The sequence below is a fragment of the Ulvibacterium sp. genome, assembly GCF_028285715.1.
Taxonomy (GTDB): domain Bacteria; phylum Bacteroidota; class Bacteroidia; order Flavobacteriales; family Flavobacteriaceae; genus Ulvibacterium.
The window spans coordinates 1-57,671 of sequence record NZ_JANQOO010000003.1; the positions used below are offsets into that span (position 1 = coordinate 1).

Below are 57,671 nucleotides of genomic sequence, written 5' to 3' on the forward strand. Positions count from 1 at the left end.
GGTACCCCTGCCAATTCCCTTTTCGAGGACGTAGGGCTTGATGTTGACGTGACCGCATTGTCCGGTGATGGCAGTATCACTTCACCGAATAGCACCATAACGCTAACAGGCACACCGGCGAACTCCTTGTTGGAGAATGTAGGACTTGATGTGGACGTGACCGCGTTATCCGGTGACGGCAGTATCACTTCCCCAAATAGCACCATAACATTAACGGGAACACCTGCCAACTCCTTGTTGGAGAATGTAGGATTGGATGTGGACGTGACGGCACTGACGGGCGACGGATCTATCACTTCCCCTAACGGAACGGTTACCTTGGGCGGTACGCCGGCCAATTCATTGTTGGAGAACGTTACCTTGGACGTGAACGAATCCGCCTTGACCGATGGTAGCATCACCTCTCCGAACAGCACGATAACCCTTACCGGTACCCCTGCGAATTCCCTCTTTGAGGATGTAGGATTGGACGTTGACGTGACCGCATTGTCCGGTGACGGCAGTATCACTTCACCGAATAGCACCATAACACTAACAGGCACTCCGGCGAACTCCTTATTGGAAGATGTAGGCCTCGATGTAGATGTGACCGCATTATCGGGAGATGGTAGTATTACCTCGCCCAACGGTACGGTGACCTTGGGCGGTACTCCGGCCAACTCATTGTTGGAGGATGTCACCCTTGATGTGGACGTCAGCGCATTGTCCGGTGACGGCAGTATCACATCCCCAAATAGCACCATAACGCTAACAGGCACCCCGGCAAACTCCTTGTTGGAGAATGTAGGACTTGATGTGGACGTTACGGCACTGACGGGCGACGGATCGATTACCTCACCTAACGGTACGGTGACCTTGGGCGGTACTCCGGCCAACTCATTGTTGGAGAACGTTACCTTGGACGTAAACGAATCCGCCTTGGCCGATGGCAGTGTGACCTCCCCGAACAGCACCATAACCCTTACGGGTACCCCTGCCAATTCCCTCTTCGAGGACGTAGGACTTGACGTTGATGTGACCGCACTTACAGGAGATGGGTCGATAACTTCCCCAAATAGCACCATAACATTAACAGGCACCCCGGCGAACTCCTTGTTGGAGAACGTAGGCCTCGATGTGGACGTGACGGCACTGACGGGCGACGGATCTATCACTTCCCCTAACGGTACGGTGACCTTGGGCGGTACGCCGGCCAACTCATTGTTGGAGGATGTCACCCTTGATGTGGACGAATCCGCCTTGGCCGATGGTAGCGTCACCTCCCCGAACAGCACGATAACCCTTACCGGTACCCCTGCCAATTCCCTCTTCGAGGACGTAGGACTTGACGTTGATGTGACCGCATTATCGGGAGACGGTAGTATTACTTCCCCAAACGGTACCATTACCCTAACTGGTACTCCTGCAAACTCATTATTGGAAAATGTTGGTCTTCAGGTAAATATTTCATCCGATACTGATAACGATTTGGGAATAGGTACGGACAATGGTCTATTTATAAATGAAACAGATGACCAAGTTGCTTCCGAGGTTGACTCGGACACCCCGGTCGATGTTGATGGAGATGGAAATACGGAGACGACAGTTGAGGATGTTATCCAAGATATAGCTCCGATCACATCAAAGGCTGCACGTATATTCTATCCACCGTCTATTGCAATAGATGCATCAGCTTTAGCCAACAACGTCACTATTAATCTGTATGATGAATATATAAATCAATTTGGAACACCAACCATGGCGAGTGCAGGAGCCCCGGCAGCCGTACCGACCTATGCAAATACGGAACTGTATTATTATGTGACCTATGCCGATCCGGCCGTTCTAAATATAGATAGTATTAGCGCCACTGGAGTAATGCAATATGATGTAGTAGGAACGCCACCGGATTATAATAGTCTTATAAATGTGGTCTTCGTAGTTCGATAAACCAAAAACTGCATTAATCGATTTGATACGCCCCTGCACATACAAGATTATTTTCCTCGGTATGATTTTTACCCTATTGGGAATGGGTGTATCCCATGCGCAGTTTTTGTTGCAAGCACCCAATAGTACCGATGAAAGTAACTATAGATGGTATGAGGCATCGGACACCAGTACGGTTCTAGGAACTGATTTCTTTTATGAAACTTCAACACCTGGGGTCTATTTTGCAACTTATGACGGTACGCTTTGTGGTTCCAATGCTACAGGGTATTTTATTCTAACGGATTGTACGGCACCAGATAATCAAGTTACGCTGGATATTTCCGCTAACGTAAGCGGTAGTGCAACGGTAAGTTGGTCGCCGGCCGTATCCGGAGATCCCTTGATGCCGGTAGTCACCGCTACCACTTCGGTGACTCGTTATACAGCAACACTGAACAAGGCGGGCAACTCCATTGCTTTACCCAATTTTACAGTAGTTTGCTTGCAACAGGCAGCTACTTTGGTAGATGATTTGGTTACTACCAATGAGGATGAATCTGTCATCGTGGATATCTATGCCAATGATTCCGATTTACCAACAGCGGGAAATTTGACTACCACAAATCCCGCGAATGGTACGGTGAATATTGATACAAATGGGACACCAAATGATCCAACGGATGATATTCTAACCTACATACCGGATCCAGATTACAATGGACCGGATTCTTTTGATTACACCGTTTGCAACACAACTGGAGATTGCAGTACAGCCACGGTAACTGTTGATGTATTGCCCATTTTGGACGTTTTTGATGACTCCATTGCAACTACGGAGGACACTGCCATAGATATTGATATCCTGGCCAATGATAATGATTTGCCAACAATAGGAACCTTGACCCTTACAAATCCCACGGATGGGATTGCGACCATTAATGATAATGCTACACCCAACAATCCTTCCGATGACAACGTTAGCTATATACCAAATGCTGGTTTTATAGGAACGGACACGTTTACGTATACCCTTTGCGATAATTCTGGCAATTGCGATACCGCCACCATTACTGTGGTAGTCAATCCTATGGGAGTTGATTTGGATAGTGATGACGATGGGATAGTAGATAGTTTTGAGGATTTGAATCTCGATGCGGATAACGACCCGTCCACGGACCCCACAGATTCGGACGGCGACGGATTCCCGGATTATCTGGATATCGATAGTGATAATGACGGTATTCCGGATAATGTAGAGGCACAAACAACTTCTGGCTATATTCCACCAAGTGGTACGGATACCAATGATAATGGGCTAGACGACGCATATGAAAGTGGTTCCCTAGGAATATTTCCAGTTGATACGGACGGAGACCTTCTTCCAGATTACCTAGACGAGGATAGTGATGATGATAATGTGCCGGATAATATAGAGGGACATGATTACAATCAAGATGGAGTGCCAGATGTAACATTAATTGGTTCAGATAAGGACGACGATGGCCTGGACGATGGCTATGAAGGTACTACTGCCATTGATTTGGACGTGAACGACGAAATTGATGATCCTTACAACGATTTACCGAATACCGACGGCGATGATGAACCCGATTATAGGGATACGGATGACGACGGAGATGCTTTACGAACTGTAGAGGAGGATATGAACGGAGACGGCAACTATGCCAATGATGATTCTGATGGTGATGGTACCCCAGATTATCTTGAACCTAACCGTGAGGATGATGAAGTGGAGGTGTTTAATGTAGTTACCCCTAACGGAGATGGCGTACACGATGTTCTTCAAATTAGTGGCTTGGAGAATTTCCCCAACAACACGATTAGAATCTATAACCGATGGGGAGTACAGGTCTATTCCACAAATAGCTACAATACCCAAGGAAATGTTTTTGACGGTACGTCACAAGGGAGGGTCACCGTTGATGTAGACAATAAATTACCTGTAGGAACGTATTTCTATATACTGGACTATGAGGATGATAACGGAAACCAGCAATCGCTTTCGGGCTATATATACATAAATAGATAAAGATGCTAAAATTCGCCCAACATACAATTTCGATCAGATGGATAGTTTTTCCTATGCTCATTTTGGTTTTGTTGATCGCGAATTCGATGTATTCACAGCAAGATGCCCAATATACCCAATATATGTATAACACGGTGAGCGTAAATCCCGGGTATGCAGGATCAAGGGGGCATATTAGTGTTGCGGCGCTACACCGGTCACAATGGGTTGGCTTGGATGGTGCTCCCAAGACCCAAACCTTCAACATTCACTCTCCTATTGGATATCGGGGGGTTGGAATGGGACTTTCCATAGTCAACGATCAAATAGGCCCCACTTCGGAGACAAACTTTGACGTAGACTTTTCGTATACCATTTATACATCCGTTGAAGGCAGGTTAAGCTTTGGACTAAAAGCCGGTGCCAATCTTTTGGACGTTCGTTTTTCCGAACTCAATCAATTTGCTCCAGATCAGACTTTACAACAAAATATAGATAATCGGCTTAGCCCGAATATCGGAGCTGGGGTCTATTATCATACCAATAGATTTTATGCAGGATTGTCCGTTCCCAGATTTTTGGAAACCTCCCATTTTGATGAGTCCTCCCTTTCAACAGCTAAGGAACAGATGAACTTCTATTTTATAACGGGCTATGTATGGGATGTAAACCCATTTTTAAAGTTTAAGCCAGCATTACTGACCAAAGTGACCCAGGGGGCACCACTGCAAGTTGATATCTCCGCCAACTTCATGATGAGCGAAAAGTTTATTCTTGGAGGTGCATATCGATGGGATGCGGCCTTTAGTGGAATGGCGGGATTTCAAATATCCAATAAATTTCTTATAGGCATCGCCTATGACAAGGAGACCACGGAATTGGGTAGCGCAAGGTTCAATGATGGCTCGTTTGAGGTAATACTTCGATACGATTTTATAACTACCAAAGGCAACTTAAAATCGCCAAGGTTCTTCTAAAGAAGAAGCCAATTCATATTAATTCAAATTCTTTCATCAATATTTTTTATAAGCGCCTTGACCCTAAAGTTGGCCAAAGGTCTTATTTTTACGATATGAAGGAAGAAGAGGTTATCTTAGTGAACGATCAAGATGAGCAGATAGGGACCATGCCTAAGATGGAAGCTCATGAAAAGGCCAAACTTCATAGGGCCTTTTCTATTTTCATTATGAATGACGACGGCGAGACCATGCTTCAACAACGTGCTGCCAATAAATATCATTCACCTTTATTGTGGACCAATACGTGTTGTAGCCACCAGCGCGTAGGTGAAACCAATACTCAAGCCGGAAAGCGTAGATTATTTGAAGAAATGGGCTTTGAAACGGAGTTGAAGGAACTTTTTTCATTCAAGTACAAGGCACCATTTGACAATGGTCTTACAGAGCATGAATTGGATCATGTAATGATGGGCAATTACAATGATGTTCCAATTATCAACACGGAGGAAGTAGCGGATTGGAAATGGATGAAACCGGAATTGATCAAAAGGGATATCATGAATAACCCTCATCGTTATACGGTTTGGTTCAAGATTATTTTCGAGAGGTTTTATGAATATATCATCCGTGAAGATTCATAGAAATGGAGGTTAAAGTCAGTAGAAGGGCTCATTTTAATGCAGCGCACAGATTATTTCGCCAAGATTGGACAGAACAAAAGAACGATACGGTATTCGGAAAATGCAACAATCCGGAGTACCATGGGCATAACTATGAATTAATAGTGAGTGTTACCGGAGAAATAGATAAGGAAACGGGTTTCGTGATGGATATGAAGGTCTTAAAAGAGCTGATACGGGAAAAAGTGGAAAACGCCCTTGATCATAAAAACCTGAATACCCAGGTCCCCGAATTTAAGCATCTAAACCCAACTGCAGAGAACATCGCCGTGGTTATTTGGAATAGACTTAGGCCTCATATTGATCATAACAAAAGACTGGAGATTGTCTTGTATGAGACTCCTCGCAATTTTGTAACCTATTCCGGTTGATTATGGGATTAAAAGTTGGAGACACCGTTCCGGACTTTTCACTGCCGGACCAAGAGGGAAAGACCTTCCATGTTAAGGATGTCTTAGGAAAGAAGACATTGGTCATTTATTTTTATCCTAAGGATAATACCCCCGGATGTATCGCAGAAGCTTGTTCTTTTAGAGACAGTTATGAACAGTTTGCCCAATTGGGGGCGGAGGTTATTGGAATAAGCTCGGACTCCGAAAAAATGCACCGTAAATTTGCATCAAAATATCGATTGCCATTTGTGCTATTGGCGGATACCCAAAAAAAGGTAAAACGACTTTTTAAGGTAGAAGACAATTTTTTTGGTATGCTCCCGGGAAGGGAAACCTATGTAGTGAACAAAGAAGGAAAAATTATCCTGGTTTTTAATAGTGTCAATGCATCAAGACATATGCAAAAGGCCTTAAAAGCCCTAAAAGCGGAAAGTAACGAATGAAATTCTATCCCTTAAAATTTGAGCCCATATTAAAGGAGAGGCTTTGGGGCGGTACCCGATTGAAAAAGGTATTGGAAAAATCCATACCAAATGATATTACTGGTGAAAGCTGGGAGCTATCCGGGGTTTCCGGTGATGTTTCGAAAGTTGCCCAAGGCAAATTGGCGGGTATCTCCCTACAGCAATTAATGGACAAACACCCTGTGGAATTACTTGGAGAAAGTGTTTTCGAGCGTTTTGGAAAGGAGTTTCCCATTCTTATAAAGTTTATTGATGCCCAACAAGACCTTTCAATACAATTGCATCCCAATGATGACTTGGCGAAAAAACGCCATAACTCCTTTGGAAAGACCGAAATGTGGTATGTTATGGATGCAGAAAAGGATGCCAGCCTTATTGTGGGGTTCAATCGAAATGTTACCAAGGAAGAATACATGGGTAGCCTTGAAAACAATACACTTTTGGAGTTGTTGAATTATGAAAAGGTTTCAGAGGGAGATACTTTTTTTATCAATACCGGAAAGATTCATGCTATCGGTGCAGGGGTATTGTTGGCGGAAATACAACAGACTTCGGATATTACCTATCGTGTATTCGATTTTAATCGGAAGGACAAAAACGGAAATCTACGGGAGCTACATACAGATTTGGCCTTGGATGCCATAGATTATGAAAAAAGGGACGATTTTAAAGTGGTTTACCCAACGGCGAAGGATACGATAAACCCTATGGTGGATTGTCCTTATTTTAAGACCAATTTTATCAACCTTTCCAAGAATATGGAGGAGGATTTATCCTTAAGGGATTCCTTTACCATCTACATGTGCGTGGATGGCTCGGTAGATATTGAGAACGAATTTGGTTCTACTTTGGTTAAAAAAGGAGAGACGGTCTTGATTGCGGCCAACTCTAATTTCGTTTCCCTAAGAACAAATGGCGTAAAACTTTTAGAGGTGACGATTTGACCAAATTCAAAAACCTTATTTTAGCAAAAAAGAATCTGAAATGGCAAGTATACGAGACTTAAAAAAGAACATCAACGATGTGTTGGGAGACATTATAGATGCAGTTTATATCGTTGAGGCCACAAACGGCAACAAAGTATCAAAAGAGGGTGAGAAGATTATTGATGATGCTATAGTGACTTTTGATGATTTGATCTCCAAGGTAAATCAGAAGAAAGTGGAAAACAGGAAGGCCCATCTTAAAAAGGTCCGGGATGATTTGGAGAAAAAGGCCACTGCCCTAGTAAAAAAGGTTAATGCTCTTGGGGAATAGATAAGTTGTCATTCCGTCTTTTTCAAATTGTCCAGATAATCCCTTAAGGCAATGCCATACTTGGCATTGGCCACCTCCGCAGCCAAAGAGCTGTAAATGGAATCCAAATACTTAATATTGGCATCTGCCACTTCGGTAAGTGCAATATACGGGGCGATATGTGAATCTTTATTGTTCAACGCAAAATTGAGTGCAAAGGCATAACCTCTTTGTATGTTTTTATCGCTTAATCTTTGAACGGAATCCATTTGCAGTGAATCCAAAGGGTTTTCGGTGTTGGCAGCCAACTGCATAAATTCAAGATTTTTTGAATTAAAACGCGACATTACTTTACGGTATTCCTCTAATTTTTTTTGGGTCTCGGAACCTTCAACCTTGGCGTTAATGTCAAAAGTGTTCCATGAAGTGGTGATGCTGATTTGGCCGGGTTCCCCAAAAAAAGTAATTCGGTCGTTAATGTCGTTGTTATCTTTTTTGTTCAAGTATAGATAGAAAATTTCTGGACTTTCGATGTTGGTCTTAAAACTAAAGTTTCCATCACCGTCCACCACAAGGGAATCGATGGTCACCAATGTTGAATCCGGAATATGCTGCAAGAATAACGTTCCTTTTTTTAAGCCTTTTACATTTCCTGTGACGACCATGGTATTTTCATTACCATCATCTCCGCAAGAAACCAATAGCAGAAATGTTGAAATAAAAAGTAATAAGTTTTTCATATCTGTTTTTTAACGGGGCAAATATCACTAAACTTTATTGAATTTTAAACCGCAGCGGCAATTTCCATAAGAAGCCCACAAATATAGGCTCCGGCAGTACCCACCACGTAACCCAATACGGCCAAAAGAATACCGACCGAGGTCAATGAAGGATGGAATTCGGCTGCGACAACGGGAGCCGATGCGGCTCCCCCAACATTGGCCTGGCTCCCAACCGCCAGAAAGAAATAAGGCGCTTTAATCAGTTTCGCCACTAGTATCAATAGTCCCGCGTGAATGGATATCCAAATGAGTCCGACTGCTATCAAACCGGGATTTTCCAAAAATCGGCTTAAATCCATTTTCATTCCTATGGTAGCGACCAAAATATAAATAAACATGCCTCCAACCTTACTCGCTCCGGCACCTTCAAAGTTTTTTGCCTTGGTGAAGGACAACCCGATTCCTACCATGGTCGAAAAAACGACCATCCACAGGAATTTGGACCCTAAAGAAGAAAGGGCCTTTTCCTTATTTCGGATAACTTCAAAATTATTCTCTAAAAACTCGGCAAAATGATGTCCAAGGAAGTGTGCTAAACTTACTGCGGTGAAGGCCAAGCATAACATAATGATATAGTCATATAGCGAAGTAATCCGGGTAATTTTTTCCGTATGGGCCGATACTTTTGCCTTTAGTGTTTCAATCGAAGAGTTGTCCGCTTTGAGCCATTTGTCTATGCGGTCGGATTTGCCAATCCCCAAAAGAATAATGGCCATCCAAATATTGGCCACAACAATATCTATCAGAACCATGTCCCCGAATTTCTTTGGATTGTACTGGAATACCTCTAACATGGCCGCTTGGTTGGCGCCCCCTCCGATCCAACTTCCGGCAATGGTGGTCAGTCCTCTCCATACGGCATCAAAATCGTTGCCACCTACCGTGTCCGGAGAAAATACGGATACGATGAGGATAGCGATAGGACCTCCAATGATAATACCTATGGTCCCTGTAAGGAACATAATCAGGGCCTTAGATCCTAGATTCAATATAGCCTTTAAATCGATACTAAGGGTCATAAGCACCAAGGCGGCCGGTAATAGATAGCGGCTGGCGATGTAATACAGATTGGAACTTTCCTCCGAAATAATTCCCAAACTGGTTAAAACCGCCGGTAGCATGTAACACATCAGCAAGGTGGGAATCACTGTGTAGAACTTTTTCCAAAAGCCTTTTTTTAGGGAAGAGGTATAAAAGACAAAGCCCAAACATAGGCATAACAGTCCAAACGTAACGGTATCTTCGGTCAAGGGTAGTTGGTTCATTTTAGGACCTTTTAGGACAACATGGCCAAATATAATTAAATCAAGTTCAAATACAAGAACATAGCCAGGTTGAGGTGCCATAGGTTTAAATTTCCTCAACGATGTTTTAAGGAACGGCCATTGACCTATGTTTCTTCATCTTCGTTAGATGTTGAGCCAATAGGTAAATTTTAAATTTATAGACCGAAACCTAGGTGAGAATCGGTCTACAAAATAATTGTCGTTGTAAACCAGGAATAGATCTGATAGGGGAGCAAACCGCCATTGTAATCTTGAGTTGATACCCAGATTATCCCTTTGGTTGCTATATTGGAATATGGTAGACCAGAAAATGGACTTGTTGAAGGTAACGTTGACTGTAGGGCTCACCAACCATAAATCCGCACTTGGAAAGGGATTGGGAAGGGTTATTTTATCATAGTTAATATTTAAGCCCAATCGTACCTTGGGTTGTAATCGTAGAGTAGCTTCACCTTCAATCGAAAAACGGTCCCCATTAAAAAAACGGCCTATGGCGGCCTCTCCTTCAAATGCGAGCACATTGGCTTGGTTAGACTCATATCCTAAAAAGACCGAGTTAAAATGATACCCCTGATTTTCCGGAAGCGGAATGCCACCTTCGGTACCCGTAGGGTCAAAACTATTCGCTAAAAAGATAAATTGGTTGGAAAATCCTATACCAAACTCCGAGAAGTTCCGGGTTTCAAAATTCCAGCTTGCCTGTAGTTCATGATCAGTTTTCATATAATCCAATCCAGGCCTCCAAGTAACGATTGGAAAAAACTCTATGGAATGATTGTTTATTGGGCCTTTTTTTGGCCAAAATACTTTTTCAAGGGAAGTGGCCCACTTTATAATGTCCTTCCTGGGCACAAAACCCAAATCCGACTCAAAATCCTCATCAATAAAGACGAAATCGGTAAAAACGTTGAAATATCTGGAATTTCGGCTTAAAAAAACACCCACGGAATAGTTGTCCTCGTCGTCCCCTGGTTGAAAGGATTTATGTGCATAGAATTTTCCGACCCAGGTATTGTCCTCTGAGGCTAAATTGTAGTCAATGCCCAAAACCCTGTTGTACTCCTCTTCCGGGGCAACAAAATCATAATCCTTGAATGTTTGCCTATTTATGAAGAACAATCCAAAATTGGAGCGGGCAAATACTTTTTTTTGCAAGGCGATCATCATGTTATTGTTCGAGGCAATCTCGGTATCCAAATTTTCATCCGTTTGGATATTTAAGACGCCCAATCGCCAATCCTCGTTCAATTTTCCACTTAACCTTACACCACCAATTATCCTGTTTTGCACGGAATTTCCGGAACTATCGGTAGCTATACCTATTCTACGGGAAAAGAAAGGATTGGCATCCCTACTCCCCCCAAAACTTCCAAAAAGGTCGTTGTTATCTACAAAAAACTGTCTTCGCTCCGGTAATGAGATTTCAAAACGCGTAAGATTGGTAAAGATATCATCCACCTCTACATTGGAAAAGTCGGGATTCAAGGTAAGGTCTAGATTTAAACCATTACCTATGGCCACCTTGGCATCCCCTCCAACTTTTAGGTTGGTCTCCGTGATATCCAAATCATAGTCTTTGTCCGCAATGGCATTAATATATGGGATAATGGCCAACGGCGTACGGGATTTGCCCAAAGGTTTTTCAAAAATCATATCGCCCATGAAGGCGAGATTAAAGATCAATTGATTTTGGGGAATTGGATACCATACACTGGTCTCATTCTTCTGCATATCGAAGCGATAACTTTGAAAACGCCATTTGGCAATCCCCTCGGGAAATTTAAAGGAGGTCAGTGGAATGGCCATCTCGGCGGTATAGTAGCCATCGTATTGCTTCGCTTCTCCCTTCCATTTCACATCCCAGGAAGTGGTAAAACCACTAGTGCCCTGTCCTCCATTGGAAATTAAGGCTTCCCGCCTTACCCCATAGGGGTTCATACCAAAAAGGAATGCATTGGTGCCATCGTTGAAGGTGTCGAAAAGCAGGCTGATGTTATCGTTGCCTCCCGCCCTATAATCACGTTCCAAAGAAGGAATAACATAGTTGTTGCCTGGAGTGTTTACCCTAATTCCCACATAAAGCGTGGTGGCACTGTAAATCATTTTTATGTCCGTTTGGTACTCGGCAAGAATGGAATCCGAAGGGAAATACTGTTGAAAATCATTGGCGCTTTCCGCCAGTTTCCAGGCTTCCTCATCGAGAACCCCATCGATTTTGAACGCGGTATCGACGTATTTTACAACGAAAGACTTTTTTTCGCTTTGTCCGAAAAGAGACGATAAACACAGAAAAAGAACAAGGGCAAGAACTGGTCTTGGCATTGGTAGTGGATTAGTCGGACACCAAATTTAAACGTTTATTACGTTAAAAAAATGCCAAACTTTTTAGGCTACTTACTTTCTTAAGCGGTTTTTTGGCCATGCTTCGATTCTTGATAAAACACATTAAGTTGGCTATTCTATTTCCCTCGAATCAAGTTTTTTAGCTTTTCAAATACCTTACAAAAGTTTGTACTATATGTTGCGGTAAGATGCCATTTTCCGCTTGCCTCCTTTTTATAAGAATACTATTTTTTTATTATTAGGGATTAGAGTTCCGATTCTTGAATCTTTTGGTTTTCTTCTTTTTTGGGTTTTTGAACAAACGTTTAAAAAATCCATCACGCTTTACGGGTTGGCAATCCAGTTTTTGGACGACTGTCTCGTCAGGCTTTTCAAATTTGGCATTGGTAATGGCGTTGAAAGAAGTATCTTGGTTCAATTTCTGAAACCAAAGAGCAAAAATGGGAAGGGCTGCGTTGGCTCCCTGACCAAGAGTAGTACTTTTAAAGCCGATTTCATGGTTGTCCAGACCAACCCACGTAACATGTACTAATTTTGGCGTTAACGCCACAAACCAAGCATCCTTATTGTTTTGTGTAGTCCCGGTCTTACCGGCCAAATGGTTTTTCAACGTATAGGTGGATCGTATGCGGGATGCCGTTCCTTTATCCACTGTAGATTTCATCATTTGGAGCATAATTTGTCGATTTTCTTCTGAAAAAGCCTGTTTTTTGGCAATTTTTGGTTCAAAAACCGTCAAAATGGAATCCTTTTGGTCGGTAATGGTTTGTATGAGATAAGGCTTTACAGGTCTACCGTCGTTTACATAGCTAGCATACGCCCCAGCCAGTTGATCAAGCCGTATTTCTCCTGTTCCCAATGCCAGGGAAGGCTTGTCGGGCAGTTTTGCCGTTATGCCCATCATCTTGGCCTGCTCAATGGTCTCAAGAATCCCCGTCTTCTCCAATATTTTTACGGCCACGGTATTGACTGAGTTGCTCAAAGCCTCTTCCATAGAGTAGTTAAGGTATGTCTCGTCCTTTTTACCGGAATTGCTCGGGGACCATCCTTCAAGATTTTTGTACGCCACTTCCTGTGCCGAAAAATAAGTGCAAGGGGCAATACCATTCTCCAGGGCGGCCGTATATAGAATAGGTTTAAAGGTAGAACCAACCTGTCGCTTACTTTGGGAAATATGGTCGTACTTAAAATATTTATAATTTATTCCTCCAATCCACGTTTTTACCGCTCCGTTCCCTGCATCAATCGTCAAGGACCCTGTGTTTAAAAACTTCATGTAGTGGGAAATACTATCCAAAACACTTGCCTCTATCATTTTTTTACCATCCCAGTCGGCCAGTTCCATTTTTCTTTTCTGGCGCAGGGAGTCCATAATTTCATTTTCCCCCCATCCGGAAGCCTTTAGTTTTTGATAAGTTTGTGTTTTGCGGACCAACTTCTCTATTAGCTTTTTATCCTGGATCCATGGGGCTTTGGAACCATAACTTTTTTCAAATTTCCGTTGTAATGATTTTACATGCTTCGACATAGTTTCCTCGGCCAACATCTGCATTGTATAATCCAAGGTGGTATAAATTTTAAGGCCGGATGTATAGATATTGTAGTCATTTCCTTTTTCCTTTTCGGCCGTGTTCCATTTTTGCAGTTGTTTACGTACTTCCTCTCTAAAATAGGGTGCTAGGCCCTGATTATGATCAAACTCCCTATAATCTAACTTCAAAGGAATTTTTGCAATACTGTCCCTTTCTTCTTCTGTTAGAAAACCATTACGGGTCATGGATTTCAAGACCAGATTTCGGCGGTTAAAACCTTTTTTAGGAAATATTCTGGGATTATAGCCATAGGTAGCCTTAAGCATTCCCACAAGGGTAGCGGCTTCCTCTATTTTTAAGTGTATGGCCCGTTTGTTAAAGAATTTCAGCGAGGCACTTTCAATGCCAAAAGTGTTATCTCCGAAAGAAACCGTATTCAAATAATGGGTAAGAATTTCCTGTTTGGAATATATATCCTCCAAGCGGGAAGCAATGATCATTTCTTTGATTTTGTGTATAATGATATAAACGGGTTTACGCCTTTTTCTCGGAAAGAGGTTTTTGGCCAATTGCTGGGTCAAGGTGCTTCCACCTCCCGAGGATTGATCCTGCATTAGAACTGTCTTGAAGGCCACCCGGAACAAACTGGGATAATCGATTCCCGAATGGCTGAAAAACCTTTCATCCTCTATGGCAATTAAGGCATCCAAGAGATGCCGGGGAAAGCTTTCGTAGGGAATAGGTTGTCTATCGTACAGATAGTATTTGCCAATCAGTACACTGTCCGCCGTATATACCTCTGAAGCCTTTTGGTATTGTAAATGGGATAGCTGTTTATTTGAGGGCAATCTGCCCCAAGCCCCAAAATAAATGCTGAGGACAAAAACTATTAGGGCTACGGTCAAGGAACAAATCGCTATAAGCCCATATCTTAGATAAGGCGATTTGATTCTTTTAAACAACAATAGAACCAATTTTGTATTGCAATATCAAATTAAAAAAAGGAAACGGCCTAGTTTTTAACAATACCTTACAACGGTTTCTCTATTTTTGGTGCAAAGTAGAATGTATGAAAAGGCTTGTTCTGTTTTTTCTTTTAACCGTACAATTTTCGTTCGCAGGAATGCCATTTTGGTCCAAGACCGGGCACAGGGTCATTGGAGAAGTAGCTCAACAACATCTAAACAGGAAGGCCAAAAAGACCATTGCCCGATTGTTAAACGGCCAAAGTTTGGCGGCTGTGTCCAACTTTGCGGATGAAATTAAGGCAGACACCAACTTCAGAAAGTTCAATGCTTGGCACTACGTGAATTATCCGCGGGACAAAATGTACTCCGATGTGGAACCAAGTCCTTATAGCAATGTTATCATAGGTATTGAAAAATGCAAACAGGTTATCAAGAACAAAAACAGTTCGATAACGGATAAGGCTTTTTATCTAAAGATGTTGATTCACCTTGTGGGTGATCTTCATCAGCCTATGCACGTAGGTCGTCTAGAGGACAGGGGCGGAAATGACATTCAGGTACAATGGTTTAATAGGAACAGTAACTTACACAAGGTCTGGGATACCAATATGATAGAGGATTATGGAATGAGCTACACGGAACTGGCGGCCTCCTTACCCAAATTGAATAAAAAGCAACAAAAATCGATTCAGGCCGGGGATATTTATAAGTGGGTAGAGGAATCCCAAGATCTGGCGAACGAACTTTATAAATCCGTGGAGGTAGGGGAGAAGTTATACTATCGTTACGGATATAAGTGGTGGCCTACCGTGGAACGGCAATTACAGAAAGGAGGGTTGCGATTGGCCAAAATATTGAATGACCTGTTTTAGATGAATTGGGATCTATTTCCCGAGAGTTTTGAGATATTTAGCGCTTTGAGATCTTGTTCCCCGAAATAGGTCTTTGTCTGGATGATTTGAACCTTGATACATTTTCTGACCTTAGTCTAAAGTGCTTGGTCTTTCTACCCTGTACCCTTTTACGCCACATCTTGAAACTACTTGCTTTCATTTCCCTACGCATGAGGTCTATGACTTCTTGTTCCGATATCCCAAATTGAATCCGTATGGCTTCAAATGGTGTGCGGTCTTCCCATGCCATTTCTATGATTCTATCCAATTCTGGTTTTGAAAACACTTTTTTCGTCCTATTCACAAAGTTAAAGTTAGGGAACTAGGGTAAATTTTGGGAACAGTTGGACCAAAAAAATCGGGGATTGGTCGATTTGATATACCCTGGCACAAGATTTGGAGTTATTGTATCTGAAGTTAAGTGCGAGGAGATTGGCTAAATAACCCGAAAGTCAAAGGCAGTGCTTAGTTTTATAAAAGGGTCCTAAAAAATCGGTTTGGAGAAGACCGATTTTTTATTTTATGACCCTAAAGGTTAGGTTAATTCGCTCTCCAATGGGTCTTGCCGTCTTTGGAATTTGATGTAGCCAATGACCTTGTGTCTCACCGCCCATGATCAGTAAACTGCCGTGTTCCAGAAGTATTTTTTGTTTAAGGGTCTTATCCTTTTTATGTTTTAGGTGAAAAAAACGTTCTTGACCTAAGGTCAGGGAGGCTATTACTGGGTTGGTTCCTAATTCTTTCTCATCATCCGCATGCCAACCATTACTGTCCTTTCCATCCCTGTAAAGATTTAAAAGGCAAGTAGTAAACGTTACCTTTGCTTGGAGTTCAACTTTTTGCTTTATGTCCAGCATTTCGTTGCTAAAGGGTAAGGGTTTCATCGTGATGTTGGAATAGGAATAGGTTTTGTCATTGGTCCCATAAAGGGAAGTTAATCGAGGTTGGAGATATTCCTTTCCAAAAACTCTAATGGTATCCTGTTGCCAAGGCACTGTTCTTTTCAGAAGTTCAAAATAGATGTCGGCCTCATTTTTGCTCAGAAAGCACGGATAATAAACAATTTCACTATCCGGCAAGTCAAGTATAACTTCTTCCTGAAAAAAGGACGCCATTAGTTCAAGATTTTTTTCAGCTGATTTCTATATTCAGAAGGATTTTGTCCAGTAAAAGCCTTGAATTGTTTATTAAAATGTGAAAAATTGTTGAATCCGCTCTCAAAACATACATCCGTAATGCTCATCGGTTTTTCCGCCAAAAGCTTTGAAGCATGTACCAATCTGTATTCGTTAACGAACTGAACGAAGGTTTTGTTGGTAATTTTTTTAAAGTATCTGCAGAAGGAGGGCACCGTCATACTTACCAGATCTGCCATATCATCCAACGAAATTTCTTCCTTAAAATTGGCCTTTACATGGTTAAAGACCTTGTTGATGCGATCATTGTCCTTTACCTCGGTCTTCATTGAAAAGCCTTCGGCATTTAAAACCTTAAAGTCTTGGGAAATAGCAAGTTCGTTCAGGATATTCAAAATGGAAAGCAACCTTTGAAAATCACCTTGATACTCCAAGATTTCCATTTTTTCTCCGATTTTTCTTTTGGTCTTTCCCGAAAAAGCGATGCCTCCCTGAGCAATTTCAAAGAGACTTTGAATTTTTTTCATTTCCGGTATATTGAAAAAGTCGTTTCCTAAAAAATCGGCTTTCATCTGTATTACGGTCTCGCTTTCATTTCCGGTCAATGCGTTGGTAAATCCACAATGAGGCAAATTACTTCCTATAAGTATAAGGTCCCCATTACCGTAATAGGATACATGGCTACCTATCTGTCGTTTTCCAGAGCCGCCATTCACGTAGACGAGTTCGATTTCCGGATGGTAATGCCAGGAATTGTTTTTATTGTTCTTTTGCGAATCGAATTTTTGATACGTGAAAGAGTGCCCAAAGTTGGGTTCTATAGCTTCAAAAGCAGGTCTTAGGGATGTCATTTCGTTCTTCATAACAAAACTAAAATTACGTCGGGTCTTATGAAGAAGACTATGCAAAATTACCCAAAATATATGCAATATTACCTGTTAACAATTTTTTAACCTATTCACAGGTTAAAATAGCATAGAAATAAGAAAATCGAGCGGTAGTATAGGCAGAGATACGGCGGTAAGTTTGCCCTGTAAATTATTTAGTAACCCTAAAACAAAATGTTATGAAGACGATTCTAAAATTTACAACAATTATTGCCCTATTGCTAGTAGCAACTACAGCTGTGGCAAAAGAACCGAAACTTAGAGTTATCAACAAGGCGAATGACAAAGCCCTTGTTTTTGAATGGGACACCCAGGAAGAGGACACCTATATTAAGATTGTCGATGCCGACGGTAACGTTATCTATTCCGAGGATATTTTGGATACCAAGGTGTATACCAAGAAATTCGATTTAAAAAACTTGGAGGAAGGGGATTACCTATTGGAAGCTGAAAATGCCTTGAAAAAAATCACTTATACCATAAATGTCAATGACAAGGTTGGTGTCGCAAAAAGAAAGGAAAAGGTTAAACCTGTGTTCAGAAAAGTAGATGATATGGTTTACTTGAACCTTTTGAACTTAGAAGGCAAAAAAGTCGAAATTAAGGTGGTGGACAGTGATAACCGAATGGTTTTTAAGGAAACCCTTGATAATGACACACTTGTTGAAAAAGCGTTTAACTTCAAAAATGCCTATTCCGGTAATTATACCGTAATCGTAAGGGATAACAGTTCGGTTCATTATGAAGACATTGTTGTTAACTAAATTAGTTTAAGTTGAGTTGATTTTTTGGCCCTGAAGGTTCTCGATCCTTCGGGGCCTTTTCATTTAAAAGGGTAAGTAGAGGTAAGCCCAATACATTAACGCAAACTGCAAGGGAATTCGCCAAATCAACATCCACTGGGGAAGGCCCATGGAAGCCTTTTTGTTAAATAGCATATGAAAATGTACCGGCAAAAAAAATGTGAGCATTCCTATAATACCGTAAATGGCCAAATCTTTAGTTTCGGTAAAACATAATGCAATCCCCAGAATAATCTCCGCCAATCCGCTCAGCGTAACCAGAATTTTATGACCGGGCAGATAAGCGGGCAAAATTTGCCGATACATTTTGGGCTTTATGAAATGCATTAGGCCAGCCACCACATAAACAGTGGCCATAAGGTAAAGATGCCAAGGATAGGATGCCCCCACTACAAGTATTTTTTTAGCCGTTCCCTTTTACGTTCAGGCAAGGCGGTATTTGCTATTGCCAGTTGTAAAATATCGGGATCTTTCTTTCGCTCAAAAAGAAAGTTAAAAAATTGTTTAACAGTAAGAGGATTTTCAGAAGTTCGTTCCAATTGCAATATGTCACCAGTCTTTACTTGTCCTTCCTCCAAAATCCGTACATACATACCAGAAAAACCATGGTCTATAAACTGCCGCAATATGTCCTGATTACCGAAACGGACTCCTAATTTATAACAAGGTTCCCGAGGTTGCGAGACTTGTACCAAGGCCGTACCTACCTGAAAGATGTCACCGATACGGATTTGAGTCTCATCCAGCCCTGCTACGGTAAGATTTTCTCCAAACATTCCCCAATCCCATGTCAAGTCCGGATATAGTTCTTTCCAATAGGGATATTGATCTTTGGAAAAGAGATAGCATGCCTTATGAACACCACCATGTACCTTGCGATTTGAAATCGTATCCTTGGCAACAGATTCCTTTTCCAAGAGCAAAGGTTCGGAGACCGGATATTTGTAAATGCCTGTTTGTTCCTTTTTGTCGTTCCAAATAATGGTAGTTGGCCGGCCGATATTGGTAGAAGTAATATGCATTCCCTAAAAGTAAAAAACCATCGCGGTTCTGCGATGGTTTTGGTCACGTTTTAACAAAATAGAGATTTCCTAATCCTCTTTATCCATTTTCTTGGTTAAGAAGAAGCCTACTAAGAGCCCAGTACCTGCCATAAGGAAGATACATCCTGGCATGGCAATCTCCCAGTCCACATTAAGATTGGTGGCCAAAATGCCACCGATTACAATCCCGGCTCCAATACCCATAAGTAAAAGGGCAATGTTTAAAATGAGTATTTTCCAGACCGCTGATGGCCTTTCCCTTTTTCCCTTTACAAAGATGCTGGCATCCGCCCCTTTTTCAATGAGGGCTAGGCGTTCCTTGTTACGGGTGGAATAATGAAGGTAGGTGATCGCGAAAACCACCAAAAAAAAACTAACGGGTATTAAAATTGCTGCTGCCATTTGATTTGTTTTTAGTTTACCCGATGTCGGGTAGTTCGATTCATAAATTAAACTTGTTTGTCCCATAGGACGGTCACAACTTTTTTAAGGTTACACAAAAAGTAATTTTTTTTCAGAAAAGTGTAACCTCCTTTGTAATTTCAATGTCCTATGGAATGTAATGAGCCTTCAACAAGACCAACATTATATTGATCAAGTTATCAAAGGGGATATCAATGCCTTTTCGGTTTTGGTAGACCGATATAAACATATGGTCTATACTTTGGCTGTTCGTATGGTTAGGAACAATGAGGAAGCCGAAGAAGTAGCTCAGGACACCTTCTTGAAAGTTTATAAGGCATTACCAAGTTTCAAGGGTGATTCAAAGTTTTCCACCTGGGTCTATAAAATAGCCTATAACCGTAGTCTGGACTATGTAAAAAAATTAAGCAGAATGCCTGAAACGACATTAATCGAGGAATATGGGGAACACAATAGGACAAATCTTAAAACAGTCCTGGACCAATTTGAAATTGATACAAGGAAAGAAACCATTAAAAGCGCGATGCAGGAACTACCGGCCGACTATGCTACAATACTTACCTTGCATTATTTTGAAGAGCTTTCCTTAAAGGAAATTTCCAAAGTAATGGATGCAAGTCCGGACACCTTGAAGGTAAAGTTATTTAGGGCCCGTAAACGGTTGGGAGGAATTCTAAAAGATAGATTACAAGAAAAAATTTAAAGGAACCATGGAAAAGGACGAAAATAAAGAACTGGACGCTTTTTATAAAAAGATAATTCAGGAATCCGGATTGGAGGAACCTTCTGCTAATTTTACGGCTTCCGTAATCTCCAAGATTCAACAAGAAAACCAAAGGGCGGAAATATTTTCATATCGTCCTTTAATTCCGCGCTACGTATGGTGGGTTTCTACTGTTTTATTAAGCGTTTTCTTTGGCTTTGTCTTTCTAAAACCCGAAAATTCGGAATTTACGATCCTGCCGGCATGGAACTTGGATTTTTTCAAAATGGATGCCTTTGTTGCTGCATTGAACAGTTTTCAGCTTCCGGATGCATTGGTCTATGGATTCTTAAGCTTGGCTATTTTTATTTCTTTCCAGGCCTACTTACTAAAAACACATTGGAATAAACAATTTATCGTGGAATGATTTCTCCAATACTTCTTCAGCGATGCTCTGGAACTGATTTCCTTGAAAACTCGGTATCACTGCACAGAAAACTGGAATGAGGTTTCCGAAGTATACTTTTCCCCAGGATTTAGGACCACGGAAGGGAAGTCCGGTTTGTTGGGAGAATCCGGATAGTGTTGTGTTTCCAGGCAAAAACCACTCCTTTGTCCATAAAAACCACCTCCTTTTTTAGGCAATGTACCTTCCAAGAAATTACCGGTGTAAAATTGAACTCCCGGTTCCGTTGAAAAGACTTCCATAACACGTCCACTTTCAGGATGATAGACCCTTGCTATTGAACGTAAACCGGTATCCTGCCCGTTCAATACCCAGCAATGATCATAACCTATACCTATTTTCAATTGCTCGTGGTCCTTTTCAATGTCCGCACCAATGGTCTTGGGTGTGGTAAAATCGAATGGCGTGCCTTTCACTGATGCCAATTCCCCCAAAGGAATCAATTCTTCATCTACAGGAAGGTAATGATCGGCATTGAGCATCATTTCATGGTCTAATATGGTCTCTGAAAAATTCCCGGAAAGGTTAAAATAGGAATGCTGGGTTAGGTTTACTATGGTGGTCTTATCGGTAGTTGCCTCATAGAGCACCCGTAAGGTATTATCATTGGTTAGGATATAGGTGACCAATACATCAAGGTTTCCCGGATAACCCTCCTCCATATCCTTACTGATATATGCAAGCTTTAGCGCCACAAAATCCTGGTCCTTTTCCTGTGATGCTTTCCAAATCACCTTGTCGAACCCTTTTTCCCCACCATGTAGATGGTTCTCCCCATTATTTTTGGCCAAGGAATACTCTATGTCGTTTAGGGTAAACTTGGCCTCCGCGATTCGATTTCCATATCGACCTACAAGAGCCCCGAAAAATGGGTTCTTTTCCAAATAAAGGTCCAGTGAATCATAGCCCAAAACAATATTCTCCAAATTTCCCTTCTTATTCGGAACTTTTAAGGAGGTGATGATACCTCCGTAGGTAATGATGTCCACAGTTACCCCATTGCCATTCTTTAGCGTATAAAGATCAACGCTTTCGCCTTCCGGTGTGGTTCCATATTCACTTTTTTCTATGTTTGGTGCATCTTTCAAATCTTTGGAAATTTCTTCTTTGGATTGCTCTTTCTTCTTTTCCGTTTTGCAGTCGAAATTTAAAAGGGCCAAGCCCAATACTAAAAAATAACAAAGGTATTTATTACAGGAAAACATCGATAATTGGATTAGCAGGTTGAATATAATTAAAGGAAAGATAGCGTTTATTGGTCAATAAAAAACCGCCCAGTTTCAAAAATCGAGAAAGCAGGGCGGTCTGTGCCACTTCTAATAATCCATTGTTGACAAGGCTTACTTCACCATTTCATAGCTACGCTTAATAAAATTGGTCAATTCCTCACCTTTAAGCAACCCTTTTGAAAGTCTGGCCAAATCAATGGATTGATTGATCAGACGCTCCCTTTTCTTAGCTGTTTTGGTGTTTAGGATTTCACCTACGAGTTCGTGATTGGTGTTTACGATAAGGTTGTACATTTCCGGCATATTGCCCATACCGAACATACCACCGCCACCGGTCTGCTGCATTTCCTTCATTCTTCTCATAAACTCGGGCTCTGTAATGATAAAAGGTGATGCATCGCTGTCCATGGCCTCAAGTTGAACCGTATACTTTTTATCCTCTAGGACCTCTTCTAAATTTGTCTTTAGTTTTTCCTTTTCCTCATCGGATAATTTGGAAATTTGCGTATCCTCCTTTTTAATAAGATTGTCCAGATGATCGGCATCTACACGGGCAAAGGAAAGTTTTTCTTTGGAAGTTTCCAGTTTCTGCATAAGGTGGGAAATGATTGGAGAATCCAATAACAATACTTCGTAACCTTTTGCTTTGGCTGCTTCAATATAGCTATGTTGTTCCTCTAGATTCGATGCATAAAGCAGTATCAATTTTTCATCCTTGTCCGTCTGGTTGGCCTTTACTTTTTCCTGAAGTTCCTCAAAGGTGTAATAGTTATTGTCCACGGTAGGATAAAGTGCAAACTTCTCCGCTTTTTCAAAGAATTTGTCTTCGGAAAGCATGCCGTATTCTATTACGATTTTAATATCGTTCCATTTCTTTTCAAATTCCTCTCGGTCATTTTTGAAGAGTGAATTCAGTTTATCGGCCACTTTTCGGGTTATATAGGAGGATATTTTCTTTACGGCCCCATCTGCCTGCAGGTATGAGCGTGAAACGTTCAGGGGAATGTCCGGAGAGTCTATAACACCTCTAAGCATGGTGAGGAATTCCGGAACGATACCCTCTACATTGTCCGTAACGAATACTTGATTTTGATAGAGCTGTATACGGTCCTTTTGAATATTAAGGTCGTTTGTCAACTTTGGGAAATACAATATTCCGGTAAGATTAAAAGGATAATCAACGTTTAGGTGAATATGGAATAGAGGTTCCTCGAATTGCATGGGATACAACTCCCTATAAAAATCCTTATAATCCTTATCCTCTAAGTCAGTAGGTTGTTTGGTCCAAGCGGGATTAGGGTTGTTTACAATGTTATCTACCTCTTCGGTAGGGGCGGGATCTTCTTCTTTGGCATCTTCCGGTTTTGGCAAGGTTTCCGTTCGAGTACCGAACTTTATAGGTATAGGCATAAACTTATTGTACTTACGTAACAGCTCGCTTATCCTATTGTCTTCAAGAAACTCAGTGGAATCCTCAGCAATATGAAGAATTATTTCGGTACCTCTTGCTTCTCTTTTTCCTTTCTTCAAGTTAAATTCCGGGGAGCCATCACAAGTCCAATGTACCGCGGATTCGTCCTTGTAGCTTTTGGTAATGATTTCCACTTTATCGGCTACCATGAAAGAGGAATAGAATCCTAGTCCAAAATGACCAATAATACCGGCGTCTTTTTCGGCGTCCTTGTATTTGCCCAGGAACTCCTCCGCTCCCGAAAAGGCAACTTCGTTAATATATTTTTTGACCTCTTCCTCGGTCATACCAATACCCTGATCAGTGATGTGGATTTTTTTTCCTTTCTTGTCTACCCTTAACTCAATAATAGGGTTTCCGTATTCCACTTTGGCTTCTCCAATAGCGGTTAAATGCTTAAGCTTTAATGTCGCATCAGTTGCATTGGATATAAGCTCCCTAAGAAATATCTCGTGATCGCTGTATAAAAACTTTTTTATGAGTGGAAAAATGTTTTCTACCGAAACATTGATCTTACCTGTTGCCATTATTGTCTATTTTTTTCAGTTAATGCTTATCGGATGACCAAAAAAAGTACCATACTGCAAAGGAGTGACAAACTGACATATTGCGGGCTACGAGATTTTAACACAAACTTTAACATCTATTTTGTTTAATTTATTTTATAAATAATTAAACGTTTTTTATCTTTGTTTGTGATTAGGAAGAAAAATTGCTATGAAGATTTTAATTCTATAATCACGTTTGATTATTTATTGGTTAGGTTGTTTGAAAACGTGCGCTCTTTTGAGGGCACGTTTTTTTTCCAGGAAGAGATTTCGTATTCCCTTAACACAAATTCAAATCCTGTAGCAGTACCTTTAGACAACATAAAAACAAAGCGATGGCAACGAAGACAAAAACCAAAGAAACATCGAAAGACGAAATTATAGCCATGTATATGGACTATGTGCTGGAACATGAATCCGTTCCCAAATCCATTTATAAATTCTGCAAGACCAATGGTATCGCGGAAATGGAGTTCTACAAGCATTTTGGTTCCCTAGAGGGATTGCAAAAGGTTATCTGGGAACAGTTCTATGTAAAAACCGAGAACCTAATTCAAGAAAACAAGGAATACGGGCAATTTTCCAATAGGGAAAAAATGCTCACTTTTTTCTACTCCTTTTTTGAATTACTTACCCTAAATAGGAGTTATATCCTTTTTTGCCTGAAGCAGGATGGGAGTCCGTTAAAAAAATTGGAACAGTTAAAGGGCCTTAGGAAGCATATCAAGGAATTTGCTAGGGACCTCATTGAGGACGGCAACTCCGAAAAGTCACTAAAATTAACAAAACATAATCCCCAACTTTTTTCCGAGGGTGCCTGGCTGCAATTCCTTTTTGTTCTGAGGTTTTGGATGAATGACGATTCCGCAGGTTTTGAGAAGACCGATTTGGCAATTGAAAAATCCATCAATACCATTTTTGATGTATTCGACAATACGCCTTTGGAGAATATAGTTGACTTTGGGAAATTCCTTTACAAAGAAACCTTTGCATAACACATCTAAAAAACAAGTACGTTACTTTTGAAGACACTGGATAAAATACCCACGGGAAAAATAGAGCGGGCGAGCAAACTGGTAAAGACCGGTGTAAAAATAGGGGGCAACTATGTAAAATACTATGGAAAAAAACTAGTGAACCCAGAACTTTCCAAGGATTCGCTAAACGAGGATAATGCAGAGGATATCTACGACGGGCTAAAGAGCCTAAAAGGAAGCGCACTTAAAGTGGCCCAGATGTTGAGCATGGAAAAGAACTTACTCCCAAGGGCATACGTAGAAAAATTCTCGCTTTCACAATTCTCGGTACCCCCACTTTCAGCTCCATTGGTCCGCAAGACCTTTAAAAAATATCTGAACAAATATCCTGAAGAGATTTTTGACAGTTTCGAAAGGGATTCGATCAATGCGGCGAGCATAGGGCAGGTACATAAAGCGACCAAGGATGGTAAGGAATTGGCAGTTAAGATACAATACCCAGGTGTTGCCGAAAGTATAAGCAGTGATTTGGCTTTGGTAAAACCAATTGCCATCAGAATGTTTAACCTTCAAGGAAAAGATTCGGACAAATACTTTAAAGAAGTTGAGCATAAATTAATTGAGGAAACCAATTATATTCTTGAAATACGACAAAGCAAGGAAATTACCGAAGCTTGTAAAGTAATTCCCAATTTGGAATTTCCGCGTTATTATGAATACTTGTCCAGTGAACGTATCATCACTATGGATTGGATGCATGGAAAACATCTCAGTGAGTTTTCCAAGTCGGGATTTTCTGAAGAACTTGGGAACAAATTGGGGCAAACCTTATGGGATTTTTATATGTTCCAAATTCATGGGCTGCGAAAGGTACATGCAGATCCCCATCCCGGTAACTTTTTGGTCAGCTCCGAAGAAACATTGATTGCCATAGATTTTGGCTGTATAAAGGAGGTTCCCGATGAATTTTACACGCCTTATTTTGAATTGGCCAAAAAGGAAAACATTGAGAATGATACCATTTTTATGGAAAAATTGTACGAGCTCGAAATTTTGACCCACACCGATTCACCACAAGAGCTTCAATTTTTCAAGGCTCTTTTTAAAGAAATGTTGACACTTTTTACTTCTCCATTTAATGGGGAACACTTCAATTTTGGGGCGGATGATTTTTGGGTCAGGATTGCCGATTTAAGTGAGCGCTACGCTAAGGATGGCCAAATACGGAAAATGAACGGTAATCGGGGATCAAAACACTTTTTATATATGAACCGTACTTTTTTTGGCCTTTACAATCTGCTACACGACCTTAAGGCCACTGTTGCGGTAAACCGTTTTAAGAAGTATCTGCCTTAAAGCATCCCTACAACGACCCTTCATCCTACATTTTTGGTTATATTGGGTCCTTTATTCTTCCCCTTTTTGCTTTTCTAGAATTAAAAAGTAGGGTATGGTCAATTTATAAAATCAGAAAACGAAGTCTTTATGTATAATTCGAAAATAATAGGCTTGGGGTATTTTGTCCCGGATAATGTGGTGACTAATGGCGATCTGTCCAAAGTTATGGACACCAATGACGAATGGATTCAGGAGCGCACGGGAATTAAGGAACGAAGACATGTAATAAAAGGAGAGGACACTACCACAACAATGGGGGTAAAAGCTGCCAAAGTAGCCATTGAACGTGCTGGAATCGATAAAGATGATATTGATTTTATCATATTCGCAACCTTAAGTCCGGATTATTATTTTCCAGGTCCAGGGGTTTTGGTACAACGGGATCTGGGCATAAAAACTGTAGGGGCCCTGGACGTACGTAATCAATGCTCCGGTTTCGTATATGCCATATCGGTAGCGGATCAATATATAAAAAGCGGTATGTACAAAAATGTTTTGGTCATAGGTTCCGAAGTACATTCCACGGGTTTGGATATGACCACACGGGGTAGGGGGGTTTCCGTTATTTTTGGTGATGGGGCCGGTGCAGCGGTTCTGGGCAGGGAAGAGGATACCTCCAAGGGAATTCTTTCCACCCATCTCCACGCTGAAGGTCAGCATGCCGAAGAGTTATCGCTGATTGCTCCTGGAATGGGAAAAAGATGGATTACGGATATCATTAACGAAGATGACCCAGAAGATGTTTCGTACTACCCCCATATGAACGGGCAATTTGTTTTTAAAAATGCCGTAGTCCGTTTTAGTGAGGTTATCAAGGAAGGTCTTGAAGTGAATAACCTAAGGCCCGGCGATATCGATATGTTGATTCCACATCAGGCCAATTTAAGGATTTCTCAATTTGTCCAGAAAAGTTTCAGATTACGGGATGACCAAGTATTTAATAATATTATGAGCTACGGGAACACCACGGCGGCTTCCATACCCATAGCCCTTACCGAGGCATGGGAACAAGGTAAGATCAAGGAAGGTAATCTGGTGGTCCTAGCGGCTTTTGGAAGCGGATTTTCTTGGGGTAGTGCAATACTGAGATGGTGAAAGTATGGGAAAGCGAATGTCAAGACTAACCCCAAGATTGATTGACTTCATTAGGAAACAACACCTGTTTTTTGTCGCTACCGCCATGAAGGATGGGCATATAAACCTCTCCCCAAAGGGTCTGGATTCCTTGAAGGTGATTAATGAAAATAGAGTGCTTTGGTTGAATCTTACTGGCAGTGGAAATGAAACTGCCACGCATCTCATGCATAATGAACGAATGACCCTGATGTTTTGTGCTTTTGAAGGACCACCGATGATTCTTCGGCTATACGGATCTGCTAGGGCCTGCCATCCACATGATAGCTTGTGGGAGGAAAGCATTGATTTTTTCCCGAACAAGGCTGGAGCAAGACAATTGATCGACCTGCACATTGAGCTTGTCCAAATCTCCTGCGGCTTCGGGGTTCCTTTAATGGATTATAGACAACAACGCCAAGAATTGGTAGAGTGGGCTGAGAGCCAGGGAGAGGAAGGATTAAGAAAATATAGGGAAAGGAAAAATACGACTAGTTTGGATGGCCACACTACCGATATTTCGAATACAACAAAACCCTGACAATGAAGTCAGGGTTTCTTCTATTGATGTACCAGTATCAGAGTTTAACCAACCAATCCCTCTAACACCGATGCTATCAATATCTCTTTACAATATTCCCCCGCTACCCTGTTTGGTATTACTATCCCTTCTTTTGCGTTGTGCGGCCCTGTTCTTACCGCTTCCGAACATATAGGAAAGTCCTGCATAAACCGTCTGACTTTCCCAATTAAATTGCCCATTTTGTACAAAGGGCCTGTCCCCGTCAAAAGCAAAACGCATTGTATTGAACACATCATTAAAGTTGAGGCTAAAAGTACCCTTGCCTTGGGCAAAGCTGTACCGTGCGCCGGTATTCACAAAATATAAGGGCTTTACCAAAAATTGAATGGTCTGGTTCTCTCCCCTATAAAAACCGAATAATTGTAGGGTAAGTTTTTTACCAACCTTAAAGCTATTGTTCATACGAAAATTCCATGCTGTGTTCTCCACTTCCACCCTTTCCACGACAATATCGTCCTCTGTGGCTGTAGCGTTATCCGCAAGAAGGCTTTCCGTTATTCCGCGCTGCGTCTGTGAGAATAGGTCAAAACTTCCGTTGATGCTCCACCATTTGGTGGGTTTGTAATTACTGGATATTTCTACCCCGTAAGCGGAGGTATTGTCAAAATTATCAAAGGTCAGTATCAATTTGTTGAGATCCAATCGATCTACATACACGGCCCTGTTGATTTCATCGGCAATGGCCCTATAAAATACTCCGGCCGTAATACTTCCCTTTTCCATTCTTCGTGTGTAATTCGCTTCCATAGAATTTGTAAACTGGGGGACCAAGCTCGGGTTGCCGAAAGAAGATATCAGAGGTGTTGCCCATTCTCGTATAGGATTCACCTGTTGCAATCCCGGCCGATCTACACGCCTACTAAAACTTAGTTGAAACTGGTTTTTTTCCGTTGGGGTATAGGTTAAAAAGCCCGAGGGATAGATTTGTGTATAATTATCTGTAAAGGCCCGTATTCTATTGGTATCGGCCTTAACTTCCACATCTTCTACACGTACCCCTATTTGGTAGGACCACCTTTTATGGTTCCTTCCAAAGGTGGCATAGGCGGAGTATATGTCCATTCCATAAACAAAATCCGTTTCCGGAGTGGGTATAAGATTGCCGGCGGAGTTGAAGGACAGACCGGTAGAGGTGTAGTCTACATTGGTCTCAAAAAGGCGCGTTTCCAGCCCTACTTCCAATTTGGATATGGAATCCACCGGGTTAACATAATCCAAATTGGCAATAGTCTGCGTACGTTTGGTATCCACAAAATCCATATAATCAGGAAAAACGGTAGTTCCCGTGGATCTAAAGTTGGCATCCTCGTCATTTTTAAACCGGTTGTAATCAACTTCCAGTTCTATGTTGTGTCCTTGTTTTTTAAATTCCATTTTGTAATCAAAATTGTACTGCTCACTAGAATTTTCTTGGACATTGTCAAAGAATTGGGTCGTGTTTCTGCTCAACTCATCATAGTAAATGACATCCGTAACGCCCCTAAATTTTCCGTCGTATAGATTTTGATTGGTAAAAAAGGAAAGGGTATTCTTATCATTCAAATAAAAATCGACACCAAGTTTGTAGAGATGCGATTTGTTGTTATCGAAAAAATTGAATATCTGTTCGGAATTTTCCTCATCCCGAAAAATAAAACCATCATTTACATATTTGCCGATGTTGTTGCCGTAATTACCGTACAGGTTAAATTTTCCATTCCTGTAATTCAAATCTAGGGAACTATTGAATTTTGCTTCAATACCCACGGTAAGCCCCGTATTTAGTGTACCATTGAAACCGATATTTGCATTTTTGTGCAATATAATGTTGATGATACCACTCATACCCTCAGGGTTATATTTGGCCGAAGGATTTGTAATGAGTTCTATGGATTTTATTGAAGTGGATGGAATTTGCCGTAATAACTGCGCGACCGGCACATTGGACAATTTGCCATCTACCATTACCCGTACATTGGAATTTCCTCGCAAGGTAAGCTCCCCAGTCTGTTGATCCACATTTACTGAAGGGATGTTGCTCATTATGTCTGAGGCAGTTGGTCCCATAGTCGTAAGGTCTTTGCCTATGTTGATTACCTTACGATCTATTTTCTGCTCAATTGTAGTGCGTTCGCCTACCACCTCTACATTGGAAAGTTCTTCCGCTTCCTCTTCCAATGTAATTACGCCTAAATTTAACTTTCTCTCCCTTTTGGAAATCGTAATCTGTTGGGAATATGTTTTATATCCAATGAACTGTACCTCAAATATTAGGTCACCTTCTGGAAGGTCCTTTACTTCAAAAGTACCATCCTCTTTTGTAATTCCTCCAGTTTTGTCGTTAGACCCATCCTGTGTTTTGATAACAATTGCAGCGTAGGCGATAGGTTGTTGTAAGAGCTTGTCTATAACTTTTCCGGTTACGCTGCCAATTCTTAAATCGGATTTGGATGGCGGGGTATTGGCAAATAAGGCAATACAGGGAAATATTGCCAAAAGCAGCAATACTTTTTTCATGATGGTTCGTTTTTTTTGATTTTTCCACCTTTCGGCGGATAGATGATTGATGTTACCTAAGTGGACGACAGAAACCAGGTTATGTTACCCAATACAATCTCTTTAACATTTCGTTAACTTTTTTGAAAGGAATGGTTTCTAATTTTTAGTTGCTGTATTTTGCTCCTATACAGTAGGTTGAAACCATTATCTTTGTTCCACATGGGAAAAGGAAAAAACAATTTTGTCGAAGTTAAAAAACACAAAACCCTGACGTTTCCGTCAGGGTTTCTGTCATTGATTCAGCCATACTAAACACTAACCATTAACTATAAACATATAGCCTCATCAATGACCAAATTCGTGTTTGAACATCTTCATTAGACGATTTTTTCCATGAAAAGTAACAGATTGTATATATTTTAACATCCCAGTATGAACCTATGAAAAATACACTTGTTTTCGGAGCTTCGTTAAAACCTAGCCGTTACAGCAATCTAGCTATAAATAGACTTATCGAAAACGATATAGTAACTCAAGCATTTGGAAGAGAACCTGGGGAAATTTCTGGCGTACAAGTTAAGACCAAATTAACCGATTTTCAAAATATTCACACCATAACTTTGTATATAGGGGCAAGCCGTCAGCCTGAGTATTACGGGGAAATTCTGAAATTGGCACCTAAAAGGGTAATCTTCAATCCCGGCACGGAGAACCCAGAATTTTATAAGCTACTTAGGGACAATGGCATAGAGGTAGAGGTGGCCTGTACCTTGGTTTTATTGGCTACCGGACAATATTAAAAATCCACCTGGTTTTTCACACGAATTTTCGGACTTAACTTTAACATCCTATAATGAAGGTTTCATCGGATTTTTTTGCTGTTTGTCGGCAAAAACATATTTTATGCTTTCTTGTCCCGTAAAAACCAGAGCCCAATAAAAGTTAAAATACCATTGATTGGTAATAATTCGTAGCCTACTTGGTAACCTCCTAAACTCTCCGCAGGTATTTTTCCAAAAACATAAATCAGCCCAACAGAAATAAGCGCAACGATCCAAACATAATTGTCCTTTACTTTGTGTTTCGTGAAAATCCCGAAGGTGAACATTCCCAGAAGGGGTCCATAGGTGTAAGTGGCCACGGTAAGAAGACCGTCAATCACATTCCTGTCCAGGATATGCTTAAAAATGATTACCACCACCACTAGCAGTACACTCATACCGATATGGGTGCGTTTTCGAATTTTTTTGCATTCCTCTTCCGGTTTTTTTTCAATACCGAGGAAATCCACACAAAAAGATGTCGTTAAGGAGGTCAACGCACTGTCCGCACTACTGTAGGCCGCTGCAATAAGACCAAGCATAAAAGTAATTGCTACGATCATGCCCAAATCACTGTTCAACGCAATTTCAGGAAAAAGAAGATCGGATTTTGGGTCGCCATCCATTAATGGGGTAGCAATATCAAATCTATCCGCATAAATAAACAACAAGGCTCCAAGCAGTAAAAAAGCAAAATTTACGACAATAAGCACCAAGCTAAAGGATACCATATTTTTTTGTGCATCCTTCAGCGATTTACAGGTTAGATTCTTTTGCATCATGTCTTGATCCAACCCGGTCATGCAAATTGTAATGAACATACCACCCAAGAAGGATTTCACAAAATGCGTTTTGCCAAAAAAATCATCCGTGAACAGTACTTTATTGTATTCCTTTAGTTCCTCAGAGGCCAAAAACTCGGCAAAGCCCCAATCCAATTTTTGATTGATAAAATAAATGGAAAATCCCACGGAAAGTAGCATAAAAAGGGTCTGCAGCGTATCTGTCCAAACAATGGTCTTTATACCCCCTTTAAAGGTATATATCCAAATAAGTAAAATGGAGAGAACTACTGTTAGTTCAAAAGGTACATTCCATGCATCAAAAACAAATTGCTGCAACACAATGGCGACTAGGAACAAACGGAAGGAAGCTCCCAAAACCCTGGACACGAAGAAGGAGATAGCCCCTACCTTATAACTGGTCATTCCCAAACGTTGTTTTAGATACTCATAGATGGAGGTGACATTAAGTCTGTAGTAAATGGGCATTAGAATATAGGCAATGACAAAATAGCCGGCCAGGTATCCAAAGACCACCTGCATGTAGCTGAATTGGGATTCCTCCACCCATCCGGGAACGGAAATAAAAGTAACCCCGGACAATGAGGCACCAATCATTCCAAAGGCCACCAAATACCACGGCGATTGCTTCCCTGCCTTGAAAAAATCCTCGTTGGAGTCATTCTTGCCCGTAAAATAGGAAATCAACAATAGCAATAGGAAATAGGCCCCTATCAGAAGCAGAATATGGGTAGCGGTCATTGAAATAATTTCTGGGCAAAGTACAAAAAGTTAATGAGCTACAATACACCGCATAGGAGTTGCGGATAATACCCTGGAACAAGTGTAACAATTTAGAGGTACGGTAGTCTTTTTTATAATCCATTCCAACAACCTTATTAACTGCATGCCGGCCATGAAAAGAATTAAAGACCTTAGATGTATCACTTTTTGTTGTTCCCTTGCTTTCATGTTAACCTTGATTTCCTGTAAGGGCGTTGAGGATACTATGCCGATAGTTATGGATAACCCTATCGCCTTTGGCTTTCCTATGGACGAGATTGTTCTTGATGGCGATCTGGGGGATTGGTCAGAGGATATGATTCGATATCCGATAAAAAATGTTGGCATGGGTGATTTGCCGACAGGAAAAGAGGATTTTAGTAGCAATTTCCGAATAGGATATAATGTTGTGCAAAATGCAATTTATATTGGGATGGAAGTGGTGGATCAGTCCATTTTTATAAACTCCGATGGAAATTCCTATTGGGATGCCCAAGATGGGTTAGAGTTATATTTGGATCTTGAGCATCTAAAGACAGGATCTCCGATTACCCAATATGCTGCCTATGGTGAAGACCGTCTTGTTTTTGGCGATAAGACCAGTTGGGAAAATGTCCGGATGAAAAAAAAGATGACCAATGAGGGAATGACCGTTGAATGGCGTATTGATCTGGATCAAAGGATTGTCATGGGAAGTTCCATAGGATTGGATTTAGGAATTATAGACCGGGACAAGGACGAAACATTTTCTTGGATTTCTTGGGGTAAAGGAACCCAAAAGCTTACGAACCCGGAACGTTGCGGCACTATTTTGTTTGTAGATTCCGGAACCCTATTGGGAACAATTGAAGGAAAGGTGGGGAAATCCAATCTCCCATCGGAATCGCAGATACCAATAAGCCTAAGAATAAGTAAAACGGACAACCCTAGAATATGGGTACAAACAATGGCCGATTCCCTAGGAAACTATATGGCGCAATTGCCATTGGGACAATACACCGTTGATATTCCTTCAAAGTTGGTAGCTGGCGACGAGGATTTTTATAGAATTGCCAATGTAAAACCTATGAGCTTTTCGGTAAAAAAAGGAATTTCGAACACACCCCCAAAACTGGAGCCGCAATTGGCAATCAAACCGGATTTGATTCCTAAAAGAGGAATATTACATGATTTTAGCGAGGAACGTAGAAATCAAGTCGATGAGTTTGTAAGGGCCTATCAAAAGTTTTATAATATTCCTGGGGTGTCCCTGGCCCTGATAAAGGATGGAAAGATGGTTTACCATAAGACTTATGGGGTCAAAAATACGAAGACCGGGGAGCCGGTCGATGAAAAAACCCTGTTCGAGGCCGCCTCAATTACCAAACCGGTCTTTGCATTTGTAGTGTTAAGATTAGCGGATAAAGGCATTATAGATTTGGATAGGCCATTGTATAAGTACTATCCTTTTGAGGCACTTGAAGAAAAATTTCCAGAATACAAAAAAATGACGGCCCGGCATGTTCTGATACACAAAAGTGGATTACCCAATTGGGGGGTTCGACTTGAAAATGTTCCTGGTGAAAGATATGGATATTCCGGAGAAGGTTTTGAGTATTTGAAGAGGGTGGTAGTCCAAATCACTGGAAAACCTATTGAACAACTTTTGGATGAGGAATTAATAAATCCCTTTGGGTTATACCATATGGAGTTCAGCGATAGCGAAGAACTTCGCAAAGTGGTTTCCTCGGGCCATCAAGGCAATCAACCCACAAATTGGGAAATTCCCAAGGAAGCAGGTATGGCCTTTAGCATGCATACGGAAGCCAAGGCGTTTTCAGACTATGCGCTCACATTATTGGAACAAAAAGGACTTAAACCGGAAACTTATAAAGAGTTTATGACCATCCATACAGAGTCGACCAAGGAATATTGGAACGATCCGGAGAAGCGTGAAGGCGCAGGACTAGGTATCTTCATTAGAGAATCGGATTACGGGGATATCTTTAATCATGGAGGAAATAACGGTGATTTTAAATGCCTATTCGAAGTATATCAAGATTTACGGATGGGCTATGTCTGTTTTACAAATTCCGAAACCGGAAGCTCCCTTACGCAAGATTTGTGGCGTTTTTTTGTTGAAGGCAAATAGTGCGAATATGTTTTGTATTGCCTTTGGGGTCTAGTTCCAAAAAATACCTGATAAAATACCATAATGTTGTAATTTTACCCCGAAAACCAACAGGATGGAATTCTCTTCAAAACTTTTGGAAAACGCAGTGTATGAAATGTCGCAATTGCCGGGCATTGGCAAACGTACGGCTTTGCGATTGGTGCTACATTTGCTAAAGCGGCCCGCTGAACAGACCGTAAACCTTTCGCAAGCCCTGCTTAACCTCAAGGATTCGATCAAGTTTTGTAAAAGCTGTCATAATATTTCCGACACGGACATATGCGAAATCTGTGCCAACCCCAAAAGGGACAAAACCGTGGTCTGCGTCGTTGAGGATGTCCGTGATGTTATGGCCATAGAGAATACGGGGCAATACAAGGGCCTCTATCATGTTTTGGGGGGTAAAATATCTCCTATGGAGGGAATAGGGCCACAAGACCTGAATATACATTCTTTGGTAGGCAAGGCAAAACGGGGGGAGATTAAGGAACTTATTTTTGCCTTAAGTTCCACTATGGAAGGTGATACTACAAATTTTTACATCTACAAGCAATTGGAAGGTTTGGAGATAGCCACTTCTACGATTGCTAGGGGAATTGCCGTTGGGGACGAATTGGAGTATGCCGATGAGGTCACTTTGGGTCGCAGTATTTTAAACCGGATTCCATTTGAGGGTTCCTTAAAAGCAAATTGATTCTTCTTTAGGATTATGCATTAAGCTTAATGATTGGACTTTTTTTTTGATATTTTTGCAAAGCAATAGTTGAAATAAGTAGATAGAATAATAATATGTCAAAGTTCGAGCTAAAATTACCTAGAATGGGAGAGAGCGTTGCCGAGGCCACCCTGACTACTTGGTTAAAAGAAGTCGGGGATTCCATAGAAATGGACGAGCCGGTTTTTGAAATAGCTACGGACAAAGTGGATTCCGAGGTGCCAAGTGAGGTAGAGGGCGTGCTACTGGAAAAACTATTCACAATTGACGATGTTATAAAAGTAGGGGAAACCGTTGCCATAATAGAAATGAACGGTGAAGTATCTACTTCAATTGCAAAAGTAGGTGAATCGGAAAATGTAAAGATAAAATCAGAAGAAGCCAAGATAGAAGTTCCGGTAGAAGCTGTTGCCATGGCCGAAGATATGGTATCCATTGCTCGTGAAACTACGGATGTGACCGTTAGGGATTACAGTGCGTCAGAACGTTTTTATTCTCCATTGGTCAGAAATATTGCCAAAGAAGAGGACGTTTCCATGGAAGAACTGGACGCAATCCAAGGTACGGGAAAAGAAGGAAGGGTTACCAAAAATGATATGCTGGCCTATCTTGAAAACAGAAAATCAGGAAAGCAAGAAGACGTTCAAACCATTGAACCCGAACCACTGCCGGCACCTGTACGTAAACCTATGGCAGTGCCTGTTGGGAAGCATGAAGGATCCACAATTCAGTCTAACGGCATGGATGAGGTCATTGAAATGTCTCGAATGGGAAAATTGATCGCCAAGCATATGGTAGAGAGTGTTTCTACGGCAGCACACGTTCAAAGTTTCATAGAAGTAGACGTAACCAACATTGTTAATTGGCGCAATAAAGTAAAGGATACTTTTGAAAGGGCAGAAGGTGAAAAATTGACCTTTACCCCGATTTTTATGGAAGCTGTGGCCAAGGCCTTAAAAAAATACCCATTGATGAATATCTCCGTGGACGGAGAAAGAATCATCAAGAAAAAAAATATCAATATCGGTATGGCTGCGGCCCTACCAGATGGTAATCTTATCGTCCCTGTAATAAAAAATGCGGACCGGTTGAATTTGGTGGGTATGGCCAAGGTGGTCAATGACTTGGCCCATAGAGCACGTACCAACGCATTGAAACCGGATGAAATCCAGGATGGGACCTACACGGTTACCAATGTGGGTACTTTTGGAAGTGTTTTTGGCACACCCATAATCAACCAACCCCAAGTAGGAATCTTAGCCCTAGGGGCCATCAGAAAGGTCCCGGCCGTAATCGAAACCAAGGAGGGCGACTTTATAGGAATACGCAACAAGATGTATCTGTCGCATAGTTATGATCACAGAGTGGTAAACGGAGCTTTGGGCAGTATGTTCGCAAAGGCTGTGGCCGATTATTTGGAAAATTGGGACGTAACCAGGGAATTATAGTTCCATTATTTAAATCATTCCTATTACCCATAACCCACTTTTTGATTCCATTTTTTCTTGGTTACCCTTATCTTTGACGCTTTGCCAAACACCAAAGACCTTTTTTGAATGAAGTATTGCCTCCATAGGTATTGGAGATTTCTTTATTTTACCCTGCTAACCTTTCTTTTGGTCCAAACCGGCTTTTCACAGGAAGAACCCAAGGAAAAGGGCCGTATAACGCTCTTTATCGAATGTAGATGCGAACGAAGCTTTATTCGACAAGAAATCAATTTTGTAGATCATGTTCGAGACCAAGGCCTGGCCAATGTAAACCTTTTTATTTATGATATTGCCAATGGAAGTGGAGGGCGGACCTATAAACTGGAATTTGAAGGAGTTGGGGAATATGAAGGCACCCTGGTAAAACGCTCCTATGATACCAATGTGAACATGACCGCAGATGAGGTACGTAATGGGCTGGTTACCACCATAAAATCAGGTCTTCTTCCTTATCTTATTCAGTCTGATTTAGCTGATAAGATAGATTATAAAATCAACTCGGAAGGTTTGTCGCAAAGACAGGATATCGATTTTGAAGATCCATGGAACAATTGGATTTTTGAGGTGTATGGCGAAGCCGATCTGGATCGGGAAACCAGTAGGAGGGAGTTTGAATATGAAGTTGGTTTCGAAAGCGATCACGTTACGGAAAATTGGCGGATAAGGACGGACCTGCAATTGAATCAGGCAAATGCCGAGTTTGAACGTGATGATGAGACCTTTACCAGTGAGCGATTACGCTACTCCGCGGATGGTAGTATTGTAAGAAGCCTATCCGATCATTGGTCCGCCGGTATCTTTGGAGGCGCAAGGCATGATACCTTTACCAATCTGGATTTCAGATATTACTTTACCCCGGCCATTGAGTACAACATTTTTCCATATCGTGAAGTACTGCGCAGGGAAATTGTATTCGCCTATAAAATCGGGTACTTTCATAACGATTATATAGAACCGACCATTTTTATGAAGACCCAAGAGGGAATTTTTAACCATTCCCTGGATGTTCAGGTGCGTTATCGGCAACCTTGGGGCAACATCTATTCCCGTTTAAGGGGCTCCACCTTCCTGGATGATTTTGAAAGAAACAGGATACAACTTTTCGGTAGGTTTTCCATAAGGGTTTTTAAAGGTTTGGCCATAAGCTTTTCTGGGGATTTTGAGATTATCCGAGATCAGATCAACCTACCCGCAGGGGACGCCTCTATAGAGGACGTACTGTTGCAGCAAAGACAAATTGCCACCGATTTTGAATTAGGGTTCGGATTTGGTCTAAGCTATACCTTTGGCTCGGCCTTCAATAACATTATCAATACTAGATTGTAGTTTTCATTGCGTATCCCTTATCTTTATGAAGATAATCGACCCAAGTGAGACGCTTTTTACTATTGCCCCTTATTGTACTAATTTCTTGTGGACCGGAAAAGTCCGATCAAGATGTATCCGCCTATCAGAAAATGGAATTTCAGCATGAATCGGGCAAGCTTCCCTACCGCATTCTGCTTCCGGAAAATTATGATGCAGAAAAAGCATACCCCTTAGTATTGGTATTGCATGGGGCAGGGGAAAGGGGAGATGATAATGAGGCTCAATTGAGCTATGGGGCAGACCTATTTCTCCAAGAGGATATTAGAGAGGAATATCCGGCCATAGTTGTTTTTCCCCAGTGTCCGGAAGAAGGATACTGGGCCAATGTAAAAAAGGAACAGTTTCTTCTGTTCTTCACCTTTACCTTTTATCCGGATGGTGAACCTACCCCGGCCATGAAAATCCTTCAGGGATTAATTGATGACCTTACCGAGAACTATAATATCGATTCCAGACGAATGTATCTAGGCGGACTTTCCATGGGCGGCATGGGGACTTTGGAGCTTGTGCGAAGGAGTCCTGGGACTTTTGCCGCGGCCTTTGCTATTTGTGGCGGCGCCCATCCCGATACGGCACCTCAGTTGATCGGCAACCCTTGGTGGTTGTTTCATGGGGATTCGGATATGGTAGTGGACTATGAACATTCCCAAAAGATGGCGGCCGCCCTAAAAAAAGCGGGAGGGAAGGTGAAATTCACTACTTATGAGGATGTAAACCATAACAGTTGGGAAAATGCTTTTGCGGAGCCCGAACTTGTACCATGGCTGTTTTCGCATTCCCTGGAATAAATTTGTGGTAATCCGTCTTCAGGGGAAAATCTATGGCTATCTTTGCCGCATATGGAATTAAAACTCACAAGACCCATTTGCTTTTTTGACTTGGAGACCACAGGTACCAACGTGGCCAAGGATAGGATAGTGGAAATCTCCATTCTCAAAATACATCCCAATGGAAATAAGGAAAGTAAGACCTGGTTGGTAAATCCTGAAATGAAGATTCCCGAGGAGGTAATTGCCGTCCATGGTATTTCAAATGAAAAGGTAGCCGATGAGCCTACGTTCAAGGAACTCTCCAAGGAAGTTTATAGCATGATCAAGGACAGTGATTTGGGGGGATTCAATTCCAATCGTTTTGATATTCCCTTGTTGGCGGAGGAGATGCTTCGGGCAGATGTGGATTTTGATATGAAAAATATGGTTTCGGTAGACGTACAGACCATTTTCCACAAAATGGAAAAACGTACTTTGGCAGCTGCCTACAAGTTTTATTGCGGCAAGGAATTGACAGACGCCCACAGTGCCAAAGCGGATACCCAAGCTACTTATGAGGTACTGCTTTCGCAATTGCAGCGTTATCCGGAATTGGAAAACAATGTAAAGAAATTGGCAGAGTTCTCTACGCACAAAAAAATGGTAGACTTTGCAGGATTCATTGCTTTGGATGACAGCGGAGAGGAGATTTTTTCCTTTGGAAAACACAAAGGTAAGAAGGTTTTGGAGGTCCTAGAACAGGAACCGGGCTATTTTGGATGGATTCAAAATGCTGATTTTCCGCTATACACAAAAAAAGTACTGACCCGAATACGACTTAAAAGTCTTAATAGCAAGCTGGGGTAAAAAGCGTTAATCCCAAGATATACCATTACCAAATTCCAGTTCATGAAAATCATCTGCATAGGTCGCAATTATACCGAACATATCAAGGAATTGGCCAATGAGAAACCTACTTCTCCGGTCATATTTATTAAACCGGATTCGGCTATACTGCCCCGGGAACAGGATTTTTATATTCCCGAATTTTCCAATGATGTGCATTATGAGGTTGAAGTATTGGTAAAGATTAAAAAAGTTGGAAAGCATATTCATGAAAAATTCGCTCATACCTATTATGATGAGATAGGTTTGGGTATTGATTTCACGGCCAGGGATTTACAAACCCAATTAAAGGAAAAAGGGCTGCCTTGGGAAAAAGCCAAGGGTTTTGACGGGGCCGCAGTAATTGGCGAGTGGTTGCCCAGGACCAAATTCAAAAATTTGCAGGAACTGAACTTTTCGCTCATTAAGAACGGGGAAGAAGTACAAAAAGGAAACACGGCCTTGATGCTTTGGAAGATTGACGAACTCATTTCCTATGTTTCCCAATTTTTTATGTTGAAAAAAGGGGATGTTATTTTTACCGGTACTCCGGCCGGTGTTGGAAGAATTCAGGCAAATGACTATCTTTCGGGAGTATTGGAGGGGCAGGAACTATTTTCCGTAAAAATTAAATAATGATTTATAATTTAGATAAAATCAACGAAATGGCCGAGGGTGATGAGGATTTCATCAATTCAGTTATTTCAGTATTTTTGGATGAAGTGCCCCAAGACTTGGAAGCCTTACAAACCGCCTTGGCGCAGGGGAATTACAATGACGTTTATAAATTGGCCCATAAGATAAAACCCAATGTAGACCTTTTGGGCATGGAACAGACAAGGGCCGCTGCCTTGGAAATAGAGACTTTGGGAAAAAAGGAGGCCAACATGGCGGAAATTGAACGAATCTTTCCTTCCCTCAAAAAGGACATCGATCAGGTAGTCTCCGAGCTTAAAAAAGACTTCGGGCTATAATGTTAGCCGAAATAATTACCATTGGCGATGAGATTCTCATTGGCCAAATAGTGGATACCAATTCGGCTTTTATCGCCAAAGAGCTGAACCGGATTGGAGTCTCCGTTTTCCAGATAACTTCGGTTCAGGATGATAACGACCATATTCAAAAGGCATTGGCGGAGGCCAAGGAAAGAGCAAACGTGGTTATCATCACGGGTGGATTAGGTCCGACCAAGGATGATGTCACTAAGAATGCATTTTGCGAGTTTTTTCAGGATACCTTGGTAGAGGACGCCAAGGTTTTGGCTTATATAGAACATTTATTCGCCAAATATATTTCCACGCCCATTTCGGATATCAATAGACAGCAGGCTTGGGTACCTTCCAAAGCCATTATATTGCACAATGCCCATGGAACGGCACCGGGTATGTGGATGCATTCCGATGGAGTGTCCTTCTTTTCCCTTCCGGGGGTTCCGTTTGAAATGAAGTATTTGATGACAAACGAAGTAATCCCTAAAATTGTGGAAAAGTATAAACGTCCCTATATTATCCATAAAACTTTGGTCACCTACGGTCTGGGCGAAAGTGCAATTGCCGATAGATTGGAATCTTGGGAAGATAACCTTCCACATTTTATTAAATTGGCCTATTTACCCAATTTGGGAAAAGTTCGATTGCGACTAACGGCCAAAGGCACGGATGAGAAAGTTTTGGTGGATGCCATGGATGAGGCGTCGCAAAAATTATTTCCCTTAATTGGGGACATTCTATATGGCACCGAAGATGAGGAGACCTTGGAGGAGGTGGTTGCAAAATTATTGACCCAAAAAAATAGGACCTTGGCCACGGCGGAAAGTTTTACTGGGGGAAAAATCGCCCAACAATTGACCAGTATACCTGGGGCATCGGCTTATTTTAGGGGAAGTGTGGTAAGCTATGCCACGGAAACCAAAATCGATTTACTAAAGGTACCCCAAGCTATTCTCCAGGAACACTCGGTTGTAAGTGCGCAGGTTGCGGAAATCATGGCCAAAAACGTAAAACACTTACTTAAGACCCATTTCGCCATTGCTACCACTGGAAATGCCGGCCCCACAAAGGGTGATTCAGATGCGGAAATTGGAACCGTATACATCGCCATTGCGACTCCGGAGCGCGTTTTTGCAGAAAAATTCAACATGGGAAACCACAGGGAACGCATCGTCCAAAAGTCTGTCCATAAGGCACTTGAATTACTTCAGAAAGAAATTTTAAAAATCTAAACTAATTTTTGCCTGTACCGCAAAAAAGATATAAATTTGCACCCTGTTTAAAGAAAAATCCAGCGCAATGTCAAAAGTTTGTGAAATTACGGGTAAGAGGGCAATGTTCGGAAACAACGTTTCGTTTTCCATCAATAAAACGAAAAGAAGGTTTAACGTAAACCTTTCCAAAAAGCGTTTCTATATTCCTGAGGAAGATCGTTGGGTTACATTAAAGGTTTCGGCCAAAGCATTGAAAACCATCAATAAAAAAGGGATTTCCGCTGTTTTGAAGGAAGCTAGGGCACAAGGATTTATAAAATAATACAATGGCAAAGAAGGGAAATAGGGTACAGGTTATCTTAGAGTGTACAGAGCATAAGAATTCGGGCGTTCCCGGTACCTCTAGGTACATTACCACAAAGAACAAGAAGAACACTCCGGAGCGCATAGAAATTAAGAAATACAATCCAATTCTTCGAAAAGTAACGGTTCATAAAGAAATTAAGTAGTTTTCCATTTGGGAAAATAGATAATAGTACAAGTCATGGCAAAGAAAACGGTAGCAACTTTACAATCCACTTCAAAAAGATTGACCAAGGCAATAAAAATGGTAAAATCGCCTAAAACGGGGGCCTATACTTTTGTAGAATCCGTAATGCCACCGGAGTTGGTGAATGAATGGATTGCCAAGAAATAAGAAAAATCATATATAGGTTAGAAAAGCCGTCCTCCAAATAGGGGACGGCTTTTTTTATGAACCACAGTTATGTTTCAGCATATGGGATTTGGTACAAACCTAGCGTAACTCACGATTGTTACAAGGCTTAATCGACCTGGGCTTTTCAATATCAGCACCTACCTATTGGCGTAATTTTCCCGTCATGTACAGGGGACTTTCCCTTGGGTTTACGCCATTTACTTTCATATCTTTGAAAAAAGCATTCTTTAAGACGTATGAGCTTATTCAAAAACATATTTTCCGCAAAGAAAAAGGAATCTTTGGACAAGGGCCTGGAAAAGACCAAGACCAATTTTTTCTCCAAATTGAGCAAGGCAGTGGCCGGTAAATCCAGGGTAGATGATGATGTATTGGATAATCTGGAAGAGGTTTTGGTGACATCCGATGTTGGTGTGGACACTACCTTAAAAGTCATTGAGCGTATCGAAGCCAGGGTAGCCAGGGACAAATATATGGGGACTGATGAGTTGAACACTATTCTAAGGGAGGAAATTGCCGGTCTGCTATCCGAAACCCATACCGGGGAAGAAGCAGAATACCATATCCCCGTGGATAAAAAACCTTTTGTTATCATGGTAGTAGGCGTCAATGGTGTCGGGAAGACAACGACCATAGGAAAATTGGCTCATCAATTCAAAGAACAAGGGCTCAAGGTGGTGTTGGGCGCTGCTGATACCTTTCGTGCCGCGGCCATAGATCAATTGCAAGTCTGGGCGGATCGAGTGGATGTGCCCATAATAAAGCAAAAGATGGGCAGCGATCCGGCTTCTGTCGCTTTTGACACGCTGAGTTCGGCGGTTTCCCAAGGTGCCGATGTTGTAATTATCGATACGGCGGGTCGCCTGCACAACAAGGTGAATTTGATGAACGAACTGACCAAAGTAAAAAAGGTGATGCAAAAAGTAGTCGATGATACCCCACATGAGGTTCTATTGGTGCTGGATGGCTCTACAGGGCAAAACGCCTTTGAACAGGCCAAACAGTTTACCAAGGCTACGGAAGTAACCGCATTGGCGGTCACCAAATTGGACGGAACTGCAAAGGGTGGGGTGGTCATAGGCATTTCGGACCAGTTTCAGATTCCCGTTAAATATATCGGGGTCGGTGAAGGTATGGAGGATCTTCAGGTTTTCAATAAATATGAATTTGTGGACTCCTTTTTTAAGGTTTAAGAAAGGGATAAATGTTGCGCCGTGGTGCTTTTAGGTGGGGCAATGGATGCTTAAAAGACCAATTATAGAACAACGGGATAATTTTCAACGGGAATGGGTATAAAAAGGTTTTGGGTAAAACGGAAAAGGCCATATGTATAAGGCCTATATTCTGGACATATCAAAAAAGCTTTGGGCCGCCGTCACGGATCTGATTCCAATAATTGTAGTTGTTGTTTTTTTTCAAACCGCAGTTATTCAACAGCCATTCCCGGAGATTGGCGAGGTGATAATAGGCATTTTGTTCGTCATAGTGGGCCTAATGCTTTTTATCGAGGGGCTGGAAATTGGATTATTTCCCATAGGGGAGGCCATGGCCTATGCGCTGGCAAAGAAAGGAAGTCTTTTTTGGTTGTTGATTTTTTCCTTTGCCTTGGGTTTTTCAACTACTATTGCTGAACCGGCGTTGATAGCCGTTGCCAAAGAGGCCTCGGAGATATCATCCGGTGCTGGCTTGATCAAGAATGATCAAAGCACAATGAATATCTATGCCTTTGGTCTACGCCTGGCAGTGGCTTTTTCCGTAGGCCTGGCCATTGTTATTGGTGTATTGCGTATCCTTAAGGGTTGGCCGCTATATTATCTGATTATAGGTGGATATGTATTGGTAATGTTGATGACTATTATCGCCCCTTCGGAAATCATAGGTTTGGCCTATGATGCCGGCGGGGTTACGACCTCCACCATTACAGTACCACTGGTAACGGCTCTTGGTGTTGGTTTGGCCACCGTAATTAAGGGTAGGAGCCCACTTTTGGATGGTTTTGGCCTTATTGCCTTCGCATCACTTTTGCCTATGGTCTTTGTTATGGCATACGGATTATTTTGGTTTAGTTAAATACATGCCCATGTTCGACTTTGTTGTGGATTTTGTATGGATTTTAATATACACCATTAGGGATGTAATGCCCATTCTCCTATTGATCGTTTTCTTTCAATTGGTGGTACTAAAACAACCGATTCCCCATTTAAAGAAGGTTATCCTGGGAGGAATATATGTGGTGATCGGACTAGCCTTGTTCCTTATGGGGCTGGAAAAGGCACTTTTTCCTCTTGGAAAGATTATGGCCACACAATTGTCCGATCCCGCTTTTATAGCAGCGGGTGGAAATGCGTTGACGGATTGGAGATCGTATTACTGGATTTATATTTTTGCTGCTTTGATTGGATTTTCTACTACCATTGCGGAACCGTCCCTTATCGCCGTTGCCATTAAGGCCGGCGAAGTTTCCGCAGGGACCATTAGCCCGTGGGGGTTAAGGATTACCGTGGCCTTGGGTGTGGCCTTCGCCTTGGCCTTGGGAACGTTTCGTATAGTGACCGGAACACCATTGTTCGTATATATTATGGCAGGGTATATGGTGGTAATTGTACAGACTATCTTTGCACCAAAACGACTCATTGCGATAGCCTACGACTCCGGAGGGGTTACCACCTCCACCGTTACTGTTCCCCTAGTAGCAGCCCTTGGGCTTGGGTTGTCTAGCGCCGTGCCGGGCAGGAATCCCGCTGTGGACGGATTTGGCCTCATCGCCTTTGCCAGCTTGTTCCCGATCATCACCGTATTGGGCTACGCACAGGTTATGAGCTTAAAAAACAGAATATTAAAAATTAAAATGGAGAAAGATGCAGTTTAAATTGATTATGGCATTTGTTAAACCCAATATCTGTGATGATGTTGTGGATGCCATGAAGGAGGCAGGAGCCACGGGAGCTACTATTATCCCCGCTAGGGGTACCGGAATTCACGAAGCGAAATCCTTTTTTGGACTAAGTATCGAAGACAAGACGGATATCATTGTGTTTTTGGTAGAGGAACACGTGGTGGAAAATCTTTTAAAGGTTATCCAAGAGGCCGGTAGATTTGATAAGCCAGGAACTGGAATTGCCTTTGTCTTGCCAATAGAGCACATTGCCGGTTTGGAAAGTCAAATGAAGAAGTTTAAGGACCAGGCCAGAGACAAGTATTTTTAGTACATTCCGTAATTTAGGGAAACACAGATTAAGCATTAATAAGAGCAAACATGGATACAAAAAGAGGATTTCAGGCGGCAAAGGACGTTATGACCAAACGCGTAGTTTTAGTGGATGGGATGGCCACGGCTAAGGAAGCCGTGGAGTTGATGCGGAAAGAAGGGGTGGAGGCCTTGATCGTTAAGAAACGACATCCGCAGGATGCCTACGGAATTGTACTGATACACGATTTGATCAAGGGGGTTATTATTCCGGACAAGACTTCCGAAGAGGTAAATGTGTTTGAAATTATGACCAAACCGGTCATAAGTGTTCCCGCTGACATGGAGGTACGCTACGTGGCCAGTCTATTGATGAAAGTGGGATTCCGAATGGCTCCCGTAGAGGAAAATGGGGAATATATAGGCATGGTCTCCATTTCAGACCTCATCTTGGACAATTTACTTTTCTAGGAGGACTAGATTGAAAAACTATACTTATACCCAATACCCTATAAGGGTGATTTATAGGCACAACGCTATAAGCGGCTCATAAGTTTATATTGGGCAATAAAACGTCCTTTTTACTATCTATGTTGGCAAATTTCAATAGGTAAAACCGTAACTCACACTCCAAAACCGTAAAAACAAAAAGTCATGGCGGAAGAATATGATCAAATTACGGCATTTCATTATGCGGCTTTTCGACCACTGTTGCATTTGCCGATTTTAAAGGCATGTTTGAATGAGGGCAAGGAGTATTCCTTGGGGTTGGATGTGGGTTGCGGAACAGGGCAATCTTCCATTGCATTGACCAATTTTTGTAAAAAAGTCCACGGAATCGAACCTGGAAAGGAGATGTTGGAAAAATCAATAGCACATCCCAAGATAGCATATAGTCACTACGACGGCCAAAATTTCGACTTTCCGGATAACTTCTTTGATATCACTACTTTTGCCGGTTCCCTATATTATGGAAAATCACAGCATTTGTTGAACGAAGTTGTACGAATAGGTAAGAATGCTTCCTTGGTAATTATCTATGATTTTGAATTGTCATTGGATTCCTTACATGTGAAACTAAATTTGGAACCTTTGGTTGTACAGGGATCTGATTATGATCACCTCGTAAACTTCGACGGATTGAATAAAAAGCATATAAATGTAGAAAAGGAAGTGCAGGGAAAGGTGTCAATGGAAATAGCGATATCTGATATCTCACACCTATTGCTTTCATATAAAGACAATTACAATCGGCTACTTCAATCTTTAGGGGAGAATGATCTTTACGAGACCGTTTCACAAAAACTTCGTTCTATACTGAAGTCAGAAAGTACATTTATAGACGCAAAGACGTATGCAACTATGTATCGAGTTACAAAGTAATACCCTCAAATGTTTAGTTTGAAATAGAAATAGGGCACTGCCACCGGCACCACAAAGAGGATACATACTTCATTGTTCTGCACTTGAGCAGTCTAAGGCCCTTACGTAAAGAATTGAAAAAAGTATCGGAAAAACTCTAAAAGGAAAAGGTTTATATGATAAGTAAATTAGTAAAATATGATTTATTACGGATTTTAACGCAACGATTTATACGGTTTTTCAACTAATGAAAAACGATTGATATGGAAAACAGCCCCAACTTCAAGATTGCTTTGTTCTTATTAATTACGCTAACAAGTTTTTGTACGGCATGCAATGACGGATGTAACGATTGTCTTGATTTGACTTCCAAGAATATCCTTCTGGTAAACGCCTCCGGAACAAATCTCTTGTTTGGTGATGACGCTATCTATAATCCTGAGAATGTTTCAATAAGAAACGGTAATGAAGAATTATCACCGGTTTTAATCGATGAAGGCACGGGCACATTACAGTTTTTTTTGGCAGAAGATGTTATGGAATACCAAGTGGTTTTATCGGAGAGTGAGATAGAAACCTTAAGTTTTGAATTGGCTGAACGGAATAGTGAACGATGTTGTGGTACGCAGACCTTCACCACCGGTACTCGTCTCAATGGCAATGAAATTGAAAATACGGATATTATTACCATAATCAAGTAGTCCATCGTTTTGGTAATACCCATTAAACCTGGGTGCCTCGGATATAGGTGAAAGTGATGCAAGGGTATTATTGCTATCTTGTGACAAAGTTCATTTTGTTTGGACCTCGGGGGCCTTGCCATCTTGATGTAGTGATTAATTAAGTGGCTTTTCTTTGATGCCTTTCTGTAATCCTTGATAATAGATGACCTGCGCCAACAAAAATCAATGCTATGGAAAAAATGAGGTATTACACATTTCTGCACATTTCGGTATCCCTGTTTTTGTTAGGGATATTGTTGGCCTGTCAATTGGAAAATGAGGAACTTCCACCTCCAAATATCCTATGGATTACCTCCGAGGATAATTCTAAGCATTATCTTAAGCTTTTCGATGAAAATGGGGTTTCCACTCCTAATATTGAATCATTGGCCGAGGAGGGTCTTGTTTTTACAAGGGCATTTTCCAATGCCCCGGTATGTAGTGTGGCAAGATCTACTTTGATTTCTGGATGTTATGCCCCCAGGATCGGAACACAGTTCCATAGAAAATATATCCCGGTGCCCATGCCGGATTCGCTACATATGTTTCCTTGGTATTTGCGGGAGGCAGGTTATTTTGCAAGCAACAATCAAAAAAAGGATTACAATATCATCGAGGGTGAAGGAGTATGGGACGAATCCTCTGGAGAGGCCACTTGGCAGAATAGGGAAGGGGACCAACCCTTTTTTCACGTATTTAATATTGGTATTTCCCATGAATCCGGTTTACATTTTTCATCCCAAGAAATGGATTCCATTGTAACCAAGACGAGCGAAAATTCATTTGAAATTCAACCCAACCATCCACAGACCCGAACCTTTGCCTATACGAATGCCTATTATCGGGATAAAGTGCGCGCTATGGACAACAAGGTGGGCGAAGTATTGGACGAACTGAGGAAGGATGGGTTAATGGACAACACTTTCATCTTTTATTTTGGAGATCATGGTGGGGTTTTACCGGGCAGTAAGGGCTATTTATATGAAACCGGCTTACATGTACCACTGGTTGTCCATATTCCCAAAAAATACAGACACCTGGTAAATATGCCAATGAAAACTACGATTCAGGATTTTGTCAGCTTTGTGGATTTTGGTCCCACGGTATTAAATCTAGCCGGAATTCCCACTCCCGGGAATATGGATGGAAAGCCATTTTTGGGTCCAAAGATTACTAAGAACGATAGAAACATGCGGAACGTGACCTTTAGCTATGCCGATCGTTTTGACGAAAAATACGATATGGTCCGGGCGGTCCGAAAAGGAAAGTTCAAGTACATCCGAAGTTATACGCCCTTTAACCCGGATGGATTGGTAAACAACTATCGTTATAAACAATTGGCCTATCAGGAATGGCGGGCCATGTATGCCGTAGGTGAGCTTAACAAAATGCAATCCGCCTTTTTTGAACCACGGCAACCTGAATTGTTATTTGATGTGGAAGCCGATCCTTTTGAGACGGTCAACCTAGCAAACCAAAAAGGTTACGAGGATGTGCAAGATGATATGCGGCAAACATTGGACGCTTGGGTAAAGGGAATGCCGGATTTATCCTTTTTTCCTGAGCACCACTTGATTGAAGATGCTTTTACCGACCCAGTGATTTTTGGAAAAGAAGAACAGCAAAGGATTGAACGTTATATGGCCATTACAGATCTTTCTCTTTCGCCTTTTGTGGAAGTAAAAGACCAACTGATAGCGGGTCTTCAATCAGCGGATCCATGGGAAAGGTATTGGACTATTATCGTATCTAGTAGTTTTCGGGAAAAAGCAAAGTTATTGGCAAGTCAAATCGGTAAATTGGCGCAAAGCGATCCAGAATTGATCAACAGGGTGCGGGCAGCGGAATTTCTGGGAATTGTCCGGGCATCCAGTCCTGTGGAAATAATGACAAAGGCACTTTACGAAAGTGAAAAACCCAGCGAAGCACTACTTATATTAAATTCCATCGTTCTGATGCAATCTTCAAATGCGGCCTATACATTTAATTTGGATCCGGATAAAATAGCTATGGTGGTAGTAAAGGATAGCCAAGTGAAAAGGCGTTTGGATTATTTGGTCCCACAGGGACGCCACGACGTGCCTAAGTGAGAAAATGGATATGAGGAAGGCACTAATCCGTATAGTTATGATTAGTGGTCAAATGGGATAATAGTTGCCAGTCATTACTATCTTTTTTGTAGATTCTTGTGTACTGGATCCAAAACGGATTCTTGTTTTTTCTAGTTACGGTAGTTTTCCCCTTTATTATGGCTATACCATTGCCCAAGGTCACGTTTTGGGAGTTGACCACCCTGGAAATATAAGTTCCCTCCTCTGAGGCCTTTTTTACATCGTTTAACCATTGCTCTTTATTCTGGGCATCTCCAGAGCCGTGGGTGAAAACAAAATTCTTGGCATAGGCCTTTTCCAGAAAGTCAATGTCCCCATTGGCCACCGCATTTTCAATGGCAACTTCAAAAGCCATTATTTCTTTTTCCCCTTTGGAAACCATAGGTTGGGCATGGCTCAGAAAAGGAAGGACCAGAAAAAGGGTAAGAAAAATCCTCATGGCTTTAAAAGTAGCAATTATTCACGCAGAATATACAGACTAATCTGTTAATTGATGGTAGTATTATTTAATTTCTATCGATATCGTATAACAAAAGTGCCCTACTGTCCCTAACACTTTAGAGTTTTCCGGGTAAAAATAGGTAGCCCACAAGAGATTTGCAGGTTAGGTACGGACAAATTAAAATGAAGAAATCATTCCAAAACAGATTTGTTCCATGGCCTTGTTGTATTTTTGCACCTGCCCGGAAGTAGGGGGCACTAATTATGCGTACAAAATCCATTAAGAAGAACAAAATCAATGTGGTTACTCTGGGTTGTAGCAAAAATGTCTATGATTCAGAAGTCCTCATGGGGCAATTACGGGCCAACGACAAGGAAGTGGTTCACGAAGAGGAAGGTAACGTAGTGGTCATCAATACCTGTGGATTTATCGCCAACGCCAAGGAAGAAAGTGTAAATACCATTTTGCAGTATGTACAGAAAAAGGAGGAAGGTGAGGTAGATAAGGTATTTGTTACCGGATGCTTGAGTGAACGATACAAACCCGATTTGCAGAAGGAAATTCAGAACGTGGACGAATACTTTGGGACAAGTGACCTTCCCAATCTGCTGAAGGCTTTGGGCGCGGACTACAAACATGAATTGATCGGTGAACGTTTAACGACCACGCCAAAGAATTATGCCTATCTTAAGATCGCAGAAGGTTGTGACCGACCCTGTTCATTCTGTGCCATCCCTTTGATGCGTGGAAAACACAAAAGCAAACCTATTGAAGAGTTATTGGCGGAGGCACAAAAATTGGCTGCCAAGGGGGTAAAAGAATTAATTCTCATCGCGCAGGATCTTACCTACTATGGCCTGGACCTTTACAAAAAACGCAATCTGGCCGAATTACTTCAAAGGTTGGCCCAGGTTGAGGGTATTGAGTGGATACGTTTGCATTATGCCTTTCCAACCGGCTTTCCAATGGACGTTTTGGAAGTCATGAAACGTGAACCCAAAATCTGTAAGTATATCGATATCCCATTACAACATATTTCGGACACTGTCCTAAGGAGCATGCGCAGGGGAACCACTCAGGCAAAAACTACGAGATTGCTTCAAGACTTTAGGACAGCCGTTCCGAAAATGGCAATTCGTACAACATTAATTGTTGGATATCCCGGGGAGACGGAAAGAGATTTCCAAACTTTAAAAAATTGGGTCAAGGAAATGCGGTTTGAGCGTTTGGGCTGTTTTACCTATAGTCATGAGGAGAACACCCACGCCTTTAATTTGGTCGATGATGTGCCCGAGGAAGTAAAACAACAACGCGCCAATGAAATTATGGAAATACAGTCCCAGATATCCTGGGAACTGAACCAGGAGAAAATAGGGAAGACTTTCCGGTGCATCATAGATCGAAAAGAAGGGAATTACTTTGTGGGTCGAACGGAATTTGACTCCCCTGATGTTGACAACGAGGTACTGATCGATGCTACAAGGCATTACGTAAAGATTGGCGATTTTACGGACATTGAGATAATGGATGCCGCCGATTTTGATTTGTACGGAGTGCCTGTTTAAAGCATTACGTTGGAAATGAGATTTTCTACCGTGGGGTGCTCACTACCTCCTGCCGGTTCAATGGTGATATTTAGTGATTCCGCATTGTTGATGTATTGCAAGGCCAGCAATTCTTCATTGGGAGATAGCAATCCCATGTTGATCATTTCCCCATTCACATCACTCCACATCTGGTAGGTCTGATCATCGGACAGTTCAGGTAAACCTTTTGGATTCACCATAACCAATTTATCCTCGTGATTTACATAGGCAACGGCATGGGCATCAGGAAGCTTTGCGTTTCCCTTAAGTAAAAAAGGGATTGTATTTACATTGTTTATGACATTGAGTTGTGTTTCGGTACTTGCAGTCTTTTCTTCCAATAGATTCAAACGCTTTTGAAGATCGGTCGTTTGGTTCTGTATGGTATCAAGATTTTTTTGGGCATCCTGCCAATTCGTGAAAAGCCAAAATGAGGTGGATAAAAAAATCAAGGCAATACTTGCGGCAGCAAATAAGGGCCAATTATTGCTTTGCTTTGTATGTTCACTTTCAACACGGGTTTTAAGTGATTCCTTTACCCTAGTGTTCGGTATAATGGCATTTTCAAAGGCCATTCGTTCAAAATCCGCCTCCAACATTTCGAATCTTGATTGCAGTTCCGCATCCTCTTGCAACGCTTTTTCAACAGCAAATTGTTCCCTAACCGTCAGCTCATGCAACAGATATTTTTCCAAAAGTCCTTCCTCAAGTATCCTTTTTCTATCCATTTGAAATCAATTCGGTTAACAGCCAAAACATCATAAGTTCGTTTCCATAGGTTTTCCTTAAAGACTTTAAGGCTTGACTAATGTATGACTTAAACGTCCCCAAGGGCACTCCCATTACCGTATGTGCCTCCCGATGCGTATATCCCTTAAAATATATTAGGGACAGGGCTTCTTGATGGTGGGGCTCTAGTTTTTTCAACGCACCGTTAAGTTCTGTATAATCTGGCGTAGTTTCGGTTGGGCTTGTAGTACCATATACACTTAAATCTTCGGTTTGGATGAGCAAGTCGTTTTTCCGAAGCGCGTTCAATGTGGTATTTTTAGCTATTCGGTATGCCCAGGTGTAAAACTTTCCCCTAGTTTCATCATAGCTTCCAATATTCCTCCAAATCTTAATAAAGGTTTCTTGAAGCAAATCCTCTGCCAAGGATTCATTTCGGCACATGCGCAATATCACACCGAATAAGGCCCCGGAATACTTGTCATACAATTGATACAGTGCCTTTTGGTCTTGGTCATGAACTCTTTTAATAAGGAGGGCATCATCCATTGGCAAAAATCAGAGGTGTTAAAGATATGATAAAAAACCAGGGTCTTCATCCAAATCGGAAAAAGGTGTGTAAATGATTACGAAAGCGCGCAAAAAAACGAATCATTTAAATCTTAAAATTAAAAAATCATGAAAAAAATAGCTTTTGTACTAACCACCATTTCAATCCTATTTCTTGCGACTAGGGCAACTGCCCAAAAATCCCAGGATATTGTTGACATAGCCGTTTCCGTAGACGACTTCTCAACTTTGGTCACCGCACTAAAAGCGGCTGATTTGGTAGGGGCCTTAAAGGGAGACGGCCCATTTACCGTTTTTGCCCCGGTCAATTCGGGCTTTGCCAAAATTGACTCCAATACCCTAAATACTCTATTGCAACCAGAGAACAAAGAAAAGCTTAGTGCCATACTTACCTATCATGTGGTTTCTGGCAAATTGGCCGCCAGCGATGTGGTCGCCGCTCTGAAAGCAGGAAAGGGCAAGGTGGAACTGACCACCTTGAACGGTGCAAAATTGACCGCAATGAACAAGGATGGAGGTATTTTTCTAAAAGATGCCAATGGTAACTATAGTAAAATTGCCAAAACCGATGTAATGGCCTCCAATGGGGTAATTCATATCATCGAGGATGTAGTGATGCCCAAATAGGGATAGTGTTTAGTTGAGTGGGAAGGCACCGTTTAGGCGGTGCCTTTTTTATGTCTGAACGAACAAACTTTGGGAATCGGGATTCAGCAGTGATTTCAAGGGGAAACCAAGTCAATTTTTATTATTGTGTATTTTAGGATATCTTACCATGATTTGATGCCGCTAACTCAATAATCAAGAACATCATGAAAAGACTTATCCTCCCAATAGCGTTAGTACTGGTGGCCTGTCATGAAAATCACCATTTTTCCATTGAAATTTTAGATGATGCGGCACTGAACCTCATTGACGCAAATAGTGAAATAGAAATAATCGGTAGTGGTTTCAAATGGACAGAAGGGCCTTTATGGATCGATTCGGGGGGTTATCTATTATTTTCGGATATCCCTAACAATACGGTTTTTAAAATTGACGGGAGTGGCGATTTGACGACATATTTAAAACCTTCCGGTTATTTGGGTAAAGCTTTTGATGGAAAGGAACCCGGCTCCAATGGATTACTTTTAGATCCCAATGGGCAATTGGTTCTGATGCAGCATGGCGAACGAAGGGTGGCGCGAATGAAGGCTTCGCTAGATTCTCCCAGTCCCGATTACGAGGTTGTGGCGGACAATTATCAAGGCAAACGGTTCAATAGTCCCAACGATGGGGTTTTTGACAGCCAAGGTAATCTATACTTCACCGATCCACCGTATGGGCTACCACAACAAATGGATGACCCGAACAAAGCGCTGGATTTTCAGGGGGTATACTGTCTAAAGACATCGGGTGAACTTATTTTGGTAGATCAATTGACCCGACCCAATGGTATTGCGTTGTCCCCGGACGAATCCAAACTCTTCGTGGCCGTTTCCGATCCGGAAAATGCGACATGGTATCAATACGATCTAACCGCCCCGGGAATGGTAAGCAACAAAATAATTTTTTATGATACTACGCCTTTAATTGGCCAAGAGGGCCAGCAGGGATTACCGGATGGCATGAAAATGCATAGTGACGGATATCTTTTTGCAACAGGCCCGGGCGGAGTTTGGATATTTGACCTATCGGGCAAAGCCATTGCCCGAATACATACAGGTCAGGCTACGGCCAATTGCGCTTTTACAACTGATGAGAAAACACTTTTTATGGCTGCGGATGATTATATGTTAAAAGTACCCTTAAAATAAGTGTGGCCTGATTGTGTTGAAATCATATACTTACACATTTCCCTATTTGAACTATCAACGTTCCGCCTTTTTTCTTTGTTTTATGATCTAAAACACAAGGCCATACCTAGGTTATGAAGAGGAATAGCTCTATCCGGACAAAATACCAAATTCGAATAAAAAACAGGTGCAATCAAGAAAAACAGGGCTAGTTGTAGGGTTTTGGATTTATAGCTACTTTTAAAGATAACAAAATCCCATACCATGAAGAACAATCCAGGGCATACTCGTTCCAGGCGTAAGTTTCTAAAAAATTCCACTGCTTTGGCGACAGGAATCGTATTAAGCGATCCTTTGGTTTTTGGCGCACCTTCAATTCTATCCCTGCATAAACAAAACGACTCTAAGATAAACGGGGTGCAGATAGGATGCATCACCTACTCGTTTAGGGATATGCCGGACCAAAGTGCCGAGGCCACTTTGCAATATGTACTGGATGCCGGTCTAAATGCCATTGAATTGATGGGTGACCCTGTGGAGCATTTTGCCGGAAAGCCAAAAAATCCTTTGGATCGCAGGACTTTTTATGGTATGATGCGCAAAAGTAAAAGCGGTGAACTTACCCAGAATCAGATCAAGGAATTTGAGGAAATGAAATCCCAATTGGAGAATTACAGAAAAGTGGTGTCCGATTGGCGCTCAACCGTAGGCATGGGCAAGTTTGAAGAGCTCAAAAAAATGTATACGGACAAGGGAGTTCATATTTATGCCTTTAAGCCAAACGCCTTCGGTGTAAAAAACACCGATGCTGAGATTGATTATGGTCTGCGGGCCGCCAAGGTATTGGGAGCTGATCATGTAACCTTGGAGTTGCCAGGTAATGATATCCATACACGCAAATTAGGTACTATGGCCTCAAAACATGGGATGAATGTAGCGTATCACGGACATACCCAACAAACCCCGACTTTTTGGGATACAGCCTTAAAACAATCCGAACATAATATGATGAATCTGGATTTGGGCCATTACATTGCTGCCGGTTATACCGATGCCTTGGAGTTGATACAGGGCAAACATGAGCGTATAAGTAGCATGCACTTAAAGGATAGAAAAAATCTTGAAAATGGACAGGCCAATCTGCCCTTTGGAAAAGGGGACACTCCCATTGTAGAGGTGCTACAACTTATGCGGGATAAGAAATACACTTACCCGGTTTCCATTGAATTGGAATATGAGGTGCCCCAGGATTCAAACTCCGTTAAGGAAGTGGCCAAATGTTTGGAGTATTGTAGAAAGGCTTTGGAGGGTTAGGAAAGGATTACTCATCAACTTTAGTTCCCTACGCAAGTTTTTATTCTGGATTCAGCATTTTGTTCAGTCCTTCCCTATCGAATAATATTCTGCCCACTTTAAGGTCGGACCAACCCTTCTTCAGTTTATAGGTAAACTCGGGTTTCCCCTCGATTAGTTCACAGTCTATATAATAATTGGCGACTTTTTCATTTGAAACATTTTTCAATCGTTGGATGTGAGTGGATAGTATGAAGTAAGAATTGTCATACTTGCTCAGACCATTTATGGTAGTTTTACAGATTTCGAAACCATCTTCAACGTTTGTACCGCTAAAAAGCTCATCAAAAACCGCAAAGCATTTCTCACCGTTAAGGGCATTTTCAACAATGTTTTTAAGGTTCATCACCTCGGTCATAAAATGACTGTAACCTTTTAAAATATCATCTCTTCTATTGATCTGAATGGAGAAATGATTGCAAAAGGGGATTTCTC

At 41.6% G+C, this 57,671-nt stretch carries 59 protein-coding genes (1 of these 59 running past the window's edge); 41 read left to right on the forward strand and 18 right to left on the reverse strand.

The window, feature by feature from the left end; all coding sequences use genetic code 11:
* From Q0993_RS00010 to Q0993_RS00045, 8 genes are all read left to right on the forward strand, one after another.
* A partial coding sequence (locus Q0993_RS00010; RefSeq protein ID WP_299528456.1) for a hypothetical protein occupies positions 1-1,929 on the forward strand: 1,929 nt, incomplete at its 5' end.
* A gap of 61 nt (positions 1,930-1,990) precedes the next feature.
* Positions 1,991-3,961 (forward strand): gliding motility-associated C-terminal domain-containing protein, encoded by a 1,971-nt coding sequence (locus Q0993_RS00015; protein ID WP_299528459.1) that lies wholly within the window; start codon positions 1,991-1,993, stop codon positions 3,959-3,961.
* Between the two features lie 53 nt (positions 3,962-4,014).
* Positions 4,015-4,917, forward strand: coding sequence for a type IX secretion system membrane protein PorP/SprF (locus Q0993_RS00020; protein ID WP_299528874.1), 903 nt, complete (start codon positions 4,015-4,017; stop codon positions 4,915-4,917).
* A 95-nt stretch (positions 4,918-5,012) separates the two neighbouring features.
* Entirely contained in the window at positions 5,013-5,540 is a 528-nt protein-coding gene (gene idi / locus Q0993_RS00025; protein WP_299528462.1) for an isopentenyl-diphosphate Delta-isomerase, read from the forward strand.
* 2 nt (positions 5,541-5,542) lie between these two features.
* Positions 5,543-5,950, forward strand: a complete 408-nt coding sequence (locus Q0993_RS00030) for a 6-carboxytetrahydropterin synthase (protein ID WP_299528465.1) — start codon at positions 5,543-5,545, stop codon at positions 5,948-5,950.
* A gap of 2 nt (positions 5,951-5,952) precedes the next feature.
* On the forward strand, positions 5,953-6,414 hold the full coding sequence (locus tag Q0993_RS00035) for a peroxiredoxin (protein ID WP_299528468.1): 462 nt from the start codon (positions 5,953-5,955) through the stop codon (positions 6,412-6,414).
* Positions 6,411-7,379, forward strand: coding sequence for a type I phosphomannose isomerase catalytic subunit (locus tag Q0993_RS00040; protein WP_299528471.1), 969 nt, complete (start codon positions 6,411-6,413; stop codon positions 7,377-7,379). Before Q0993_RS00035 ends, Q0993_RS00040 begins: the two co-directional genes overlap by 4 nt.
* A gap of 40 nt (positions 7,380-7,419) precedes the next feature.
* Complete coding sequence (locus Q0993_RS00045; RefSeq protein WP_299528474.1) at positions 7,420-7,692, forward strand: hypothetical protein; 273 nt, start codon at positions 7,420-7,422, stop codon at positions 7,690-7,692.
* Between the two features lie 8 nt (positions 7,693-7,700).
* Here the strand turns inward: Q0993_RS00045 and Q0993_RS00050 are convergent, their stop codons facing one another.
* The 4 genes from Q0993_RS00050 to Q0993_RS00065 all read right to left on the reverse strand — a co-directional run bounded on the left by Q0993_RS00050 (position 7,701) and on the right by Q0993_RS00065 (position 14,576).
* Entirely contained in the window at positions 7,701-8,411 is a 711-nt protein-coding gene (locus tag Q0993_RS00050; protein WP_299528477.1) for a DUF4369 domain-containing protein, read from the reverse strand.
* 44 nt (positions 8,412-8,455) lie between these two features.
* The gene (locus Q0993_RS00055; RefSeq protein WP_299528480.1) at positions 8,456-9,718 is read right to left on the reverse strand and encodes a DUF819 family protein; all 1,263 of its coding nucleotides are present in this window, start codon (positions 9,716-9,718) and stop codon (positions 8,456-8,458) included.
* A 144-nt stretch (positions 9,719-9,862) separates the two neighbouring features.
* Positions 9,863-12,061, reverse strand: a complete 2,199-nt coding sequence (locus tag Q0993_RS00060) for a DUF5916 domain-containing protein (protein ID WP_299528483.1) — start codon at positions 12,059-12,061, stop codon at positions 9,863-9,865.
* Positions 12,062-12,320: 259 nt separating this feature from the next.
* Entirely contained in the window at positions 12,321-14,576 is a 2,256-nt protein-coding gene (locus Q0993_RS00065) for a transglycosylase domain-containing protein (protein WP_367279571.1), read from the reverse strand.
* Between the two features lie 107 nt (positions 14,577-14,683).
* On the opposite strand from Q0993_RS00065, the gene Q0993_RS00070 reads away from it, so the two are divergent.
* The gene (locus Q0993_RS00070; protein ID WP_299528489.1) at positions 14,684-15,454 is read left to right on the forward strand and encodes a S1/P1 nuclease; all 771 of its coding nucleotides are present in this window, start codon (positions 14,684-14,686) and stop codon (positions 15,452-15,454) included.
* A 37-nt stretch (positions 15,455-15,491) separates the two neighbouring features.
* Here Q0993_RS00070 and Q0993_RS00075 read toward each other — a convergent pair whose 3' ends face one another.
* The 3 genes from Q0993_RS00075 to Q0993_RS00085 form a co-directional block, all read right to left on the reverse strand.
* A complete protein-coding gene (locus tag Q0993_RS00075) occupies positions 15,492-15,779 on the reverse strand; it encodes a TIGR03643 family protein (protein ID WP_299528492.1) in 288 nt (95 codons plus the stop codon).
* Between the two features lie 211 nt (positions 15,780-15,990).
* Positions 15,991-16,590 carry an alpha-ketoglutarate-dependent dioxygenase AlkB gene (locus Q0993_RS00080; protein WP_299528494.1) on the reverse strand — a complete coding sequence of 200 codons (600 nt, stop codon included), beginning with the start codon at positions 16,588-16,590 and terminating at the stop codon, positions 15,991-15,993.
* The gene (locus tag Q0993_RS00085; RefSeq protein WP_299528877.1) at positions 16,590-17,462 is read right to left on the reverse strand and encodes an AraC family transcriptional regulator; all 873 of its coding nucleotides are present in this window, start codon (positions 17,460-17,462) and stop codon (positions 16,590-16,592) included. Before Q0993_RS00085 ends, Q0993_RS00080 begins: the two co-directional genes overlap by 1 nt.
* Positions 17,463-17,677: 215 nt before the next feature.
* Here Q0993_RS00085 and Q0993_RS00090 point away from each other — a divergent pair, with 215 nt between their 5' ends.
* A complete protein-coding gene (locus Q0993_RS00090) occupies positions 17,678-18,262 on the forward strand; it encodes a hypothetical protein (RefSeq protein ID WP_299528497.1) in 585 nt (194 codons plus the stop codon).
* A gap of 63 nt (positions 18,263-18,325) precedes the next feature.
* On the opposite strand, the gene Q0993_RS00095 is transcribed toward Q0993_RS00090, so the two are convergent.
* From Q0993_RS00095 to Q0993_RS00105, 3 genes are all read right to left on the reverse strand, one after another.
* On the reverse strand, positions 18,326-18,658 hold the full coding sequence (locus tag Q0993_RS00095) for a hypothetical protein (RefSeq protein ID WP_299528880.1): 333 nt from the start codon (positions 18,656-18,658) through the stop codon (positions 18,326-18,328).
* A gap of 32 nt (positions 18,659-18,690) precedes the next feature.
* Positions 18,691-19,323: an MOSC domain-containing protein gene (locus Q0993_RS00100; protein WP_299528500.1), complete on the reverse strand. Its 633-nt coding sequence runs from the start codon at positions 19,321-19,323 to the stop codon at positions 18,691-18,693.
* Between the two features lie 69 nt (positions 19,324-19,392).
* Positions 19,393-19,746: a DUF6249 domain-containing protein gene (locus Q0993_RS00105; RefSeq protein WP_299528503.1), complete on the reverse strand. Its 354-nt coding sequence runs from the start codon at positions 19,744-19,746 to the stop codon at positions 19,393-19,395.
* A gap of 160 nt (positions 19,747-19,906) precedes the next feature.
* Between Q0993_RS00105 and Q0993_RS00110 the strand changes: the two genes are divergently transcribed.
* Entirely contained in the window at positions 19,907-20,470 is a 564-nt protein-coding gene (locus Q0993_RS00110) for a sigma-70 family RNA polymerase sigma factor (RefSeq protein WP_299528506.1), read from the forward strand.
* Positions 20,471-20,477: 7 nt separating this feature from the next.
* Complete coding sequence (locus tag Q0993_RS00115; RefSeq protein ID WP_299528509.1) at positions 20,478-20,897, forward strand: hypothetical protein; 420 nt, start codon at positions 20,478-20,480, stop codon at positions 20,895-20,897.
* A 56-nt stretch (positions 20,898-20,953) separates the two neighbouring features.
* On the opposite strand, the gene Q0993_RS00120 is transcribed toward Q0993_RS00115, so the two are convergent.
* Both Q0993_RS00120 and htpG read right to left on the reverse strand, forming a co-directional pair.
* Positions 20,954-22,141, reverse strand: a complete 1,188-nt coding sequence (locus Q0993_RS00120) for an aldose epimerase family protein (RefSeq protein WP_299528512.1) — start codon at positions 22,139-22,141, stop codon at positions 20,954-20,956.
* 135 nt (positions 22,142-22,276) lie between these two features.
* The gene (htpG, locus tag Q0993_RS00125; RefSeq protein ID WP_299528515.1) at positions 22,277-24,163 is read right to left on the reverse strand and encodes a molecular chaperone HtpG; all 1,887 of its coding nucleotides are present in this window, start codon (positions 24,161-24,163) and stop codon (positions 22,277-22,279) included.
* 356 nt (positions 24,164-24,519) lie between these two features.
* On the opposite strand from htpG, the gene Q0993_RS00130 reads away from it, so the two are divergent.
* The 4 genes from Q0993_RS00130 to Q0993_RS00145 all read left to right on the forward strand — a co-directional run bounded on the left by Q0993_RS00130 (position 24,520) and on the right by Q0993_RS00145 (position 28,213).
* Positions 24,520-25,179: a TetR family transcriptional regulator C-terminal domain-containing protein gene (locus Q0993_RS00130; RefSeq protein WP_299528518.1), complete on the forward strand. Its 660-nt coding sequence runs from the start codon at positions 24,520-24,522 to the stop codon at positions 25,177-25,179.
* 27 nt (positions 25,180-25,206) lie between these two features.
* A complete protein-coding gene (locus Q0993_RS00135) occupies positions 25,207-26,517 on the forward strand; it encodes an AarF/UbiB family protein (RefSeq protein WP_299528521.1) in 1,311 nt (436 codons plus the stop codon).
* A 129-nt stretch (positions 26,518-26,646) separates the two neighbouring features.
* The gene (locus Q0993_RS00140) at positions 26,647-27,654 is read left to right on the forward strand and encodes a 3-oxoacyl-ACP synthase III family protein (protein WP_299528524.1); all 1,008 of its coding nucleotides are present in this window, start codon (positions 26,647-26,649) and stop codon (positions 27,652-27,654) included.
* 16 nt (positions 27,655-27,670) lie between these two features.
* The gene (locus Q0993_RS00145; RefSeq protein WP_299528527.1) at positions 27,671-28,213 is read left to right on the forward strand and encodes a pyridoxamine 5'-phosphate oxidase family protein; all 543 of its coding nucleotides are present in this window, start codon (positions 27,671-27,673) and stop codon (positions 28,211-28,213) included.
* Between the two features lie 87 nt (positions 28,214-28,300).
* Here the strand turns inward: Q0993_RS00145 and Q0993_RS00150 are convergent, their stop codons facing one another.
* Positions 28,301-30,751 (reverse strand): TonB-dependent receptor, encoded by a 2,451-nt coding sequence (locus tag Q0993_RS00150; protein ID WP_299528530.1) that lies wholly within the window; start codon positions 30,749-30,751, stop codon positions 28,301-28,303.
* Positions 30,752-31,173: 422 nt separating this feature from the next.
* Here Q0993_RS00150 and Q0993_RS00155 point away from each other — a divergent pair, with 422 nt between their 5' ends.
* Complete coding sequence (locus tag Q0993_RS00155; protein WP_299528533.1) at positions 31,174-31,533, forward strand: CoA-binding protein; 360 nt, start codon at positions 31,174-31,176, stop codon at positions 31,531-31,533.
* Positions 31,534-31,634: 101 nt separating this feature from the next.
* Here the strand turns inward: Q0993_RS00155 and Q0993_RS00160 are convergent, their stop codons facing one another.
* Positions 31,635-33,098, reverse strand: a complete 1,464-nt coding sequence (locus Q0993_RS00160) for a sodium:solute symporter (RefSeq protein ID WP_299528536.1) — start codon at positions 33,096-33,098, stop codon at positions 31,635-31,637.
* 154 nt (positions 33,099-33,252) lie between these two features.
* On the opposite strand from Q0993_RS00160, the gene Q0993_RS00165 reads away from it, so the two are divergent.
* From Q0993_RS00165 to Q0993_RS00260, 20 genes are all read left to right on the forward strand, one after another.
* The gene (locus Q0993_RS00165; RefSeq protein ID WP_299528539.1) at positions 33,253-35,250 is read left to right on the forward strand and encodes a serine hydrolase; all 1,998 of its coding nucleotides are present in this window, start codon (positions 33,253-33,255) and stop codon (positions 35,248-35,250) included.
* 94 nt (positions 35,251-35,344) lie between these two features.
* Positions 35,345-35,965 (forward strand): recombination mediator RecR, encoded by a 621-nt coding sequence (gene recR / locus Q0993_RS00170; RefSeq protein ID WP_299528542.1) that lies wholly within the window; start codon positions 35,345-35,347, stop codon positions 35,963-35,965.
* A gap of 95 nt (positions 35,966-36,060) precedes the next feature.
* On the forward strand, positions 36,061-37,434 hold the full coding sequence (locus tag Q0993_RS00175) for a dihydrolipoamide acetyltransferase family protein (RefSeq protein ID WP_299528545.1): 1,374 nt from the start codon (positions 36,061-36,063) through the stop codon (positions 37,432-37,434).
* A 108-nt stretch (positions 37,435-37,542) separates the two neighbouring features.
* Entirely contained in the window at positions 37,543-38,802 is a 1,260-nt protein-coding gene (locus tag Q0993_RS00180) for a DUF481 domain-containing protein (RefSeq protein ID WP_299528548.1), read from the forward strand.
* A gap of 44 nt (positions 38,803-38,846) precedes the next feature.
* A complete protein-coding gene (locus Q0993_RS00185) occupies positions 38,847-39,632 on the forward strand; it encodes a prolyl oligopeptidase family serine peptidase (RefSeq protein WP_299528551.1) in 786 nt (261 codons plus the stop codon).
* Positions 39,633-39,683: 51 nt separating this feature from the next.
* Positions 39,684-40,460, forward strand: a complete 777-nt coding sequence (locus Q0993_RS00190; RefSeq protein ID WP_299528554.1) for a 3'-5' exonuclease — start codon at positions 39,684-39,686, stop codon at positions 40,458-40,460.
* Positions 40,461-40,502: 42 nt separating this feature from the next.
* The gene (locus Q0993_RS00195) at positions 40,503-41,114 is read left to right on the forward strand and encodes a fumarylacetoacetate hydrolase family protein (RefSeq protein WP_299528557.1); all 612 of its coding nucleotides are present in this window, start codon (positions 40,503-40,505) and stop codon (positions 41,112-41,114) included.
* A complete protein-coding gene (locus Q0993_RS00200) occupies positions 41,114-41,452 on the forward strand; it encodes an Hpt domain-containing protein (protein ID WP_299528560.1) in 339 nt (112 codons plus the stop codon). Before Q0993_RS00195 ends, Q0993_RS00200 begins: the two co-directional genes overlap by 1 nt.
* Positions 41,452-42,699: a competence/damage-inducible protein A gene (locus tag Q0993_RS00205; RefSeq protein ID WP_299528563.1), complete on the forward strand. Its 1,248-nt coding sequence runs from the start codon at positions 41,452-41,454 to the stop codon at positions 42,697-42,699. The genes Q0993_RS00200 and Q0993_RS00205 overlap by 1 nt, the downstream gene beginning before the upstream one ends.
* A gap of 67 nt (positions 42,700-42,766) precedes the next feature.
* Positions 42,767-43,003: a 50S ribosomal protein L28 gene (rpmB, locus tag Q0993_RS00210; protein ID WP_299528566.1), complete on the forward strand. Its 237-nt coding sequence runs from the start codon at positions 42,767-42,769 to the stop codon at positions 43,001-43,003.
* A gap of 4 nt (positions 43,004-43,007) precedes the next feature.
* Positions 43,008-43,190 carry a 50S ribosomal protein L33 gene (gene rpmG / locus Q0993_RS00215; RefSeq protein ID WP_120714000.1) on the forward strand — a complete coding sequence of 61 codons (183 nt, stop codon included), beginning with the start codon at positions 43,008-43,010 and terminating at the stop codon, positions 43,188-43,190.
* A 35-nt stretch (positions 43,191-43,225) separates the two neighbouring features.
* Positions 43,226-43,378, forward strand: coding sequence for a DUF4295 domain-containing protein (locus tag Q0993_RS00220; protein WP_299528577.1), 153 nt, complete (start codon positions 43,226-43,228; stop codon positions 43,376-43,378).
* Positions 43,379-43,635: 257 nt separating this feature from the next.
* On the forward strand, positions 43,636-44,592 hold the full coding sequence (gene ftsY, locus Q0993_RS00225) for a signal recognition particle-docking protein FtsY (RefSeq protein ID WP_299528580.1): 957 nt from the start codon (positions 43,636-43,638) through the stop codon (positions 44,590-44,592).
* 133 nt (positions 44,593-44,725) lie between these two features.
* Positions 44,726-45,469 carry a DUF1538 domain-containing protein gene (locus tag Q0993_RS00230; protein WP_299528583.1) on the forward strand — a complete coding sequence of 248 codons (744 nt, stop codon included), beginning with the start codon at positions 44,726-44,728 and terminating at the stop codon, positions 45,467-45,469.
* A gap of 10 nt (positions 45,470-45,479) precedes the next feature.
* Complete coding sequence (locus Q0993_RS00235) at positions 45,480-46,268, forward strand: DUF1538 domain-containing protein (RefSeq protein WP_299528586.1); 789 nt, start codon at positions 45,480-45,482, stop codon at positions 46,266-46,268.
* Positions 46,258-46,605 carry a P-II family nitrogen regulator gene (locus Q0993_RS00240; protein WP_299528589.1) on the forward strand — a complete coding sequence of 116 codons (348 nt, stop codon included), beginning with the start codon at positions 46,258-46,260 and terminating at the stop codon, positions 46,603-46,605. Before Q0993_RS00235 ends, Q0993_RS00240 begins: the two co-directional genes overlap by 11 nt.
* A 50-nt stretch (positions 46,606-46,655) precedes the next feature.
* A complete protein-coding gene (locus Q0993_RS00245; protein ID WP_299528592.1) occupies positions 46,656-47,057 on the forward strand; it encodes a CBS domain-containing protein in 402 nt (133 codons plus the stop codon).
* 183 nt (positions 47,058-47,240) lie between these two features.
* Positions 47,241-47,969: a class I SAM-dependent methyltransferase gene (locus tag Q0993_RS00250; protein WP_299528595.1), complete on the forward strand. Its 729-nt coding sequence runs from the start codon at positions 47,241-47,243 to the stop codon at positions 47,967-47,969.
* Positions 47,970-48,211: 242 nt separating this feature from the next.
* On the forward strand, positions 48,212-48,649 hold the full coding sequence (locus Q0993_RS00255) for a hypothetical protein (RefSeq protein WP_299528598.1): 438 nt from the start codon (positions 48,212-48,214) through the stop codon (positions 48,647-48,649).
* Between the two features lie 212 nt (positions 48,650-48,861).
* A complete protein-coding gene (locus tag Q0993_RS00260) occupies positions 48,862-50,760 on the forward strand; it encodes a sulfatase (protein WP_299528601.1) in 1,899 nt (632 codons plus the stop codon).
* 22 nt (positions 50,761-50,782) lie between these two features.
* Here Q0993_RS00260 and Q0993_RS00265 read toward each other — a convergent pair whose 3' ends face one another.
* On the reverse strand, positions 50,783-51,220 hold the full coding sequence (locus Q0993_RS00265; RefSeq protein ID WP_299528604.1) for a nuclear transport factor 2 family protein: 438 nt from the start codon (positions 51,218-51,220) through the stop codon (positions 50,783-50,785).
* 266 nt (positions 51,221-51,486) lie between these two features.
* Here Q0993_RS00265 and rimO point away from each other — a divergent pair, with 266 nt between their 5' ends.
* The gene (rimO, locus tag Q0993_RS00270) at positions 51,487-52,788 is read left to right on the forward strand and encodes a 30S ribosomal protein S12 methylthiotransferase RimO (protein WP_299528606.1); all 1,302 of its coding nucleotides are present in this window, start codon (positions 51,487-51,489) and stop codon (positions 52,786-52,788) included.
* On the opposite strand, the gene Q0993_RS00275 is transcribed toward rimO, so the two are convergent.
* Entirely contained in the window at positions 52,785-53,537 is a 753-nt protein-coding gene (locus Q0993_RS00275; protein WP_299528609.1) for an anti-sigma factor, read from the reverse strand. The two genes, rimO and Q0993_RS00275, sit on opposite strands and share 4 nt — an antisense overlap.
* Complete coding sequence (locus Q0993_RS00280) at positions 53,530-54,087, reverse strand: sigma-70 family RNA polymerase sigma factor (RefSeq protein ID WP_299528612.1); 558 nt, start codon at positions 54,085-54,087, stop codon at positions 53,530-53,532. The genes Q0993_RS00275 and Q0993_RS00280 overlap by 8 nt, the downstream gene beginning before the upstream one ends.
* 129 nt (positions 54,088-54,216) lie before the next feature.
* On the opposite strand from Q0993_RS00280, the gene Q0993_RS00285 reads away from it, so the two are divergent.
* The 3 genes from Q0993_RS00285 (at position 54,217) to Q0993_RS00295 (ending at position 57,197) form a co-directional block, all read left to right on the forward strand.
* Positions 54,217-54,735, forward strand: a complete 519-nt coding sequence (locus Q0993_RS00285; protein WP_299528615.1) for a fasciclin domain-containing protein — start codon at positions 54,217-54,219, stop codon at positions 54,733-54,735.
* A 185-nt stretch (positions 54,736-54,920) separates the two neighbouring features.
* Entirely contained in the window at positions 54,921-55,904 is a 984-nt protein-coding gene (locus Q0993_RS00290; protein WP_299528618.1) for an SMP-30/gluconolactonase/LRE family protein, read from the forward strand.
* 243 nt (positions 55,905-56,147) lie between these two features.
* Positions 56,148-57,197, forward strand: coding sequence for a TIM barrel protein (locus tag Q0993_RS00295; RefSeq protein WP_299528621.1), 1,050 nt, complete (start codon positions 56,148-56,150; stop codon positions 57,195-57,197).
* A gap of 40 nt (positions 57,198-57,237) precedes the next feature.
* Here Q0993_RS00295 and Q0993_RS00300 read toward each other — a convergent pair whose 3' ends face one another.
* Positions 57,238-57,671, reverse strand: the 3' end of a protein-coding gene (locus Q0993_RS00300; RefSeq protein ID WP_299528624.1) for a hypothetical protein. 835 nt of this gene lie beyond the right edge of the window; 434 of the gene's 1,269 nt are visible here — the last part of the coding sequence; its start codon lies off the right edge, out of view; its stop codon occupies positions 57,238-57,240.

What these genes read in the sequence shown, in the direction of transcription:
- Q0993_RS00015 (WP_299528459.1), top strand. Translation starts at nt 1,991, where the DNA reads ATGATTTTTACCCTATTGGGAATGGGTGTATCCCATGCGCAGTTTTTG.
- Q0993_RS00020 (WP_299528874.1), top strand. Translation starts at nt 4,015, where the DNA reads ATGCTCATTTTGGTTTTGTTGATCGCGAATTCGATGTATTCACAGCAA.
- idi (WP_299528462.1), top strand. Translation starts at nt 5,013, where the DNA reads ATGAAGGAAGAAGAGGTTATCTTAGTGAACGATCAAGATGAGCAGATA.
- Q0993_RS00030 (WP_299528465.1), top strand. Translation starts at nt 5,543, where the DNA reads ATGGAGGTTAAAGTCAGTAGAAGGGCTCATTTTAATGCAGCGCACAGA.
- Q0993_RS00035 (WP_299528468.1), top strand. Translation starts at nt 5,953, where the DNA reads ATGGGATTAAAAGTTGGAGACACCGTTCCGGACTTTTCACTGCCGGAC.
- Q0993_RS00040 (WP_299528471.1), top strand. Translation starts at nt 6,411, where the DNA reads ATGAAATTCTATCCCTTAAAATTTGAGCCCATATTAAAGGAGAGGCTT.
- Q0993_RS00045 (WP_299528474.1), top strand. Translation starts at nt 7,420, where the DNA reads ATGGCAAGTATACGAGACTTAAAAAAGAACATCAACGATGTGTTGGGA.
- Q0993_RS00050 (WP_299528477.1), bottom strand. Translation starts at nt 8,411, where the DNA reads ATGAAAAACTTATTACTTTTTATTTCAACATTTCTGCTATTGGTTTCT.
- Q0993_RS00055 (WP_299528480.1), bottom strand. Translation starts at nt 9,718, where the DNA reads ATGAACCAACTACCCTTGACCGAAGATACCGTTACGTTTGGACTGTTA.
- Q0993_RS00060 (WP_299528483.1), bottom strand. Translation starts at nt 12,061, where the DNA reads ATGCCAAGACCAGTTCTTGCCCTTGTTCTTTTTCTGTGTTTATCGTCT.
- Q0993_RS00070 (WP_299528489.1), top strand. Translation starts at nt 14,684, where the DNA reads ATGAAAAGGCTTGTTCTGTTTTTTCTTTTAACCGTACAATTTTCGTTC.
- Q0993_RS00080 (WP_299528494.1), bottom strand. Translation starts at nt 16,590, where the DNA reads ATGGCGTCCTTTTTTCAGGAAGAAGTTATACTTGACTTGCCGGATAGT.
- Q0993_RS00085 (WP_299528877.1), bottom strand. Translation starts at nt 17,462, where the DNA reads ATGACATCCCTAAGACCTGCTTTTGAAGCTATAGAACCCAACTTTGGG.
- Q0993_RS00090 (WP_299528497.1), top strand. Translation starts at nt 17,678, where the DNA reads ATGAAGACGATTCTAAAATTTACAACAATTATTGCCCTATTGCTAGTA.
- Q0993_RS00095 (WP_299528880.1), bottom strand. Translation starts at nt 18,658, where the DNA reads ATGGCCACTGTTTATGTGGTGGCTGGCCTAATGCATTTCATAAAGCCC.
- Q0993_RS00100 (WP_299528500.1), bottom strand. Translation starts at nt 19,323, where the DNA reads ATGCATATTACTTCTACCAATATCGGCCGGCCAACTACCATTATTTGG.
- Q0993_RS00105 (WP_299528503.1), bottom strand. Translation starts at nt 19,746, where the DNA reads ATGGCAGCAGCAATTTTAATACCCGTTAGTTTTTTTTTGGTGGTTTTC.
- Q0993_RS00110 (WP_299528506.1), top strand. Translation starts at nt 19,907, where the DNA reads ATGAGCCTTCAACAAGACCAACATTATATTGATCAAGTTATCAAAGGG.
- Q0993_RS00115 (WP_299528509.1), top strand. Translation starts at nt 20,478, where the DNA reads ATGGAAAAGGACGAAAATAAAGAACTGGACGCTTTTTATAAAAAGATA.
- Q0993_RS00120 (WP_299528512.1), bottom strand. Translation starts at nt 22,141, where the DNA reads ATGTTTTCCTGTAATAAATACCTTTGTTATTTTTTAGTATTGGGCTTG.
- htpG (WP_299528515.1), bottom strand. Translation starts at nt 24,163, where the DNA reads ATGGCAACAGGTAAGATCAATGTTTCGGTAGAAAACATTTTTCCACTC.
- Q0993_RS00130 (WP_299528518.1), top strand. Translation starts at nt 24,520, where the DNA reads ATGGCAACGAAGACAAAAACCAAAGAAACATCGAAAGACGAAATTATA.
- Q0993_RS00140 (WP_299528524.1), top strand. Translation starts at nt 26,647, where the DNA reads ATGTATAATTCGAAAATAATAGGCTTGGGGTATTTTGTCCCGGATAAT.
- Q0993_RS00145 (WP_299528527.1), top strand. Translation starts at nt 27,671, where the DNA reads ATGTCAAGACTAACCCCAAGATTGATTGACTTCATTAGGAAACAACAC.
- Q0993_RS00150 (WP_299528530.1), bottom strand. Translation starts at nt 30,751, where the DNA reads ATGAAAAAAGTATTGCTGCTTTTGGCAATATTTCCCTGTATTGCCTTA.
- Q0993_RS00155 (WP_299528533.1), top strand. Translation starts at nt 31,174, where the DNA reads ATGAAAAATACACTTGTTTTCGGAGCTTCGTTAAAACCTAGCCGTTAC.
- Q0993_RS00160 (WP_299528536.1), bottom strand. Translation starts at nt 33,098, where the DNA reads ATGACCGCTACCCATATTCTGCTTCTGATAGGGGCCTATTTCCTATTG.
- Q0993_RS00165 (WP_299528539.1), top strand. Translation starts at nt 33,253, where the DNA reads ATGAAAAGAATTAAAGACCTTAGATGTATCACTTTTTGTTGTTCCCTT.
- recR (WP_299528542.1), top strand. Translation starts at nt 35,345, where the DNA reads ATGGAATTCTCTTCAAAACTTTTGGAAAACGCAGTGTATGAAATGTCG.
- Q0993_RS00175 (WP_299528545.1), top strand. Translation starts at nt 36,061, where the DNA reads ATGTCAAAGTTCGAGCTAAAATTACCTAGAATGGGAGAGAGCGTTGCC.
- Q0993_RS00180 (WP_299528548.1), top strand. Translation starts at nt 37,543, where the DNA reads ATGAAGTATTGCCTCCATAGGTATTGGAGATTTCTTTATTTTACCCTG.
- Q0993_RS00190 (WP_299528554.1), top strand. Translation starts at nt 39,684, where the DNA reads ATGGAATTAAAACTCACAAGACCCATTTGCTTTTTTGACTTGGAGACC.
- Q0993_RS00195 (WP_299528557.1), top strand. Translation starts at nt 40,503, where the DNA reads ATGAAAATCATCTGCATAGGTCGCAATTATACCGAACATATCAAGGAA.
- Q0993_RS00200 (WP_299528560.1), top strand. Translation starts at nt 41,114, where the DNA reads ATGATTTATAATTTAGATAAAATCAACGAAATGGCCGAGGGTGATGAG.
- Q0993_RS00205 (WP_299528563.1), top strand. Translation starts at nt 41,452, where the DNA reads ATGTTAGCCGAAATAATTACCATTGGCGATGAGATTCTCATTGGCCAA.
- rpmB (WP_299528566.1), top strand. Translation starts at nt 42,767, where the DNA reads ATGTCAAAAGTTTGTGAAATTACGGGTAAGAGGGCAATGTTCGGAAAC.
- rpmG (WP_120714000.1), top strand. Translation starts at nt 43,008, where the DNA reads ATGGCAAAGAAGGGAAATAGGGTACAGGTTATCTTAGAGTGTACAGAG.
- Q0993_RS00220 (WP_299528577.1), top strand. Translation starts at nt 43,226, where the DNA reads ATGGCAAAGAAAACGGTAGCAACTTTACAATCCACTTCAAAAAGATTG.
- ftsY (WP_299528580.1), top strand. Translation starts at nt 43,636, where the DNA reads ATGAGCTTATTCAAAAACATATTTTCCGCAAAGAAAAAGGAATCTTTG.
- Q0993_RS00230 (WP_299528583.1), top strand. Translation starts at nt 44,726, where the DNA reads ATGTATAAGGCCTATATTCTGGACATATCAAAAAAGCTTTGGGCCGCC.
- Q0993_RS00235 (WP_299528586.1), top strand. Translation starts at nt 45,480, where the DNA reads ATGTTCGACTTTGTTGTGGATTTTGTATGGATTTTAATATACACCATT.
- Q0993_RS00240 (WP_299528589.1), top strand. Translation starts at nt 46,258, where the DNA reads ATGCAGTTTAAATTGATTATGGCATTTGTTAAACCCAATATCTGTGAT.
- Q0993_RS00245 (WP_299528592.1), top strand. Translation starts at nt 46,656, where the DNA reads ATGGATACAAAAAGAGGATTTCAGGCGGCAAAGGACGTTATGACCAAA.
- Q0993_RS00250 (WP_299528595.1), top strand. Translation starts at nt 47,241, where the DNA reads ATGGCGGAAGAATATGATCAAATTACGGCATTTCATTATGCGGCTTTT.
- Q0993_RS00255 (WP_299528598.1), top strand. Translation starts at nt 48,212, where the DNA reads ATGGAAAACAGCCCCAACTTCAAGATTGCTTTGTTCTTATTAATTACG.
- Q0993_RS00260 (WP_299528601.1), top strand. Translation starts at nt 48,862, where the DNA reads ATGGAAAAAATGAGGTATTACACATTTCTGCACATTTCGGTATCCCTG.
- Q0993_RS00265 (WP_299528604.1), bottom strand. Translation starts at nt 51,220, where the DNA reads ATGAGGATTTTTCTTACCCTTTTTCTGGTCCTTCCTTTTCTGAGCCAT.
- rimO (WP_299528606.1), top strand. Translation starts at nt 51,487, where the DNA reads ATGCGTACAAAATCCATTAAGAAGAACAAAATCAATGTGGTTACTCTG.
- Q0993_RS00275 (WP_299528609.1), bottom strand. Translation starts at nt 53,537, where the DNA reads ATGGATAGAAAAAGGATACTTGAGGAAGGACTTTTGGAAAAATATCTG.
- Q0993_RS00280 (WP_299528612.1), bottom strand. Translation starts at nt 54,087, where the DNA reads ATGGATGATGCCCTCCTTATTAAAAGAGTTCATGACCAAGACCAAAAG.
- Q0993_RS00285 (WP_299528615.1), top strand. Translation starts at nt 54,217, where the DNA reads ATGAAAAAAATAGCTTTTGTACTAACCACCATTTCAATCCTATTTCTT.
- Q0993_RS00290 (WP_299528618.1), top strand. Translation starts at nt 54,921, where the DNA reads ATGAAAAGACTTATCCTCCCAATAGCGTTAGTACTGGTGGCCTGTCAT.
- Q0993_RS00295 (WP_299528621.1), top strand. Translation starts at nt 56,148, where the DNA reads ATGAAGAACAATCCAGGGCATACTCGTTCCAGGCGTAAGTTTCTAAAA.